This is a genomic window from Mesorhizobium subarcticum (assembly GCF_055456085.1).
In genome coordinates this window covers 172,390-230,060 of sequence record NZ_JBVBEG010000002.1, presented here as the reverse complement: position 1 = coordinate 230,060, position 57,671 = coordinate 172,390, and the positions used below count along the sequence as shown (strand labels likewise).

37 protein-coding genes and 10 pseudogenes (2 of these 47 only partly in view) are annotated in these 57,671 nt (G+C 60.1%); 15 read left to right on the top strand and 32 right to left on the bottom strand.

The window, feature by feature from the left end:
• The 7 genes and pseudogenes from ACZYHG_RS32925 to ACZYHG_RS32895 form a co-directional block, all read right to left on the bottom strand.
• Positions 1–1,806: the 5' portion of an ABC transporter ATP-binding protein gene (locus tag ACZYHG_RS32925; RefSeq protein ID WP_464615218.1), read on the bottom strand. Its footprint begins 63 nt before the window's first position; the window shows 1,806 of its 1,869 coding nt (coding positions 1–1,806); it begins with the start codon at positions 1,804–1,806; its stop codon lies beyond the left edge, outside the window.
• 68 nt (positions 1,807–1,874) lie between these two features.
• Positions 1,875–2,786, bottom strand: coding sequence for an SIR2 family NAD-dependent protein deacylase (locus tag ACZYHG_RS32920; RefSeq protein ID WP_464615217.1), 912 nt, complete (start codon positions 2,784–2,786; stop codon positions 1,875–1,877).
• Between the two features lie 35 nt (positions 2,787–2,821).
• Positions 2,822–3,034 carry a putative nitrogen fixation protein NifT gene (gene nifT, locus ACZYHG_RS32915; protein WP_183455292.1) on the bottom strand — a complete coding sequence of 71 codons (213 nt, stop codon included), beginning with the start codon at positions 3,032–3,034 and terminating at the stop codon, positions 2,822–2,824.
• Positions 3,031–3,351, bottom strand: a complete 321-nt coding sequence (locus ACZYHG_RS32910) for a nitrogen fixation protein NifZ (protein ID WP_464615216.1) — start codon at positions 3,349–3,351, stop codon at positions 3,031–3,033. The genes nifT and ACZYHG_RS32910 overlap by 4 nt, the downstream gene beginning before the upstream one ends.
• Before the next feature lie 68 nt (positions 3,352–3,419).
• Entirely contained in the window at positions 3,420–3,614 is a 195-nt protein-coding gene (locus tag ACZYHG_RS32905; RefSeq protein WP_183455291.1) for a 4Fe-4S binding protein, read from the bottom strand.
• 30 nt (positions 3,615–3,644) lie between these two features.
• Positions 3,645–5,125 (bottom strand): annotated as a pseudogene (gene nifB / locus ACZYHG_RS32900) (nitrogenase cofactor biosynthesis protein NifB).
• A gap of 239 nt (positions 5,126–5,364) precedes the next feature.
• Positions 5,365–6,048 (bottom strand): annotated as a pseudogene (locus ACZYHG_RS32895) (AAA-type ATPase lid domain-containing protein); the annotation flags it as partial.
• A 106-nt stretch (positions 6,049–6,154) separates the two neighbouring features.
• Between ACZYHG_RS32895 and ACZYHG_RS32890 the strand changes: the two are divergent.
• Positions 6,155–7,492 carry an IS1380 family transposase gene (locus tag ACZYHG_RS32890; RefSeq protein WP_464611998.1) on the top strand — a complete coding sequence of 446 codons (1,338 nt, stop codon included), beginning with the start codon at positions 6,155–6,157 and terminating at the stop codon, positions 7,490–7,492.
• A gap of 172 nt (positions 7,493–7,664) precedes the next feature.
• Here the strand turns inward: ACZYHG_RS32890 and ACZYHG_RS32885 are convergent.
• The 10 genes and pseudogenes from ACZYHG_RS32885 to ACZYHG_RS32840 all read right to left on the bottom strand — a co-directional run.
• Positions 7,665–8,722 (bottom strand): annotated as a pseudogene (locus ACZYHG_RS32885) (sigma 54-interacting transcriptional regulator); the annotation flags it as partial.
• A gap of 167 nt (positions 8,723–8,889) precedes the next feature.
• A complete protein-coding gene (locus ACZYHG_RS32880) occupies positions 8,890–9,189 on the bottom strand; it encodes a ferredoxin family protein (RefSeq protein ID WP_183455289.1) in 300 nt (99 codons plus the stop codon).
• Positions 9,190–9,200: 11 nt separating this feature from the next.
• Positions 9,201–10,508, bottom strand: coding sequence for an FAD-dependent oxidoreductase (locus ACZYHG_RS32875; RefSeq protein WP_258600534.1), 1,308 nt, complete (start codon positions 10,506–10,508; stop codon positions 9,201–9,203).
• Positions 10,509–10,518: 10 nt separating this feature from the next.
• Positions 10,519–11,628, bottom strand: coding sequence for an electron transfer flavoprotein subunit alpha/FixB family protein (locus ACZYHG_RS32870; RefSeq protein ID WP_258581056.1), 1,110 nt, complete (start codon positions 11,626–11,628; stop codon positions 10,519–10,521).
• 16 nt (positions 11,629–11,644) lie between these two features.
• The gene (locus tag ACZYHG_RS32865) at positions 11,645–12,496 is read right to left on the bottom strand and encodes an electron transfer flavoprotein subunit beta/FixA family protein (protein ID WP_464615215.1); all 852 of its coding nucleotides are present in this window, start codon (positions 12,494–12,496) and stop codon (positions 11,645–11,647) included.
• 184 nt (positions 12,497–12,680) lie between these two features.
• A complete protein-coding gene (gene nifW, locus ACZYHG_RS32860) occupies positions 12,681–13,061 on the bottom strand; it encodes a nitrogenase stabilizing/protective protein NifW (protein WP_258599910.1) in 381 nt (126 codons plus the stop codon).
• An 11-nt stretch (positions 13,062–13,072) separates the two neighbouring features.
• Positions 13,073–13,297 (bottom strand): hypothetical protein, encoded by a 225-nt coding sequence (locus ACZYHG_RS32855; RefSeq protein WP_464615214.1) that lies wholly within the window; start codon positions 13,295–13,297, stop codon positions 13,073–13,075.
• 61 nt (positions 13,298–13,358) lie between these two features.
• Positions 13,359–14,511 (bottom strand): annotated as a pseudogene (gene nifV, locus ACZYHG_RS32850) (homocitrate synthase).
• Complete coding sequence (gene nifS, locus ACZYHG_RS32845; RefSeq protein ID WP_464615213.1) at positions 14,508–15,725, bottom strand: cysteine desulfurase NifS; 1,218 nt, start codon at positions 15,723–15,725, stop codon at positions 14,508–14,510. The pseudogene nifV and the gene nifS overlap by 4 nt, the downstream one beginning before the upstream one ends.
• Positions 15,726–16,480: 755 nt before the next feature.
• The gene (locus ACZYHG_RS32840; RefSeq protein ID WP_183455281.1) at positions 16,481–16,801 is read right to left on the bottom strand and encodes an iron-sulfur cluster assembly accessory protein; all 321 of its coding nucleotides are present in this window, start codon (positions 16,799–16,801) and stop codon (positions 16,481–16,483) included.
• Positions 16,802–17,519: 718 nt separating this feature from the next.
• On the opposite strand from ACZYHG_RS32840, the gene ACZYHG_RS32835 reads away from it, so the two are divergent.
• On the top strand, positions 17,520–18,587 hold the full coding sequence (locus ACZYHG_RS32835) for a hemin-degrading factor (RefSeq protein WP_258581050.1): 1,068 nt from the start codon (positions 17,520–17,522) through the stop codon (positions 18,585–18,587).
• Positions 18,588–19,785: 1,198 nt separating this feature from the next.
• Here ACZYHG_RS32835 and ACZYHG_RS32830 read toward each other — a convergent pair.
• Positions 19,786–21,003, bottom strand: coding sequence for an MFS transporter (locus ACZYHG_RS32830; RefSeq protein WP_464615212.1), 1,218 nt, complete (start codon positions 21,001–21,003; stop codon positions 19,786–19,788).
• 612 nt (positions 21,004–21,615) lie between these two features.
• Between ACZYHG_RS32830 and ACZYHG_RS32825 the strand changes: the two genes are divergently transcribed.
• The 9 genes and pseudogenes from ACZYHG_RS32825 (at position 21,616) to ACZYHG_RS32785 (ending at position 30,285) form a co-directional block, all read left to right on the top strand.
• Positions 21,616–21,984, top strand: a complete 369-nt coding sequence (locus tag ACZYHG_RS32825) for a hypothetical protein (RefSeq protein WP_464615211.1) — start codon at positions 21,616–21,618, stop codon at positions 21,982–21,984.
• Positions 21,985–21,995: 11 nt separating this feature from the next.
• Positions 21,996–22,553, top strand: coding sequence for a type II toxin-antitoxin system VapC family toxin (locus ACZYHG_RS32820; protein ID WP_464615210.1), 558 nt, complete (start codon positions 21,996–21,998; stop codon positions 22,551–22,553).
• Positions 22,554–23,466: 913 nt separating this feature from the next.
• Complete coding sequence (locus ACZYHG_RS32815; RefSeq protein WP_464615209.1) at positions 23,467–24,684, top strand: cytochrome P450; 1,218 nt, start codon at positions 23,467–23,469, stop codon at positions 24,682–24,684.
• Between the two features lie 42 nt (positions 24,685–24,726).
• Entirely contained in the window at positions 24,727–24,972 is a 246-nt protein-coding gene (locus tag ACZYHG_RS32810) for a ferredoxin (protein ID WP_183465736.1), read from the top strand.
• Positions 24,973–25,135: 163 nt separating this feature from the next.
• Positions 25,136–25,741: a nuclear transport factor 2 family protein gene (locus ACZYHG_RS32805; protein WP_464615208.1), complete on the top strand. Its 606-nt coding sequence runs from the start codon at positions 25,136–25,138 to the stop codon at positions 25,739–25,741.
• A gap of 335 nt (positions 25,742–26,076) precedes the next feature.
• Positions 26,077–27,678, top strand: coding sequence for an SDR family oxidoreductase (locus tag ACZYHG_RS32800; protein ID WP_464615207.1), 1,602 nt, complete (start codon positions 26,077–26,079; stop codon positions 27,676–27,678).
• Positions 27,679–27,996: 318 nt separating this feature from the next.
• Positions 27,997–29,049, top strand: a pseudogene (locus tag ACZYHG_RS32795) (LLM class flavin-dependent oxidoreductase).
• Positions 29,050–29,346: 297 nt separating this feature from the next.
• Positions 29,347–29,643, top strand: a pseudogene (fdxB, locus tag ACZYHG_RS32790) (ferredoxin III, nif-specific); the annotation flags it as partial.
• A gap of 21 nt (positions 29,644–29,664) precedes the next feature.
• Positions 29,665–30,285 carry a nitrogen fixation protein NifQ gene (locus ACZYHG_RS32785; RefSeq protein WP_258581233.1) on the top strand — a complete coding sequence of 207 codons (621 nt, stop codon included), beginning with the start codon at positions 29,665–29,667 and terminating at the stop codon, positions 30,283–30,285.
• A 21-nt stretch (positions 30,286–30,306) separates the two neighbouring features.
• Here the strand turns inward: ACZYHG_RS32785 and rpoN are convergent, their stop codons facing one another.
• The 3 genes from rpoN to ACZYHG_RS32770 all read right to left on the bottom strand — a co-directional run bounded on the left by rpoN (position 30,307) and on the right by ACZYHG_RS32770 (position 34,048).
• Positions 30,307–31,782, bottom strand: a complete 1,476-nt coding sequence (rpoN, locus tag ACZYHG_RS32780; protein ID WP_464615206.1) for an RNA polymerase factor sigma-54 — start codon at positions 31,780–31,782, stop codon at positions 30,307–30,309.
• Positions 31,783–31,855: 73 nt separating this feature from the next.
• The gene (locus tag ACZYHG_RS32775) at positions 31,856–32,389 is read right to left on the bottom strand and encodes a peroxiredoxin (protein ID WP_258581042.1); all 534 of its coding nucleotides are present in this window, start codon (positions 32,387–32,389) and stop codon (positions 31,856–31,858) included.
• A 1,518-nt stretch (positions 32,390–33,907) separates the two neighbouring features.
• Positions 33,908–34,048: a hypothetical protein gene (locus tag ACZYHG_RS32770; RefSeq protein ID WP_464615205.1), complete on the bottom strand. Its 141-nt coding sequence runs from the start codon at positions 34,046–34,048 to the stop codon at positions 33,908–33,910.
• A 736-nt stretch (positions 34,049–34,784) separates the two neighbouring features.
• Between ACZYHG_RS32770 and ACZYHG_RS32765 the strand changes: the two genes are divergently transcribed.
• Positions 34,785–35,537, top strand: a complete 753-nt coding sequence (locus ACZYHG_RS32765; protein WP_258581040.1) for a carbonic anhydrase — start codon at positions 34,785–34,787, stop codon at positions 35,535–35,537.
• Between the two features lie 901 nt (positions 35,538–36,438).
• Complete coding sequence (locus ACZYHG_RS32760) at positions 36,439–37,800, top strand: lysine N(6)-hydroxylase/L-ornithine N(5)-oxygenase family protein (protein ID WP_464615204.1); 1,362 nt, start codon at positions 36,439–36,441, stop codon at positions 37,798–37,800.
• Positions 37,801–37,877: 77 nt separating this feature from the next.
• Here ACZYHG_RS32760 and ACZYHG_RS32755 read toward each other — a convergent pair.
• The 3 genes and pseudogenes from ACZYHG_RS32755 to ACZYHG_RS32745 form a co-directional block, all read right to left on the bottom strand.
• Positions 37,878–38,651, bottom strand: a pseudogene (locus tag ACZYHG_RS32755) (DPP IV N-terminal domain-containing protein).
• Positions 38,652–38,905: 254 nt separating this feature from the next.
• Complete coding sequence (locus ACZYHG_RS32750) at positions 38,906–39,601, bottom strand: OmpW/AlkL family protein (RefSeq protein ID WP_258600536.1); 696 nt, start codon at positions 39,599–39,601, stop codon at positions 38,906–38,908.
• Between the two features lie 189 nt (positions 39,602–39,790).
• Positions 39,791–41,881 (bottom strand): prolyl oligopeptidase family serine peptidase, encoded by a 2,091-nt coding sequence (locus tag ACZYHG_RS32745; protein ID WP_464615203.1) that lies wholly within the window; start codon positions 41,879–41,881, stop codon positions 39,791–39,793.
• Positions 41,882–42,510: 629 nt separating this feature from the next.
• Here ACZYHG_RS32745 and ACZYHG_RS32740 point away from each other — a divergent pair.
• Positions 42,511–42,786 (top strand): annotated as a pseudogene (locus ACZYHG_RS32740) (hypothetical protein); the annotation flags it as partial.
• Between the two features lie 563 nt (positions 42,787–43,349).
• On the opposite strand, the pseudogene ACZYHG_RS32735 reads toward ACZYHG_RS32740, so the two are convergent.
• The 8 genes and pseudogenes from ACZYHG_RS32735 to ACZYHG_RS32700 all read right to left on the bottom strand — a co-directional run.
• Positions 43,350–44,339 (bottom strand): annotated as a pseudogene (locus tag ACZYHG_RS32735) (adenosine kinase); the annotation flags it as partial.
• A 106-nt stretch (positions 44,340–44,445) separates the two neighbouring features.
• Complete coding sequence (gene metK / locus ACZYHG_RS32730) at positions 44,446–45,621, bottom strand: methionine adenosyltransferase (protein WP_464615202.1); 1,176 nt, start codon at positions 45,619–45,621, stop codon at positions 44,446–44,448.
• Between the two features lie 55 nt (positions 45,622–45,676).
• The gene (locus ACZYHG_RS32725; protein ID WP_464615345.1) at positions 45,677–47,014 is read right to left on the bottom strand and encodes a serine hydroxymethyltransferase; all 1,338 of its coding nucleotides are present in this window, start codon (positions 47,012–47,014) and stop codon (positions 45,677–45,679) included.
• A gap of 2,194 nt (positions 47,015–49,208) precedes the next feature.
• Positions 49,209–49,410 (bottom strand): annotated as a pseudogene (locus tag ACZYHG_RS32720) (IS6 family transposase); the annotation flags it as partial.
• A gap of 122 nt (positions 49,411–49,532) precedes the next feature.
• Complete coding sequence (locus ACZYHG_RS32715; RefSeq protein WP_464615201.1) at positions 49,533–50,060, bottom strand: tetratricopeptide repeat protein; 528 nt, start codon at positions 50,058–50,060, stop codon at positions 49,533–49,535.
• Between the two features lie 15 nt (positions 50,061–50,075).
• Positions 50,076–52,181 carry a type III secretion system export apparatus subunit SctV gene (gene sctV / locus ACZYHG_RS32710; protein WP_464615200.1) on the bottom strand — a complete coding sequence of 702 codons (2,106 nt, stop codon included), beginning with the start codon at positions 52,179–52,181 and terminating at the stop codon, positions 50,076–50,078.
• Between the two features lie 420 nt (positions 52,182–52,601).
• On the bottom strand, positions 52,602–53,492 hold the full coding sequence (locus ACZYHG_RS32705; protein ID WP_464615199.1) for a SctD/MshK family protein: 891 nt from the start codon (positions 53,490–53,492) through the stop codon (positions 52,602–52,604).
• 403 nt (positions 53,493–53,895) lie between these two features.
• Positions 53,896–54,177 (bottom strand): nodulation protein NopC, encoded by a 282-nt coding sequence (locus ACZYHG_RS32700; RefSeq protein WP_258581033.1) that lies wholly within the window; start codon positions 54,175–54,177, stop codon positions 53,896–53,898.
• Positions 54,178–56,631: 2,454 nt separating this feature from the next.
• Between ACZYHG_RS32700 and ACZYHG_RS32695 the strand changes: the two genes are divergently transcribed.
• Positions 56,632–57,671: the 5' portion of a hypothetical protein gene (locus ACZYHG_RS32695; protein ID WP_464615198.1), read on the top strand. It continues 958 nt past the right edge of the window; only the first 1,040 of its 1,998 coding nucleotides appear in the window; the start codon lies at positions 56,632–56,634; its stop codon lies beyond the right edge, outside the window.

Below are 57,671 nucleotides of genomic sequence, written 5' to 3'. Positions count from 1 at the left end.
GGCCTTATAGCGTCCTCGCTTAGCCAACAGCTCTTGATGGGTGCCGCGTTCCACGATCTCGCCATTGTCAATAAACAGGATCCGGTCGGCGTGCCTGAGCGAACTCAGCCGGTGGGCAATGATGATCGTCACCCTATCCTTGGCGAATCGCCGTATCGCCGCGCGGATGCGCTGCTCAGTGGCGGCGTCGATCGCGGCCGTTGAGTCGTCGAAAATGACGATTGATGGGCGCAGCATCATTGTGCGAGCTATCGTGAGACGCTGGCGCTGGCCCCCCGATAGGGTGGCGCCGCGTTCGCCAACGACCGTCTTGTAGCCTGCGGGGAGGCTGAGGATGTAATCGTGCAACTGGGCGGATTCGCTGGCGCGCTCGATTCGCTGTTCTTTCGCCCAGGGATCGCCATAAGCGATGTTGTTCTCGATCGTGGTAGTGAACAGGAATGCATCCTGCTGTACGACTGCGACTTCCTTGCGAAGTGTGGCAAGGGTGACCGCGCGGATGTCCTGCCCGTCAAGCGTGATGGTGCCCCCGGTGACGTCATAAAAGCGGGCGATCAGGTGAGCGATTGTCGATTTGCCCGAACCCGGCGGACCTACGATAGCGATCGTTTCGCCTCTACGGGCGCAAAAGCTGATATTCTTCAGAATGGGGCGGTTTCCGGTGCCGGGATATACAAACGAGACATTATTGAAGCTCAGAGTGCCTTCACTGATCTCGAGCGGTTTGGCGCCGGAAGCATCCCTGATCGTGATGTCCTGGTCGAGCAGACCGAAGAGGCGCGAGCCGCAAGTGTAAGCGCGGGCGAAGCCATTGACCATTAGGCCGATCTGCCGGACGGGCATTTGCAGAATGGTCATAAACGCAAGGAACGTGGCGAGCGTTCCGACGCTGATTTGGCCCGCGATGAGCTTGTTGCAACCGATCCAGAGGACCAACCCCATGGCCAAAAAGAATGACAGCGTCATCGCCGACGTGTTGGGCACGTAGACGTCAACCTGCTCGTGGGCGAGGGCGAGCGCGTTCTTCGAGGCGCGGTCGAACTTCACCATCTCAAAGGCCTGTGCCGAAAACGCGCGGACAACGCGGATGCCTGCGAGATTCTCCTCCATCACGCGGCCTAGAACCGAAAGCCGCTCCTGCAGGTCGAGCCAGGTGGCGCGTAGCTTTAGCTGTGTGACCGACGAGCGCCAGGCTACGAAAGGGACGAAACTCAGCGCGATCAACCCGAGCATCGCGTCGATTGATATCATCGTGTAGGCGCCGATGCCCATCAGCATGGTGAGCAGAAGCATACGAACCAGGGCGGTGGAAAAATACATCCGCACGCCGTCGAGATCGAGCATGCCGAGGGTGATTAGATCGCCTGAATGAACCCGGTCGTGAAAAGAAAAGCTGAGACGTTGGATCTTGTCGTAGCAAGCAAGTCGCAGTTCGTACGCGACGTGATGCCCGACGGCCTCCGCAAAATAGTTCTGCGCCATCGTGAACAGGCCGCGTAGCGTACTCGCGGCGAGCAGCAGGAGAGCCGAAGTCCAGAGCGCTTGTTCTGCGGGGATCGCCGCAATACCGCCCCCAATCGCTATCTGAGTCTGGTCGACAGCCTGGCCGAGAAGCTGGGGAATGAGCAGCTGGAGGATTGCCGCTACGATCGTCGATCCGAAAGCGAAGGCGACCTGCCACCGGTTCCGCAAATTCATGCGGGTAATGCGCAGCAGCGTGCTGAAGCCACGGCCCCACCCGGCCGCTTGCTCATGCTTGGACGAATTCAGAGGCTTCGTCGCGCCGCCAATTGCATCAGTACCCACGTGTATGTTCCAGACTGAATTCCGACGCTTCCTGAGGCAAGCGAGAGACCCACAACTAACGACGCCCGTTAACGAAAATCTTGGCCACCATCTACAGCAGTGCCCGATCCGACGAGGCGAGCAGCGGCTTCACCTAAGGGCATATCGATGACCGTAATTGCGCTTGCCGCAAGGAAACGGCGTTCGTTCTTGGTCAGTATTGCCGCATCCATCACCGCATAGTGTGGCCCTTTGGAGCGCTTCATGATCTGTCGGGCGAAGGTGCGCAGCATCTGATCGTTGAAACGGCAACCGACGAAGAAAAGGCCTCGATAGGTGCGCCGTTCCTTCACCACATCAGGAATCGGCGTCTGGAGATCGATCTCGGTGAGCACTTCGACATAATCGGAATCCGCGACCAGAAAGTTTGCGGCCGGCCTAATGCTGCCGTGAGGCGTATAGAGAACCGTCTTTGCGGCTGATCTGGGTTCGAGTTCGCTCCCAGACAAGTCGTAGGCTTTCGTCCAAATGTCACCGAATTCGTTCGCCCGCGTGACGCCTTGTATCTCAACGACGTCCGTTCGACCGGCCTCTGCGAGGGTCGTGCGCATGGCACTGTCGTACCAGCTATCGATGATTAGGGAGAGCGGCAGTCTCGCGAGCCAGGTGTGGAGAACAGTCGGCGCCGCCGGCGCTGCGAATATCTCCGCCATCCATGCCTGAAGCGTCCGGCGATGCCGGCGCTGTTCGATGAACTGCGCGACGGACCACATATTGGTGCGAATCTTTGAAGGGGCTGGCGCCCGGCTATTTAGCGCCGCGGCGACGGCTTCCGGCGTGCACGGTACCGACGGTTCAGCGGAACTGAGGCGGAGAAGGCCCGGACCGAGATATGGGATCATCTCATCGGCCCCGAGCGCGTTGCGCGCAAGGTCAAGCAGCTTTTCGGCAAAACTGCCCTGGATGACGACGAGGTGGCCCAAGTTCAGGATCGTGTTCATGCTCATTGCTCTCGCACCCTCTTCCACCCGCAACATCAGTCCTCGTCGGAGATCTTTCTTGCCTCGACGGTGATCGGCAAACGCGTATCGGGCGGAAGGTCGGGTAGGACGAACTGCCAGCCGTTCCTGAGTGTTATGGCCCCGCCCCACAAATGTTCGTTCTCCAGCTTGATGATGGCCTCTTCGCAATCCTTCTTTGGGAGATACGCCGACAAGCCAGCACCGGTCCTGCGGATCATGACTTTCATCGAGCCGTTCCTTCACGGGCACTGCTTTCGGCACTGTAAGGAGCCTCCGCTTTGTCGAGGCTCATCAGTTCACGCGCTCGCATGCCGACCACCGTGCCGCGATCGATCCATTCGACCGCGTAGATGAAGAACTGCTGGAGAAAGGTGCCAATGTCGCGCACATAACCTTCGTCGCCCTTCCGCACGAGGTTTTCGCCGATCTCCCTGCCAGGATAGGTGCCGTCATTCTTTATGTGTCGTGTGGCACGCACCCGCTCACCCGGCGTAAATCGCGGAGGCTTGCGGATTTCGATGTCCTGTTCGCGTCCGAGCCACATGCGATACATTCCTTTCGAGTTAGAGCCTCCTTCTGAGGCGACGCGGTCGCGGCGAAGCCGAAACGGAGTCAAGCAGGGACGCAGGTCTTCGGCACCGGACATACCGATACGCATTGCTGCGTGTCGGCGGCCTCCTTGCATTCGGTGCATTTGTTCGGATCGATCACATAGGCCTCGCCCTTGAATTTGATCGCTACAGAGGGACATTCGAACTCGCAGGCGCCGCATTGGGTGCATTGGGACGCGATGATCTTGAAAGCCATTTTAACTCCTGGTGGATTGGAATGAGACGGCTAGGCCGTTGCAGCCAGTGGTCCGATCGCAAACGCGGTGGCGTAAGCTGCGCTAATTGCGGTTTCGATGTAGTCATGACCATAAGCGTCCGTTGCTCGGATTCCCGCTTCCGCGAGCTGATCCTTCGGGCAATTTCCGATCTTGGCGCAGAGCACGATGTCTATGCCATCCAGCGCAGCGATGACGCCGTCGAGGGTGGCCTTTTCGCCCCAGCCGCCGACGCAATACTTCTCGACCTTGCGATGCCCAACAAAGCTGATCCCTTTCGGCGAGGCTTCAAAAAGTTGGAATTCCCTTGCATGACCGAAGTGTTCATTGACACGGCCGCCCCCTTAGTCGCCACCGCGACGAGAAGGGACTTGCCGGAGCCTGCTGCCTTGACCATTCCGATCGCCGCGCTCCTGGCCGCCACATGATCACGGCGCTCGTGCGCGACCACCTGTCGATAGGCATCGCGCTTGCTGGAGTCGTAGGTGTCCTTGCCGGCAATCCGGTCGAGCGTGAATTCCTGGCCACGATCCCCGCCGAGCAGGCCGACGGCATCGGCCCGGCACTGCCGGCAGTGGCGCATCAACTTGGCGCCGCCGTCGAGACGATCCTGAAGCGCCTTCAACTCTGTTGCATTTGGACCGCGCTGCCCAGTCAGGCCGTAGTGCGTACCGTGCGCCGGGTCGGAAATCAGCGGCATGACGTTATGCAGGAACGCGCCACGCTCCTTGACCAATTTGTTCACGTCGATCAGATGCTCGTCGTTGACGCCGGGAATCATCACCGAATTGATTTTCGTGAGGATGCCGCGCGCGGTGAGCATCTCCAGGCCCAACATCTGCCGCTCGTGCAGGATTCGGGCGGCCTCGATGCCGGCGTAGCGGCGATGATCGTAAAAGATCCAAGGATAGATCTTTGCGCCGACTTCCGGGTCGACCATGTTGATGGTGATAGTCACGTGATCGACGTTCATGTCGGCGAGCTCGGCGACATGGTCAGGCAGCGCGAGCCCATTGGTTGAGACGCAAAGCTTGATGTCGGGGATCTCTCTGGCGACGCTTTCGAAGGTTGCCCTTGTCTTTTTCCAGTCGTAACAGGCATCGCCCGGTCCGGCGATCCCGAGTACGGAAAGCTGCGGCACCTCGTTGGCGACCGCGATCACCTTGCGCAGCGCCTGGTCGGGTGTCAGTTTTTCCGAAACGACCCCAGGCCGACTTTCGTTGGCGCAGTCATATTTGCGATTGCAGTAGTTGCACTGGACATTGCAGGCCGGTGCGACCGCGACGTGCATGCGCGCGAAAAAGTGATGCGCTTCTTCCGAAAAGCACGGGTGATCCTTGATCTTGTCCCAGACAGCCGGATCCATGTCCTGCGGCTTTCCCGCCACGCCGCAGGTTGACGATGCGCAGCCACCGGACCTCGGGGTCGCCAGCAACTCGTCGAAGACTGTCGTGCTGGTCAGGCCCTGAAGCGAAATTGTCGGTGCGGACATCAAACGGCTCCGTTGCTGGTAACGTCGCAGTTCAAGGCGCAAGAGTTATGCCAGCTCAAAGAGCGGTTCTAGTTCCCGATTGGCTCTGCGTGTCGCATTCTGTCGGTTTGCTCCGGCACAATTTTGTCCGGCTTGTGACAGCGCACAAGCCAATCGGGTCGAGGAGGCACCGCGTCCTGGGCACGTACAGCGTGAGGACGACACTCCGAACTGACGTTTGAAGTCGCCAGCACGCCTGGCTAGAATTTCTTCACCTCGATACCATACCGGCGCAGAGCGTAGCCGACCTGCCGCGGCGTGAGGCCCAGGACACGAGCCGCCTTGGCCTGAACCCAACCGGCCTTCTGCATCGCGTCGGTCAGCCGCTCGCGTTCCGTCAGGTGCCGGCCCTTTGCGGGGCAAGCGGGATCATTGGGATCGCAGGCCTTCACGGGCGAGAACCCTTCCGGGGCCTCGATGCGCCGGATCGGCATCTTCGAGAGCTCGTCCGTGGCATTGCCGCCATGCGAAGGGCCGGCTCCTTTCCAGAGAAGCGAAGAAAGGCATTGGTTGTTCTGGCAAGCGAAATCCGATGGAGTGATCGTCGTCGAACGCGCAAGTGTCGCTGTCCTTTGAACGCAGTTTTCCAACTCGCGGACATTGCCAGGGAAATAGCATTGCGAGATCAGGTCAAGCGCCAGCGGCGCGAAGGCGAGCTCGCGATGGTTTTCCTTGTTGAACCGCTCGAGGAACGCGTTCGCAAGGCGTGGAATATCGCCGGCGCGCTCTCTGAGCGGGGGTAGGATGATTGGCACGACATTGATGCGGTAATAAAGGTCGGCCCTGAACTGCCCATTTAAGACAGCCGTCTCAAGATCCTTGTTGGTGGCGCATATGAGCCGGACATCGACCTGAAGCGTTCTCGTGCCGCCGACTCGCTCTAGCCCGAAAAATTCAGGGTGGTTGGCGGATGTGGCGCAAGCCGTTGAAATGACGTAGGATTTGGTTGCTAAAGCCGATCCGAATCATTTCCCGGAGACCACACCCGCCATGAATGATCTTACCCTGCCGCTGAGCGGTTTGTCATCAGTGGGCGGCAAGTCCGTCGTCGCCCGTTTCGACGGCGGCATGTTGTCCTCCAACTGTGGCGTTCTGGTGCTGGCCGAGGTGGAAAAACGACTGCGGGTGGCCGACCGTCTGGCGCGTTGCATCGATGATCCGCGCTGCCCGGACCAGGTCGTCCACAGCCTGGCGGACATGATCGGCTTTCGCATGAAGATGATCGCCGCCGGCTATGAGGATGGCAATGACGCCAACCGGCTGCGCTCCGATCCGGTCTTCAAGATGGCCCAGGATGCGCTGCCGTCGGGTCGGGATCTGGCCTCCCAGTCGACGCTGTGCCGGCTGGAGAACCTGCCCGGCGTGCGGGAGCTGGTCGCGATGGGGCGGGCGATGGTCGACCTCTATTGCGCTTCCTTCCGGCAGGTGCCGAAGCGGATCGTGCTCGACATCGACGATACTTTTGATGCCGTACATGGCGGCCAGCAATTGCGCCTGTTCAACGCGCATTACGACGAATACGGCTTCCAGCCGATCGTAGTGTTCGACGGTGCGGGCCGGTTCGTCAGCGCGATCCTGCGACCGGCCAGGCGGCCGAGCGGGGCAGAAATCCGCCCCCACCTGCGCCGCCTGGTGCGGGCGATCCGGAGCAATTGGCCGAACACACGGATCCTGATCCGGGCCGACAGCCACTACTGCGGTCCGCAGGTCATCGACTGGTGCCGCGCCAACGGTGTAGACTTCATCCTCGGCGTGGCGCCCACCACGACGCTGCGCGAGCATGTCGCGGACCTGGAAGCCCGCACGATGGCGCGCTTTGAAGCGTCGAAGACGAACAAGGTCCGCCGCTTCAAGGAGTTCTTTGACGGCGCCGCCAGTTGGAGCCGCGTGGAGCGCATCATCGCGCGCGTCGAGGTCGGCGCCAAAGGAGCTGACACCCGCTTCATCGTCACCAATCTGGCCAGTGGCAAGGCCAAGGCGCTCTACGAGGACCTCTACTGCCGGCGCGGCGCGGCCGAGAACCACATCAAGTCCTGGAAGACGCATCTTGCCGCCGACCGCACATCCTGCACAAGAGCGACGGCCAACCAGTTCCGGCTGTTCCTGCATGCCGGCGCCTACTGGCTGATGTGGGGCCTGCGCGCTGCGATGCCGAAACGCTCGAGCTTTGCCGTCGCCCAATTCGACACGCTGCGTTTGCGCCTCATCAAGATCGCTGCGCGGGTGGTCGAGATGAAAACGCAAATCCGCCTGCACCTGCCGACATCCTGCCCCGACCAGCGTATTCTGCGCATCGTCCTCGATCGCATCCCCCAACTCGCGACATAACGATGGGGCGCAGGCGCCCCGAAACGAACCCGCCGACCGCAACCTGCAAACCCCGCCTGCCTTCACGACGGATCATTGCCGGCGCCCGACGAGGCTTGTCAAAATGCACCCCGAGGGCGGCCAGATCGCCGATGCAGGCCGCCGAAAGCCGATCGCCGTGCATCAAGGCGGCTAGTTCGCCTTCCTGCAGGACGCGCAACAGCTTGGCTTGAAAAGCAGGCGAAATCTCGCCGATTTCATCAAGTAGCAGCGTTCCGCCATTTGCCAGTTCGAAGCGGCCGGCGCGCTGCGAGATAGCCCCGGTGAAGGAGCCCTTTTCGTGCCCAAACAACTCTGATTCCAGAACGCTTTCAGACAGTGCTGCGCAGTTTAATTTGACGAAAGCCTTCTTCCCCGGGCCGAAAGCTTGTGGATGGCTTGGGCAAAGAATTCCTTGCCAGTGCCGCTTTCGCCCCGCAGAAGCACTGTGGAATTGGTTCTCGCCACGACCGAGACGGTTTCGAGTACCCGCTTGAGCGCGAGACTTTCCCCGATGATCCCGTCGATTTTGATATGCCGATGCCGGGCTGCGTCGGCCCTGTTCTCGTCGAACGACTTCTCCGGTCGCCCTTGCTCCTCAATGTATCGCTGACCATCCATACTCAGCATACGATGGAGACGAATGGTGCGGCCGACAAGGTTGGCCACCATGGTCAGGAACCGTACGTCCTCGTCGCCGGAAGAGATGCTCTCGCCCTCACCGACGCGGTCGATCGACAATGTTCCAAGGATCTCGTGCTCGGCTACTAGCGGGATTCCGATGAAGGCAATTGGGATCGTGCCGCCACTCGAAGACGGCTGAACCTCAGCCTGAAATAGTTCGGACTTGCCAACGTCCTGTATTATGAGCGGCGCCTCCGTAGCGACGATCCGGTCTATCGCGGCTTGCGGTATGACGCGGCCAATTTCTGATTGAGATGGGTGGGAACTGCCGACGATTGCGGTAATCCCCGGCGCTGCTTCGGCGTCCAGGACGACGATGGCTCCATGGCGCAATTGCACAAATGAAGAAAGGGTATTCACGACATTGGCGATGGTAATCTCAAGCCGGGTGGGGGCAGTCAGGACCTGCGATATTTCGTAGAATCCCCTGAGGGAGATGTCCGGTTCGTGGATGGAGTTGATCCGTGGTTCAGGCAGGGTGTTCGAAGGTCCTTCTTCTTCGAGCCTATCGCTCGGCATGATAGCCATGGAAACACCTCAGGGGTCTTCCAGAGTGCTCCTTCCATGCGCCATTTTGGATTCTGAAATTCGAAAGCACAGAATTCATGAGCTCCTCTCAAACTGCGAGATCGGTCTAAAAAATGCTTTGGCGTTTGCTTGCATTTCAGGTGCAGCCGAAACGGTGCGATCGCCGATCACCCGAATTTGAAGAGGACACCGAAGCCGCCGCGCGGGTAGTTCCACTCGATCTCGCCATTGCTCTCGCACAATATCCGGCAAGTGCCGCACTCCATGCAGCCGTCGGCGGTGATCTCCACTTGACCCTTGTCGTTCAACTCATAGCATTTCGCGGGGCAGATGTGGGTAAGCGCGCGCAAGTTCGCGCTCGGGCTCTCGTGCGGTCGCACTTTGATATGCGGCCGGCCAGGATCGACCAGATAGCGGTTCTGGTAAAGCTTGTCCTCGACGCGTAAATTCGTCACTGCGATCGTCATCCTGTCTTCCCTCAGCGCCAGGCCAATGCCAGGCGGACCGCGTCGCTGACCAGCCCCCAGCGAGAACGCACGTTGATAAAGGCGCGCGTGGTGGCCTTTTCCTTTTCAATCTTCGGTGTGCCGTCGACACGCATCAAGTTCTGCGCGGCCAGGGATATCAAGCGCGGATAAGTCGTGAAGAAGTTGCTGGAATTCGTGTGGATCAAGGCCGGCATGTCTTTGTATTTCCGAAGGTCTTTGACCACGAAGGAGTTGTCCAGCATGGTCTTGTAGATGGTGAGGTTTCGTCTGGTCATCGGATTGTTGCGGCGCTTGACCCCGACGATTGCCTCAGCCGCGATCCGGCCGGAGGTCATGGCGAGGTTCGAACCTTCGCGGTGAATCGCGTTGTTAAATTGGGCGGCATCACCGACCACGACCCAGCCGTCGCCAAAGAGCTGCGGAATCGCCTTGTGGCCGCCTTCGGGAATGAGATGCGCGGCATATTCCTTCACCTCAGAGCCGGCGATCAGCGGCCGGATCGATGGGTGGTTTTTGAACGCATCGAGAAGGACGTAAGGGCTCTCCATCGTCGCGGCGAAATCGGAGACGAGGCAGCCTATGCCCAATGAGATTGACTCCTTGTTGGTGTAGAGGAAGCCGAGCCCAGCCATGCTGCGGGAGATCGTCCCCACCGCCTCGATGACGCAGCCTTCATCGCCCTTGACGCCGAACCGCTGCTCAATGACCTCTTCGGGCAGGAAATGCATTTCCTTTACGGCGAGCGCCACGGTTTCTGGTTTCGGCATCTTGCGCAGGCCGGCGCGCGTGCCAAGCAGTCCCGAGACACCTTCTGCGAGAACGACCACGTCCGCGAAGATCGGCCCGCCGGCCCGGTCCGTGCGGACGCCGACCACCTTGTCCTGGGCATCACGGACGAGTTCCGTTACGGTCGTCTCGCACAGAACCGTCGCCCCGGCCTCGCGCACCTTGCGCGAAAACCATTTGTCGAACTGGGCGCGTATGATCGTGTAGCGGTTGGGCTTTGCCTCGTTGAAGTCATCCGACCGATAGTGAATCCCGGTGTGGGAGGTCTCGTCCATCACCCAAAGCCGCTGTTCAACCAGATGCCGCTCAAGAGGCGCATCATCCCGGAAATCGGGGATGATCTTCTCCAGCATGTTCGCGTACATGATGGCGCCCTGAACGTTCTTGGAGCCCGGATATTCACCGCGCTCCAATTGCAGCACGTTCAGGCCGTTGCTTGCCATGATGTAAGCAGCTGCGTTCCCGGACATGCCGGCCCCGACGACGATGGCGTCGAATTTCTCCTCGATCATATCCGTTTCCTTAGCTTGCAAGCTTGTCGCGACTGTGCGGAGACAGCCGCCGGGTAAAGGCTTCCGTAAGCGCGGGCAGGAAGCGGATGGCATCGGTCACGATCCCGAGGTGGGCAAAATCGAAAATCGGCGCGGTCGGGTCGGTGTTGATGGCCACGATGAGATCGGCGCCCTCAACTCCAACCCGGTGCTGAATGGCGCCGGAAATCCCCGCCGCAATGTAAAGCTTCGGCCGGATGGTCTTGCCAGTCTGGCCGATCTGTCGATCAGCCGGCATCCAGCCTTTCTGGACCAGCGGGCGCGAACAGCCATGTTCGGCGCCAATTGCTCGAGCGAGATTCTTCACAAGCTGCAGGTTCTCGGCCGCGCCGAGGCCAAGGCCTCCCGCAACCACGACGTCGGCATAGGCGAGATTTGCCTTTGCCGACTGGCTATCAGGCAGGAAGCCGAGGACTTTGGTCACGATCTCGTCCTCGGCCAGAGATACCTTGTGCTGGATGATACGCCCGACGGGCTTATCCGTGCGCTGCGGCATGGGCATGACCCTCGCTCGCACTGTCGCCATCTGCGGCCGGTAGTTGAGCGTGTAGATCGTGCATAACAAGGAACCGCCGAAAGTCGGACGGGTAGCCGCGAGCGAACCGTCGGTATCCACGTCAAGTTCGGTGCAGTCGGCCGTGAGCCCGGTCTGCAAGGTGGTCGCCACGGACCCGGCAAGATCCCTGCCGAGCGTGGTCGCTCCGAGAAGAAGGATCTCGGGTTTGTGGGTATCGACCAGATCCGTCATCGCCTTGGTAAACGGCTCATTTCGATAATCGGCGAGCAGCGGTACCTCGGCGATGTAGACAAGGTCGGCGCCATAAGCGAACGCCTCGGCAACGGCATACCAGGTGGCTTCTCCTGGCGGTCCGAGCACGACGCCCGCAAGCTGGACGCCAAGCTTGTCGGCCAGCTTGCGGCCTTCGCCGAGCAGTTCGAAAGACACGGGATGGACTTGGCCACGTTCGAGTTCGATGAAGACCCAGACGTGCCGGTAGTCCTTGAAACGGTCAGGCAGTTCTTTCTTTATGCCGGCACGGCCGGCGGCAGGGCGAGCGGGTTCTCGATTCGCTGTCGACATTGTCTACTCCTGGCCGTCACGCGCCGTTGTTGAAGGCGAGTTCATGTTCCAGCGGCGGCTGACGGGTGAAGATTGCGGCGATGAGTTCGTCAGCGGCATCGCGCAAGGTCTTCTCCGCGGTCTCGATATGCTCCGCTTTTTCCGCCCGCGCAGTCGGGGCAAAAACGCGCTTGACGACCGTCGGCGAGCCGCGCAGCCCACATCTGGTAAGGTCCTCAATGCCAGCGGCGACCGCAGTCCACTTGACGATCTGACTGCTCGCGGCGCACAGCGCGTCCTCGAACGAGCCCCGCCGGATCTCGTTTGTGCCTTCCAGCATGGTGATGAGGCAAGGCAGCCTGCTCTTCAGCATCTGCGTGCCGCCTTCGCAGCGGCGCTCGACCTCGATCTCGCGGGCAGCAAGATCAATGGAGCCGATTTTCGCGACATAGGTGAGTTGTTGGAGGTCGAGGCGCTTGGCTATGCCAGGCCCGACCTGGGCGGTGTCGCCATCGATCGTCTGCTTGCCGGTGAACACGATGTCGGGCGGGCCAAACGTTTCGCCAACCTTCGCTATTGCTTGGGAAAGAGCGAAGGAGGTCGCCAGCGTGTCCGAGCCGGCAAAATAACGGTCGGTCAAGAGCACCGCCCGATCGGCTCCGTAACCGAGCGCCTTGCGTAGCGAGTCTTCTGCCATGGGCGGACCCATGCTGAGCACGGTGACCTCGCCACCATAAGCGTCGCGAAGTCTGAGTGCTTCTTCCAGGGCAAACAAGTCATAAGGGTTGATGATGGTCGGAACACCCTGGCGCATGATCGTGTTCGTCACCGGATGGACCCGTATTTGTGCCGAGTCCGGCACCTGCTTGATGCAGATTACGATGTGCATTGGCGGTTTCTCTAGGCTCCTATCGGGATACGGGCTTGGCAGTTCATCTTCTCCTCTGCATCATTCGTGCCAATTGTTTTGCATGCCCATATTCCTGGAAGTTCGGTTGGTTGCGCTGAGGGCGGCGTCGTGATGACCGGATTTGTCGGCTTCTCGACAATGTCGCGTCGCAATCGTGTCGCGCTCATTCCTTTTCGAACCGCTTCAATGCGGCGTCGAACGGGACGAAGGTGCGGCCCGGCATGGCAGGTTTGTTCGGATCGTGGTCCTTAAGCACCTTAAAGACACGGTGCGTGAGCGGCGAGGAAGCAGCGAAATCCTCGTAGGCGCGTTCCAGCTTGGTGCGCACCCGCGCGGCGATCACCCGGTCAGGCAGACCGGAGAAATCTTCTTCGGCAAGGTATTCTCCCACGCGCTTCATAATATGGAGCCGTGAGACGTTGAGCACCTTCGGGTCATAGGAAGCGCCAAGGACCGCGAAGAACTCCTCCGCAGCCGAAAGGCCCTTCAGTCGCGCGAGAATGTCCGTCACGTCGACGGTATGGCCATCAGCAGAACAAGTCATTGCACTCTCCCTTACTTGGGTCGGAAACCGTGGTATCTGGTGCGTTCGTCGCACCGGCTAATCTGCAGTCGCGAATGGGATGCCGTCATCGGGCAGGTGACGTCGAGATCGAAGCGGCCATTCAGGAACGCGGTAACGCCGACCAGCGTCACGCGAGGCGGGACGTTCTCCATCAGCGCATGGGCGCCGACCCGGCGGTCGCGCGCCTTCACATCGGCGATGACCTTATGGACCATCAGGGCTAGCCGAGCGGCTACCAATCCGGAGGAAATGGTCGAGGATAAATGACATCGCCACCTACTCCTTTCCAAGGTCTCGGCCGGCTGCCTCGCTGCGCAGTGTGTCGTAGAGCTCGACCAGTTGAGTTGCGGTGACGGTCGATTTGGTCTCGGTCGCCTAGCGGCGGACGCGGGCAACCATCGCGGCTGCCAGATCCGGGTCGAGATCGCGGCCACTATCGCCCAGCACATAGGCGATCGCGGTCGCACCGGAATGCTTGCCAATGACGATTCGCCGGCAGCGGCCCACGAGAGCCGGATCGAGCCCCTGATAGGTACGCGGGTCCTTCAGCAGCCCCGCGACGTGAATGCCGGACTCGTGGCTGAAAACATCGGCGCCGACGATCGGCTTCATGGCCGCGGTCTGCCGGCAGGCGGCCCAAGCCACCCGGGCGGCGAGGTCCGGCAATGCGGTCAGCTCGATGCCTGTATCCGCGCCGTCGAGAACGGCCATCGCGGTGGCCACCTCTTCCAGCGCGGCATTGCCCGCCCGCTCTCCGAGCCCCAGGACGGTGACGGAGGCATGGCGGGCGCCGGCGCGTATTGCTGCCAGCGTGTTGGCGACCGCAAGGCCGAGATCGTTGTGTGCATGGAATTCGAGGTCGATGGGAGACAGCGCCGCGAGCTGAGCGACAATCTCGAAGGTCGAAAAAGGGTCGAGAACGCCGACCGTATCGGCCAGCCTGACGCGGCTTGCGCCGGCGCGCGCGGCCGTCTCAATGACGCGGGCCAGATGATCCCGATCGGCTCGCGAGGCATCCTCGCAGCCGACGGCAACGAAAAAGCCGTGGGCGGCTGCGCGCCCGACCATCTGCGCGATGATCTGGAGCGCTGCCCCCTGATCGAGGCCGAGTTTGGCGGCCAATTGGATGTCCGATGCAGGCAGCGACAGATTGACGGCGGTGACGCCGCTCTCGATCGCCGCCTCGAGATCCCGCGACGTCATCCGGCACCAGGCCGTGAGCCGCACCGGGAGAACTCCTGGCGACCGCGGCGCGAATTGTTTCGATCTCGTCGCCGCCCATGCTCGGCGTGCCGATCTCGATCTCTGGGATGCCGGCTGCCGCGAGAGACTCGGCGAGCTCCAGCTTTTCCGCAATGGTGAAGGAAACGCCGGGTGCCTGCTCGCCATCGCGCAAGGTGGTATCGTTGAGGAAGACATCACGGTTCATGAAAGGAAGTCTATTCTGCTGCCGCTCTGGCCTAGACCCGATTGATGATCTTCATTACCTCGCCTCGTCGGCCCAGGACTGGGTGAGCCACGCACCTTCTCCACGATCGGCGGCAAGACCTCGAGCACTCGGTCGATGTCCGCTTCGCCGTTGTCGCGCGAGAGGGAGAAGCGGACTGCGCCGTGCGGCGTTTTCATGGCCCTCAGAACGTGGCTCGATTCCAATGAGCCGGAGATGCACGCGGAGCCGGAGGAACACGCAATTCCGGCGCGGCTGAGGAGAAGTGGGATTCCATCGCCTTCGACATGTGCAAAGCCAATGTTGGCGGTGTTTGGCAACCGCTCCAGCGGATCGCCATTGACGAAGGTGTTCGGGACGCGCTCGAGTATCCCCTCTTCAAGGCGGTCGCGCAGCGACTTTACCCGTGTGGTCGCGTCTTCCACGAATTTCAAGGCGAGTTGGGCCGCCATGCCCAGCCCGGCTATGCCAGGCGTATTCTCGGTGCCCCCACGCCGATCGTGCTCTTGGTGCCCGCCTTTGATCATCGAGCGGAAGGGCACGCCACGTTTTACAAAAAGCGCTCCAATCCCTTTCGGGCCATGCAGCTTGTGGCCGGACAGCGACAGCATGTCGATTGCGGTCGATTTCAGGTCCATGGGAACTTTGCCGACCGCCTGCACAGCATCAGTATGGAAGAGGGCGCCGGCTTCCTTGGCCAACTCAGCAAGCTCGCCAACAGGGAAGATCGTGCCGGTCTCGTTGTTTGCCCACATGATCGAGACGATTGCCACGCGTGGGCTCAGGGCGGCCCTGTAGGCGTCGAGGTCGAGCCGGCCCTGGCGATCCACCGGGATCCTGTGCACCGTGACGGCCCGCGTCTTCTCAAGATGCGTGCAGAGTGTCAGCACCGCAGGATGCTCGACCGCGGAAATCAGGATCTCTGTCCGGCTGGGCGACACCTCCAGCGCCGAAAGAATCGCTGCATTGTCGCTTTCCGTCCCGCCCGATGTGAAGATGATCTCATGGTCGAGCTCGGCGCCGATCAGCGCTTGCAGCTGCAGGCGCGCCTTATTCACCGCCGCAAAGGCCGAGGCGCCGAAATCATGCGTCGACGAAGGGTTGCCGAATCGATCCCTAAAGAACGGCAACATCGTTTGAACGACCTCAGGATCGACCCGTGTCGTGGCGTTGTTGTCGAGATAGACAGGTCTCATGCTGTGATCCCTCAGTTGACCAGAACGAAGCGACGCGGGAGATCGGTCGCATGGAGCTCTGGCGCAGGCCCTTGGTGGGTGGTGGAGACTGGCGGCCGGTGCAGGCGTCCGAAAGTCTGACGTCGACATGGTCGCCGTCGATATCGTCAAGTTCGCCTCCCCGGCGAGGGCCTCCGGTTAACTCCCGACAGCGTCTACTATCAGTCGAGTTTGCTGCAGCGCCGTCACTGGGCGGCCGGCAACTTCGGGCCCTCCAGGAGCTGAACTGTTTCGGGCGGGGACGTTCCGCGCATCCCACCTGAAGCGATCGCCGGTCCCGAGACGGGCTTCGACCTTGCCTCCTTATTGAGGGCGCGGGCGTCTGTTTTGGCGGGCGTCTAGACCTGCTCTGCCGCAATAGACCCCGCCGCGGGCATTTCTCCCTGGACCAGTACAAGCACTTCCACGATGGCTGCGAGGCATCCCGGGGCAGCCTTTGTGTAGCAACTGATCTGCTCCATGGCGGTTTGCCGATGGTGAGTTCGATAGCCGCCGACAATGAGGCGACCGCGGCGCGGCCGCTGAAGGTCTGGCGCTCGGCGGCAGTGATCCTTGACGTCCCCCGGTCGATGCCGTTGACAGATTCAAACATGTCGCCGTAGCGGATGGTCCCGAGCTTACCTCCTGAATTGGCTGTTTCCAGAACGTCGGCATGCGTCCGGTTGAAGTGTTCCTTGGCCTTCCCGCTAAAGTTCCACATGCGGCTACTCGGGCGATCAGCCGAAGGACTTGCCGCAAGCGCACTTCTCCCGCGCGTTGGGATTATCGAAGACGAAGCCGGAGGACTCCAACCCCGTGACAAAGTCGACGGTCATGCCTGCTACATGGGGTTGAGACCCTACGTCCACGAATACCTTGACCCCATCTGCCTCAATGATCGCATCGCCCTCGCGCAAGACGCTCTCGGGGCCCATCGAGTATTTGAAGCCGGCGCAGCCGCCGGTCTGGACCATGATACGAAAGCCTTCCGCCGGCTCGCTGGCGCGGGAAAGGACGGTCTTGACGGCAGCAACTGCGGTGTGGGTGAGCGTAATCATGGCTCGAATTTCTCCTCAATCCGTCACGCATTTGCGGACGACAGTGCACGTGCCATGCCAAAGTAAAACGTTTTTAAAACAAAAGCTTGGCCCTTCAGCCCTGTGTCGGATGTGCGACATTGTCGGAAGTGCGCACGTCGCTCGTCACGTGAATTGCGCCGTAGCAATCCCGTCCTCATTCCTGGAAGACGGCTGGGCGACACAACTGATGGTTTGTCTAACCCGCGACACAGTGGTCTCGGCGTGGGTCGTGCCACTCCTGCCTAAACCCTTGACCCGTATGCGAACGTCTTTCCGAGGTCGCTTCTGCGCAATTGGCACGACTTTTGAAGCTCCGCTTTGGAAGGCGGCACAACTGCCGACCGACACTGATCCGCGGGTGGCCTCGCGATCAGTGGAACAATGTAAGGGAAGCAAGATGTCAGGTTTTGACCAGATCCGCTTTCTGAAGGAAAGCAGCCCCGCCCGTCCACCCCCAAACGCGGGATCGGTCGGTTGGCGTCGACCTCTACAATCGCTCGCTACCGGCCAGTCGCCGGCGACCGCTTGATGGGAGACCGACATCTGACTGTCAGTCTCGTTGCGCCGTCGTACAGCAGCCAGCGCCTTTCGAGCCGGTGATCCTGGCCGAGCAAAAGATCGGCATCGAGCACACGGGCGGGCTCGATTGGAACAGGACAGCTGATCCTCAACTATTATGTGGAAGCAGGGGTAAGACATGGAGCAGCGCGAGAAACCCTCTCCGGACCAAATCCGGCGGGCACAGGAAGACAGTCCGAAAATCCGCGAGCATGATCTCGCCGCCAAATTGAGCATTTCGGAAGCGGAGCTGGTCGCGGCGCATTGCGGTTCCGGCGCGGCGCGCATCGAGCCGCGCGTCAATGATCTGCTGATAGGCCTCGAAGCCGTGGGCGAGGTAAGGGCGGTGACCCGAAATCAAAGTGCCGTGCACGAGAAGATTGGCTTGTACAACAAGGTCGTAACCGGCAACCACCATGCCATGGTTCTCGGCGACGACATCAACCTGCGCATCTTCCCGAAGGGTTGGGCGCATGGCTTTGCCGTTGAAAAGCGCGACGACGGCAACATCCGCCGCAGCCTGCAATTCTTCGACGCTGCCGGCGCAGCAGTGCATCAGGTGGATGTCAGGCCGGCCTCCAACCTCTACGCCTATCAAAAGCTGGTGGCGGAGCTCGCATCCTCGAACCAGGAACCGATCTTGTGGGTTAAGGCAAACGGAGCCGACTCTGACGCAGAGGTTCCGGACCAAGCCGCCATGGTCACGGAGCTGCGCGAGCACTGGAGCCGGCTGACCGACGTGCATCAGTTCTTCGACATGCTGAAGACGCTGAAGCTCAGTCGCTGCCGGGCGCTGCGCATGGTTGGCCAGGATTACGCCTGGCAACTCGACAATGCCGCCGTTGGCGCCATGTTCCAATGCGCGAGCGAAGACGAGATGCCGATCATGTGCTTCGTCGGCAATCGTGGCTGCATCCAGATCCATTCCGGCCCGATCAAGTCGGTCAAGCCCATCGGGCCGCGGATCAATGTGCTGGACGAAACCTTCCGCCTGCATCTCTCAACCCACCACATCCGCGAGGTTTGGGCCGTGCGCAAGCCGACCAGGGACGGTCACCTCACCTCACTCGAAGCCTATGGCGCCGACGGCAGAATGATCATCCAGTTCTTCGGCGAACGCCGCGAAGGCGAATGCGAGCGCGGCGACTGGCGGCTCCTAGCCGAGACCCTGCCGCGTATTCCAACCCCGACGGACCGCGTGAGGTAAGACCGATGCATGGTGATTTCCGTTTTCGCTCGGTGCCCGCGCCGGTAATGTGGGTTCTGCTGGCTACCGCTCTGCCTGCCGCTGCCACCGAGGGCGCAGCTGTCTTTTCGGATCCGCCGCGGATCGCCTCGATTGGAGGTTCCATCGCCGAGATTGCCTATGCCTTGGAGAGTATGGTCATCATAGCTCCCGTTTCGACGACCCGAACGCCGCGCTGAAGCTATGGCTCAGCTGCCCCGCGCAGGGGGGTCTGTCGCTCCAGGGTCCAACATTCTGGCCTTGCTCGACGGAGGGCAAGTGATGGACGAGAAATCGATTGGTCCCATTATCACTATGCCAGAGCACGGCCTCCACAAAGGCATACTCGAAAGATCCGCGTCGCCGGCAAGGCGCGGTCGACGCCAGGGCCAGGAAGTCCTTTGCTGACAGGGCATAGGCCGAAAAGCAGACGGCCTCGATCAAAGGACGCGGAAAGACCGCGAACGCTTGGTCTATGCAGCCGCACGCAAGGTATTCATTGCGCCATTCCTTGCTTGTGACCTGTACAACCTCTGGAGGCGCAACATCTAGCTACGCAAAATCCAGTGTTTTCGGCATTGATGGTAGTGCTGGATGTACAGCAGGTCGGCATGCCTTGGGCGGCCGGGCCGGGGTTGGCGGGACCAGATGAGCTGGAGGCGGTCCTCTCCTTCGACCTGGATGGCAGCCGGGAAGCTCGAGTCGTTGATGTCGCGACGCCGCGCCAAAAAAGGCCCGGCATTAAGCATCGGCACCAATCCTGCTCATAAACTGCAATTTGTCGCCGGGAGGAGCCATGGGTAGACAAGCTGTTCATCTGTGAGATCAAGCCGTCCGAAACTGGCAACCAGAATAACGCGATCCGGGGAGACGTCGCTCCTCAAGCGTGTCGCCGCCATTGCGAGAGACAGGAAACGAGTCGACGCTTCTAGAACCGCGCCTAGTCACCATCAGCTGCCAAGCGCGACCGGCGCTCGCCCGGGCTGCGTAACCCTGACCAACTCCGCCCGGGCGAACGCTGACCGCTCCCCGTAGGCGCGGAGGTGGGCCGGTGAGGGCGCTGGCGCTTGTCCATGCCCGATCTGAAGCGGACGTTGAAGTGACAGTAGCCGCGATCCAGGCGGCTGATGCGTTTGCATCTCTCAGCGCGCTGAGCTGAAGGCATTGCCTGTCGGGCCGTCTAGGTTGCGCGCTTCGGGCCAAGCAGGAAAACTGTGAGGGCGGCGAGGAACGTGGCAACCGCGCTGTAGGCAAAGACACTGTGAACGCCGGCATATTTCACCAGTAGTCCGCCGAAAATCGCGCCCGCCGCGATGGCCACTTGGAACGTTGCGGCCGTCAGCACACCGGCGCTTTCGGCCTGCCCGGGAACGGCGCGCAGCACCATCCACGTCTGTAATCCCACCGGCACCGCACCGAAGGCAAAGCTCCATACGACAATCGCAATCGCCGAGGCCCAGACCGATGCTCCCAGCATCAGCAACGAGATAGCGGCTATCGCCATGAGCAGGGATGGCAGGGCCGCGACTGCCTTGAGGCTGTGTTGGGCCAGGAATGCGCCAGCTAAATTGCCGAAGATGCCGCCTATGCCAGAAGCGAGCAATACCAGCGGGATTGTCTTGCTATCGAGCGCGGGAATCCTCTCAAGGACGGCGCGGATGTAGGTGAAGCTGGCAAAGTGCCCAGAAGCGACCAGGACTATGACTAAAAGGGCGACCTTGATGGTCGGCTTTTTGGCCACATCCAGCAGACTTCGGAATCCAGCCATTTCAACCGGAGGCAGCGTCGGCATCGTTACGAGTTGCACCAGCAGTGTAACGGCATTAACGACCGCGGTGATCATGAAGGGCTCTCGCCATCCCCAGATGTCGCTGACATAGGCGCCGATTGGAGGCGCGCATACGACAGCGACCGAAACGCCGGTGAGGATGATTGACATGGCGCGCGGCAGAAGGTGATTTGGAACGAGCCGCATCGCCACCGATGCCGAAATCGACCAGAAGCCTCCGAGCGCAATGCCGAACACGACGCGCGCCGCCAGGAAAACCGGCACCGACCACGCGACTTCCGCCAGAAGGTTGGACAGGATCTGCAGCAGCATCATCGCCCACAGTACGATCCTGCGGTCCAGGCGCTTTGTGATGATGGCCATCGTCGGCGCCGAGATCGCCGCAGCAATCGCGGTCGCTGTCATCGTCTGTCCAGCCGCACCCTCGGTGATACCGAGATCGCGCGCGAGCGGCGTCAGCACGCTGGCCGGCAGAAACTCTGCCGTCACCAGCCCGAAGGTGCCCAAGGCAAGCGAAATGACCGCACCCCATGCGGGACGCGACCGTTCATCTGGCTTTTTTGGGTCGTGCGGAACAGCCTCCAGGAAGCCTGTCGCGGATTCGGTCATCGATAAGCTCGCCAGTTTGGATGCTGCAAAATGGATTGGCTGCGTTGACGCATTAAAGCCAGAAGCGCCGCTGTTCCCGGCGTTTCACGCAAGATGTTCATCGCTGCCGGACATGTTGTGATAGTGCCGCGTGCAATTGCCGGCTTCTCTGAGCTGGGGACGAGGGTGTCATTGTCGGAAGGCACCCCATCGGGCGATTCTATGGCGACCATCACCTTCGGTCTCGGGCCGGCCATGCGCAAAGCAGCTAGCGAGGACGGAAGTCTGAAGGAAACGATGTCCCGCGGCGGGAACGGGGGCACGCTCTCCTCAGCGCTCCTACAGAGCTTCGCGTCTCGGCCATGGTTCTGCTTGTAGCTTTCTTCGTGCCATGATGGGCTTTAACGATGAGAGCAAGCGCCATACCGCTTTACTTGGAGGCACCCGATCGATTTTTTGCAGCGACCCTTTTTGGCTTTAGCAGGAAGCCCTTCGCCGAGACCGAGCCGCCGCACATTTGCCGGAACGAATGACTGCTCAGCAATCTGAGCGAGCTTCCGAGTGACAAAGCAGCTCCCACCTGTTATGTTCGACAAAACACACGCCTTGGCTAACAGCATCGGAGATGGCGATATGACGAAGACGCTGGGAATGCGGTCGTTATCGACTGCTCCGCAACAGCGCCTCGTTGCGAAAAAGAAGCGCAAGCGGAGTCTGATCCGTAAGGACGCCAACAAGGACATGCCGGGCGAGCAGAAGTTTGTCGTTCGGCAGACGCTTCGTGCTGCCATTCGCAAAGGCCTGATCGGCTCTAAAGACGAGCGGATCACAGCACGTTTGAGCCATGCCCTCATTGAGCAGGCTAAGCGCCAGACGGGCATTAAGGGTGACACCGAGCTGCTTGAATTCGCTCTCGCGAATGTTGCGCTCGATGACAATTTCCCCGCGACCATGGACAAGCTCGCGGGAACCATCGATCCAGACATCAAGCTCGGCTTCTGATTGAGGTTTGAGTGTCAGAATTTGATGTTGAAGCAGCCCTTCGCTCGCTTCGTGGCTTTCCAACCAAAACACTTGCTCGCCGACCTGATCAGCTGCCCTTCGTGAACGAGGGCGAGCTCGGCGGGCAAGCGCTATTGCTCGACACCTGTGTGTACATCGACAGGCTCCAAGGCAAAGCGCCTGCGTTGGTGAAGCAGATTATGGATGGTCGGCACAACAACCATTCAGGCATCTGCATCCAGGAGTTGGCCCACACGCTTGGTGTCCTGAAGCCCGACGATCCCCGCACCGGGGGCGTGCATAAGGCTGTGTCCGAGGTAATCCGATCCATGCCCGGACACCGTATCCTAACGCCCGATGCCGACGTCCTCGGCCGCGCTGCTGTTCTGAATGGCGTGCTCTGTCGCCTGCAGGGCTACCAGGATGACCAGAAGCTGCGCTGCCTGCATGACTGCACTCTGTATCTGCAGGCATCGAAATCGGGGCTTGTCCTGTTGACTCGGAACATCGCCGACTACGACTTCTGCCGACAACTCATTCCTGGGGGCAAAGTGCTTTTCTACAGGTAGCGCCACTCTCAATGGATTGAGGAGGAAGGTTTATTCTTTGACACCGACATGCCTATCAAAACAATCTGCACGTCGGGAAGCACGTCTTAGACAGCACCAAAATCGGTCGGTGGCGACGGTTCAGAAATGCCGCAGCCGTTCCGCACGGCTGCGTCAAGCCTCCGTCCGCCACCCTCGGAGACGTTGAAAATAGCCACTCGCTATCAACGGGTTGAATAATGATCGGTGGCTTTTGCTACCTCATGCCGCACATTCGCTCGGTCACCCGGACCGAGCAATGGTGCTGTATGGTTAGGGTAAATCTGCACTTCCGCACCGGCTCGGGAAAGAGGTAAGCCGTTCCGGACGGGCCGGCCGATGCATTGTCGCACACTGGCTGGCACTGTGTGTCGACCGCGTAAGGAGCGCTGTCTCTAGATCCAGCGCGTTCTTGCGTGCGCAGTCACGGCGGTCTGCGAATACACGCTGTGGCAGCATCCACGACGCGCACTGTTGCTATTCCCGCTCTGTCGAGGGGGCTTTGACATCCCCCAGCTCTCAGCAAGCGCGCCACTCGGGAGTGGTGAGGACCAAATTCGGCTCGGGTCGCGGCGTTCGCATGCTTGAGGGTCCTTTCATTTGCTCCTTCGTGTGTCCGAAGCTGAACAAGAATGGCGCAATCCGACCAAAAGGCCGCCAAGACCGGGCCACCGGTTCGGACCAACTGGTGCAACGCAAACGGTGCGCTAATCGGCACGCAACTTGCCCCGACAAGTTTAGTCAGGGGACGTCAGCACTGCTTGATGGAGTTCAGCGGTGACGGCCAATCTTTACGGCGCCTGAGCCAGGACGTGCCGAACGCTGGTAATCGACGTGTGACCAGCCGTGGGATCCCGATCGAGCGCCAGAACGCCTGACATTGAGGAGAAGCCAAATGGCGATTAACTGGGTTCCAGATCACATCCCGCCCGAAATGGTGAGGGACTTCAGCCTGTTTACGTCGCCAGGCATGCTGCCGACGCCCAACGGGGACCCGCACGCAGCGGTCGCTTGCGTCCATGCCGGGCCGCCGATCTTCTATTCTCCCTACAACACGCGCGATGGCCGCGGCACCTGGGTCATCACTCGCGCCAGCGACCAGCGCCGGGTGCTGCAGGACGCTGAAACCTTTTCGAGCCATCGCAGCATCTTCGCATCCGCGCTGGGCGAAAACTGGCCGATGATCCCGCTCGAACTTGACCCACCGGCCCATGGCGTTTTTCGCTCACTGCTCAATCCGCTGCTTTCGCCAAAGCGGGCCATGGTATTGGAGCCGGCTATCCGCGAGCGAGCGGTCGCGCTGATCGATAGGATTGCCGCAGCGGGCACAAGCTGCGACGTCATGAAGGAGTTCGCCTTTCCTTTCACGGTCCACATCTTCCTTCGCTTTCTAGGGTTGCCGGATCACCGGCTCGATACATTTGTCGGCTGGGCGAAAGATCTCATCCACGGCGACCATCTGAAACGACCGGCCGCTGCCCAGACAATTGTTGCCTTTATCGACGAGCTTGCGACCAAGCGCCGCAAGGACCCGGTCGACGATTTTATGACCTTCATCGTGCAGGCACAGGTCGAGGGCCGCCAGCTAAGCGACGTGGAAGTCCGTGGCATCGGCGTGCTTGTGTTCGTCGCGGGGCTCGATACGGTGGCAGCTGCTATAGGCTTTGACTTGGCGTATCTCGCCCGCAACCTCAAAGATCAGGAACTGCTGCGGAGCGAACCGGACCGGATCGCGCTCGCAGCTGAAGAATTGCTGCGCGCCTATCCGACCGTTCAGATGATCCGAGTGGCAACCAAGGACATCGACTTCGAAGGCGCGCCGATCCGTAAGGGGGATTACGTTTCCTGCGCCACGATGATTGCCAATCGTGACCCGGCAGAATTCGAATGCCCCAACACGATCGATCTGGCGCGAGAGAACAACCGCCACGCCGCCTTTGGCTATGGTCCCCACCGCTGTCTTGGCTCACACCTTGCCCGGCGAGAGATTGTCATTGGCCTGGAGGAGTGGCTGGCGCGCATTCCGGCCTTCCGGATCAAGAAAGGTACGGCACCCATCACCTCTGGCGGCCATGTATTCGGGATCAAAAATCTGATCCTGCACTGGTCCTGATGAAGCCAGCCCCGAGCGGGCACGGAAATTGAAGGTAGCGGTATGCGCATCATCGTCCATAAACCCAAATGCCAGGGTCACGCGCGATGCTCGGCGCAAGCGCCCGATATCTTCAAGCTCGATGAGGAGGGCTACATCCTGCCTGGTGACATTGAGGTTGCGGAGGGGAAGCACCTACTTGCGTCACGAGGCACGCGATCTTGCCCCGAACGTGCACTGGAACTCGACGCTACACCCGCTGCGCGGGCTGAATCGGATGTCATTCAACCGAGAGGCCGGCGGGTTTGATTTTCGACCATGTGGCCGCACACTGGAAAGAACGGCATGCGGCGCGCCGCCGTCCTGGGCCAACGGTGCAGGGGCATCTCCGGAAACGAGGTGCTCCCATGGTGTGAAAAAACTTGGGCGGCTTAGCGAACCTCTTCCGATCACAGGATTTGCGACCAAGACGATGGACCAGGGAAAAATTACCGAACTACTCGACCGTGAAGCGATCCGCGACTGCCTCTATCGGTACTGCCGCGGGATAGACCGCGCGGACGAGGCGGCGTTGCGCAGCGCGTACTGGCTCGATGCGCATGACAATCACGGCGCCTATTGCGGCTCGGCAGAGGGCTTCATCCGGTTTGCGCTCGGGATCTTCCAGACTGGGCCTCGCAACATCCATCAGATCACGAACATCCTGATCGAATTCATCACCCCGACAGAAGCCGCGGTCGAGAGCTATTTCACCGCGCTGCAACGCGGACCGGACAAATACGGAGAAGTACGCCAGACGCTCCTCTGCGGCCGCTACTGCGATCTGTTTCAGAAAAGGGAAGGGGAGTGGCGGATTGCCGAACGGACGGTGGTCTACGATTGGCTCGAGGAGCAGATCCCAGCAGCGATCCCTGAGGCAGAACGGTTCGGGTCGCGGCAGCCTATCGGCGCACCTCATCCGGATGACCCAGTCTACGCGCTTGAGAAGCATCGCATCCTCCTCGCCATCAGGCCTGCAGAGGTTCCGAACGGAGACAAAAGCTATGATGATTTTGCAATGGCACAGCGATCCCGGTGAGAGCCTGCCCGGTAAAGACGTAGCCGAGAGGATTGTCTTTCTGCCCCGTAGCGGCGTGACCGCAACAGCGGTCTGCTCTGTCGCTGATAAATTTGCTGACGCAAGAACGGGACTCTGTTGCGCGGCAGTCTCCGACCCCCAAGCTCAGACCGGAGGACCGGTTCGCAGAGGCAAGTGGCTTACCTGGATCCAGATCGCCTCTCATCAAAGGGTCCGTCGCCAGCTTCGCCGGCCAACTGGCCATCACCACGACGTGCTGCTTTGCCGCAACGGATCATTTGGCGGCCGAATATTGATGGGGTGACATCGCTGAGGCTCGGCGCGGAGAAGTTCTTATGAAGCGGGCAGGACGCATCGTCATCATTACAGGCGCCGCGGGCGGGATCGGCCGGGCCCTGGTCGATATCCTTGCCGGGGGTGGAGACACTGTTGTTGCGGTGGACCTTCCGGGCAGCGGCGTGGTTGAACTGGCCCGTGGCCTCGGCGACCCGCATCTTGGCCTCGAATGCGACGTCTCGCGAGACGTGGAAGTCCTCGCCCTTTATGGCCGGGTCGAAGCGCAGTTCGCTCAAATCGACGTTCTCATCAACAACGCGGCCATCGGACCGACCATGACTGCGACTGTCGACACGGCAGCCGATGCCTTCCGGCGCGGCTTGGCAGTAAACCTGATTGGGCCGTTTGTCATGGCCCGCGAAGCGGCGAGGCGGATGAAGCGGGACGGCGTCATCGTCAACGTCGCTTCGCTGGGGGGGCTGGTCGGCAGTCCCAGGCGCAATGCCCACGCAGCCTCGAAAGCGGGCCTGATCTCGTTGACGAAGTCGTTTGCATGCGAATGGGCTTCGCGCGGCATACGCGTGACGGCGGTTGCGCCAGGCTATGTGCGCACGCCGATGGTCGCAGAACTGGAACGCGCGGGTAAAATGGACCTTGCGGCGGTACGCCGCCGCGTGCCGATGGGGCGCATGGCGCGGCCCGACGAGATCGCCCGGGCCGTGCGTTTTCTGACCAGCGTTGAGGCGCGCTACATCACCGGATCGGTGCTGGTGGTCGACGGCGGCTGGACGTCATTCAACCAGCCGGGGGACGCGCACCCGGCGGTGGAAGGGACGCCCAGAGCCGAGCTCTCTTCTGAGAGCGAACGAACCGATGCGCGAATCGTGCTCGTCACGGGTGGCGCGAACGGCATAGGCGCCGCCATAGTTCGCTGTTTTGCAGCGACCGGCGATACCGTCGTGATTGCTGATAAAGATCGCGCTGCCGCCACTGTACTCGCTGGATCGCTCGGCGGAAAGAACCTGGCGAAACTCGTGGATGTGGCCATCGAGAGCGAGGTGGTGGCGCTGTTCGAGGAGATGAGGGGACGCTTCGGGCGCATCGACATCCTCGTCAACGGTGCTGCTATTGCCGACACCTTTGTGGCGGGCATCGAACAAATGCCGGCAGAAATCGACCAGGTCCTGGGTGTCAACCTCACCGGCGCCTTCACTTGCGCGCGTGAGGCGGCCAAAGCGATGCGCCCCGGCGGCGTGATCCTCAATCTCGGATCGATCAACAGCTTTCTGCCCTTTGCGCCGCGCCATGCCTACGGCGCCTCGAAAGCGGGGGTGGACATGCTGACCCGATGCATGGCGGCCGAACTCGGGCCGGTCGGCATTCGGACAGCCACCGTCGCTCCCGGTTACATCCGCACGTCTGCACTTGCTCAGTTGGTGAAGGCCGGCTGCATCGACTCAACAGCGATCGCACGACGAATTCCGATGGGCATGATGGGACGGCCGAAAGACGTCGCAGACGCGGCGTTTTTCCTCGCTTCGTCTGACGCCTCATACATCAACGGCTCGATCCTCTATGTGGACGGCGGCTGGACCTCGTTCGGCGATGCGGGAAACGCCAGCGAATTTTATGACGAATATTTTGCGGAGGACGCGGGTTGATTATCGCCATTCGCCATTCGCCAGGCGACGGCTGCGGCTCGTCGAAGCCGATACGACATCCAAGGCTTCAAGCTCCGCCCGCGCCGCGCCCGCAGCGCTGTCTACGATCGAAGATGTTCGGCGGCGACGAACACGTCCGCATCGCGGTCGAAGCAGTTCCAACCGCTCGCGGGCGCGCGTGCAACCGCAGAATGCGAGCGGTTTGCCGCAAGACTATGCCGCCGCCAACCATCGGATCCACACCGTGGCCAAAGCCATCTGTGCGCATGCCGATCGCATCCCCTGTTCTACCAATTCCCTCTGGAGACATGAAAGACCATGGAATTCGTAACCTTCATCCTGGCCGCCCAGCGCGGCTATCATCAATCTTCCGACAGCGTCATCCGCAACTCAATCGAACAAGCCGTTCTTTCGGAGCAGGCTGGCTTCAACACCGCCTAGTTCGCCGAGCACCACTTCAACAATTACAGCCTTGTTCCGTCGCCCTTGATGATGGTGGCGCACTGCGCCGGCCTGACAAGCACCATTCGCCTCGGCACTGCCGTGTGCGTGTTGCCGCTCTATCACCCGCAGCGACTGCTTTCCGAGATCGGCTTCGCCGACGTCGTGGCGAACGGCCGTCTCGAGCTCGGAGTCGGCGTGGGATACCAGCAATTCGAGTTCGAACGCTTTGGCGTCAACATCGATGAGGCGCCGGCCATCTTTTCGGAATATCTGGACATCCTTCTGAAGGGCCTCAACCAAAATATCTTCGAGCACGATGGCCGGTATGAGAAGATACCCCCGACGGCGATTTCGGTGCCCACCGTCCAGAAGCCGACCCCGCCGATCTGGATCGCCGGCGGTCCCCCGCGCATGAGCCGGGCCTATCGCGAGGGACACAATTTCTTTGTCACAGCATTCCACAACGGCTTAGAGACTTTGAGCACGCTGCGCGAATCGATCGAGGAGGCGGCGGCTTCCGAAGGTAAGAATGTCACGGACGCCAAGATATCGCTGCTGCGTTGCTGCTATGCCAGCGACGACCAGGCAGAGATAAACAGCTATCTCGACAATGCCCGCTTCCACCGCCGGCTGTCTGAAGCACTGCATCAGCGCCGCCAGCAGAGCCTGGACGGCTATTTGCTGCAGGAAACGCCGACGCAGCAGGATCTGTCATTGGAGACTATGCGCGAGAACCTGCCGATCGGCAGCGTGAATCGCGTGATTGATCGCCTACTGGAAGAGATGGATATCCTGAAACCGGACCAGATCGCAATTCAGACCCAATTGGGGGATTTCGACCAAAAGACAATGCTGCGCCAGATCGAGCTCTGGGGAGACAAGATCATCCCGGCGGTCAACAAGTCCCTCCCTCAGGCGAGGGTTTGAAATCCGCAACGGCTTGAGCTTCCACCTCATCTGCTTGTCGTCTCGAAAGGGCAGAAGCGCGCGCACAAGGTAGGACGGAATCTCCAGGTCGCTTGTCGTGATGGGGTTTGGGGCAACCTATGTCGAAGATCAGTCAAACCAGTGCCTTGCCAGGCTATCCATCGCTGTGGCTCCGGTCTGCGGCCCGGAAGCGGTGTCACTACGCCGCTCGCATAGTGAGGATGCAGCTTCCGCATGCCCGCGGTACCCCGGGCGCTCAGCAGCTGCAAGAAAGCTCCATGCATTGGGGAACTCCCGATGAGCGCTTTCGTCACCCGCGACGCCTCCAGATGGGTGCCGCGATATCTGACCACTCTCGACGGCACGACCTGCATCGGCTTCGGCCGCTGCTTCAAGGTCTGCTCGCGCGGGCGGTGCACCTCCATAGCGTCGATCAGCGAGTGAACCCTCCGTGCTGGCGAGGGCGAACACCTCGACGCCGAGCTCAACCGCATGATCATGCTCGTCGACCAGGCCGGCCGCTGCATTGGCTGCGGAGCCCGCGTTTACCCAAAGAACTGCCAGACGCATGTTGCGGCCGACAAGGTCGCGGCAGACGACCAGGAGAACGGCACCATGTTCGCTCATCACTATAGTTGGCTCTGCGCCCGCCAATGGCCGCGGATCGAGTTGAAGAGTGGGTTCGATCAGCATGTGCTTGCCTGTGTGCTTTCGTGTGCGCTCGAGGAGGTCGAGGCCGGCGAGGCGACGGCGACGGAGTCGACTGGCCTTTCGCGCGCAGAGCTGCGCGACGTGCTGACCCACAGTTTCCCCGCTACCGCGATGAACGCCTTCGCCTTGGACGAGCTATGCGACCCCAAGCCGGAAATGGAAGAAGAACTTCTGCACAGCCTGCTGCTGGCGCATGCCCGGCCGGGCGACCCGGCGAGCGCCTGCTTCGCTAAGATCGTCGCCCGGCGTGCCATGCGCAACAACCATCTCTGGCAGGATCTTGGCCTTCTCAATCGGGCCGAGCTCAGCCGCCTGCTTTCCACGCATTTTCCGACCTTGGCAGCCGGCAACACCCAAAACATGAAATGGAAGAAGTTCTTCTACCGCAAACTCTGCGAGGCCGAAGGTTTTTCGCTATGCACCGCGCCCACTTGCCGGGAATGCAATGATTTCGAAAGCTGCTTCGGCCCCGAGCAAGGCGAAAGCCGCCTCGCACACATCAAGAACGGGATCGCTTTGGATTAAGCGCCGCTTTCGTCAGCGCTGCTAGGCCGCGGAGCCTTGATCGCCCTCTAGCCATAAGCGCTTTTCCCGTCGCCGTTGCACAGAGGAGGGGATGTTCATCGCTTCGCGATATTTTGTGACGGTGCGGCGTGCAACATCAATGCCGGTTTCCTTGAGCCGGGCAGCGATATCATCGTCGGAAAGCACGTCAGCAAGCGATTCTCCGGCGACTATCGCTTTGATCCGATGACGCACAGCTTCGGCGGAGTGCGCGTCGCCGCCTTCGCGGGAGGCGATCGCGACAGTGAAAAAGTACTTCAGCTCGAAAACACCGCGTGGGGTAAGCATGTACTTGTTGGATGTCACCCGGCTTACCGTCGACTCGTGCACGTTGATCGCTTCAGCGACAGTCCTGAGATTGAGAGGCTTCAGGTGGGAGACGCCATGTTCCAAAAAGGCCTCCTGCTGGCGCACGATTTCAGTCGCAACCTTAAGAATCGTGTTGGCGCGCTGATCGAGGCTGCGGATTAACCAGTTCGCGTTTTGCAAGCATTCGTGGAGAAATGCTTGATCTTTCGAATTTTGGACGGCCGCGCGCGAGACTTCGGCGAAGTAGGTATGGTTGATCAGCAGCTTGGGTAGCGTGTTCGGATCAAGTTCGATGTGCCACCCACCGCCAGGCGAGGGCATGACCAAGACTTCGGGCATGACGCATTCCGGCCCTCCGGTGTGGAACTGATTTCCAGGCTTGGGGTCGAGAGCACGGATTTCATGCAACATGTCGAGAAGGTCTTCTTCATCGACGCCGCAATGCTGCTTCAATGCCTGAAAATCGCGTCTCGCAAGCATCTCAAGGTTGGCAACCAACGCTGCCATCGCCGGGTCGAACCGGTCTCGCTGGCGCAACTGGATCTCAAGGCATTCGCTGAGCGTTCGCGCAAAAAGTCCCGGTGGATCAAAGTGCTGCAAGATTCCGAGCACCCGTTCCACATCGTCCGCCCGGACGTTTAGGCTGCCGGCCAGTTCCACAAGGCTTACCTGAAGATAGCCAGTATCTTCCAAATGAGTGGCAAGCTGGCCAGCAATCAGCCTCTCCTGCGATGTGAACGCAGTGAGGGCGATCTGACGCGCGACGTGGTCGTGCAATGTTTCGGCGGAGACGGAAAAATTGTCGACTGCATTGCCCGCGCCCGGCGGGGCGTTGGCTGTGTTGCCGGTCGAGTTGCCGGTCGATTTCGATTGCATGAACCTTTCCGGGGCCTCGGCACTGATCGGCTTGTCAAAGTCCTTTTCACGTACGCCGATGTCGGGAACCTCTTCCGGAATCGCCCAATCATCTCCAGACGGCCCTTCCTCGCTTGGCGCCAACTCCAAAAGCGGGTTCTTTGCGATTTCCTGCCCCACGTACTGATGCAGCTCGGTATGCGCCAGTTGCAGCAATCGGATCGACTCAATCAGTTGAGGCGACGCAATCATAGATTGCTTCTGACGTTGAAGCAGGCTTGCTGAGGATTGCATGGTGGGCGCGACTCCTGTCGAGCGTTGCTCTGGCGGTGGCCAATGGGATCTGCGAGGCTTTGACGCTGCTAGGTCATGCGGCAGCCTTGAGGGTTTCAAGAACGTTCTGCGGGGATGATACGCCATAGGGGTCGGCCTCGCAGTTGTCGGAGAAACCATCCTCCTCAAACCACTGCTCCACCACGCCATTGTTGATAAGGGCGGCGTAGCGCCAAGAGCGCATACCGAAGCCGAGATTGTCCTTGGCAACCAGCATGCCCATTTTGCGCGTAAACTCGCCCGATCCATCCGGGATGAGCCGTACCTTCTGCAGGCCCAAGGATTTCCCCCACGCATTCATGACGAAGGCATCGTTGACGGAAAGGCAGTAGATGGCTTCAATTCCCTCCTTCTCAAACTCGTCATAGAGGTCTTCGAATTTGGGCAGTTGGTAGGTCGAGCAGGTCGGCGTGAAGGCGCCAGGTAGCGAGAACAGGATGACGCGCTTGCCGGCAAAGTAGTCGTCGGATGTCTTTTCTTCCCAGCGATATGGATTGGGCCCCTGAACTGACTCATCGCGCACACGCGTGAGAAAGGTGACGAAGGGAACCCTCTTGTGCACGGTCATCAGCTTGCTCCTTTAAATGAAAACTTGTGCACGCCTTCTGGGCGTGCCGACATTTGTCGGCCTCGGCGCCCCAGGCACCAGATAAGCCGACCCGCTTTGATTCTCGTGGGATGGGAGCATGTTGGCTTCTGGTCTTCATTACCCGAACGACGTCGACATAGGTGATCTTGGTGGCTTCGGGCGGCGCCGACAGCCTTTTGCGGCGATCGCCTGAAGGGGACATCGACGACCCGCTGCTCGTCATCGAGGAAACAGGCGTGGTGATTAGAAGGGTCAGTTTCGAAATAGGGCTGTGACGCGCCAACTGTTGGGTTGCGAGAGAAAGCCCCGATTTCGGAGTACCGAAGGTGGTTGGCAGTGATGCCCCGACGTCAGCTTGGGCATCCCTTTTTGGGAGTTCTTTGACACTCACACGTTGATCAGGACCGGCCAGCAATTGGGGGAGCGCCATGAATTGGCGCGTCGGTCCCAGAACAGCCATGCGCAAGACAGCTACCGAGCACGGAGGTCTGGAAGGGATGATACTTCGATGTATAGCCGGAATGGGCATAGTTTCCTCAGGCGCTTGCATGCAGCTTCGCGTATAGGCCATGGTTCGTTCGTGGCTTTCATATGTGCTGGATGCGTTCTAGGGACTACATCGCAAGCGCCATGCCATTTGACTTGAAGCAGGGGTTCACTGCTTCGCAGGCAACCGTTCGGCGCGAGCAGGAGTGGGGCGCGCCTTTAGTCGCTTACTCGCCCCTCAGCAAAGGTACTGAGCTCGACCAGGTCACCGTATCAGCGTTCCCTGGATCGAAGTGGTATCGATCGGCTATGTCGTAAAGCTCGGAAATCCGCGGGCTCGCAAGACAGGCAGTTTGCGGTGGGCGTCCAATCACACCCCGAAGGTCGCACAACGGGCGCGTACTGTCAGGCGGTCACAACTTCCGCTCTGGCTCAGGTGGCTGCCGCGTTCGTTCAGGGCAGGTCGGTCCGTTTGCGCGACTGAGGTGGGATGAGGTGAGGTATCTACCAGCAAACCATGTTGTGTCTGAGACTGGACGAGAATGTCGAAAGCCCGACGAAATCGTGACCTGGCCGGGCCGCGCGCACGGAGAAGTGGTGCAGCATCATCGGCGCAAGTCCGGCACACAACTTGCTTCGATAATTCTGCCTGTCGGCCGCGCGTCGCGGAGGGCCCAAGCTGCTTGAATTCGCGACCGATCTCATCCGCGCTTGTGGCGGGTGGACTGCCTCCGCAACAGCCGCCTCCGGCGGGACTGTACAACCAACCTACTGGTGACCGACTGTGTGATCTCAATCCGGTGCATGAACACTGACCTCCGAGATAAACCAGATGGCGACCAGACCGGTTTCAGACCATGTTGGGTTCGAAGTAGCGATGGACCCCGACCTGTTTATGTCGCCAGGCATGCCACCGACGCGCAGGAACGCAGCTGGTCGGCGGCGTCCGTGCCCGCCGCCGCCCGTCGCCTTTTTTTGTTCGCCGTATAACACGCGCCATCGTCGGGGTGACTAGATCATCACATGCTCCAAAGAGACCAGCGCGGGGTGCTGCAGAACACCGAAACCCATCTTCGCCTCCGCATCCGCCGGATCCTCGCTGCTCATCAGCCGCTGCCGCGGCATTGGTAAGCAGAAAGGCGAACGCGACATCAAGATATCCATCCCGTAAATGTGCCCCATCCAACCAATCGATTTTCCAAAGCTCCGCTGAGAAATATATGAAGGCGCTTGGTTTTGGTGGGCCGTATCACAAGTAGTATTTGGGATAACAATGGGTATTCGGTTAGCTCAAGTTCCGAAACCGTCGGCAGCGAGGGTCACGACGTGCTCTTGGGTTTCAAGGGCAATGTCTGGAACGACGTTAGTCGAGGCGATGACGCCACCTTGGCTTGCGAGGGCAAGGATCAATCGGTCGCGAACAAGGCTGGGACGCACTCTCCCGTGACAACGGCCGCGACAAACCGCGTAGTTTCTGTGAGGAGAATGAGAAGTTCTACGATCCCGGCGAAAAAGTCCCCTACGCTGGTGACGGCTGCCGTGGGCGCTGTGTTCCAGTTCCACGATCGAATGTCGAAGCACTTTTCCCTCTGCCGCCGCGAATAGCGAGAAAAATTCGCAAGATTGTACGCAACCCTAGATGGGGTACCGCCGCGAGTTATTGGTGTGCCGCCACGTTCAGGTCTGCTCAATGTCAATCTGTAATCGGTTAGCCTAAATCAGCGCGGTTGCGGGGTCGAAGCCGCCAGTCTGCTTCATGGACGGAAGCCAAGGCTTGCGCCAGGCGTCGCCCCGCACTTGACCACATGCGTCGCCCTATTGGCGATCAGGGGCCTGCTAGGACAGCCGCAATCGGAAACATCAGTTCGCATTAAGGAGCAAAAACAATATGCATCGTCGTAATCTGATTAAAGGGTTCGTCGCCCTCGGAGCATGCCCGGTTTGCGTTCAAGCCGCGCATGCGGCCAGCACTCATTGGGGATATACAGGCCCGGACGGACCGGAGCACTGGGCCGATTTGGACAAGAAAAATTTCGCCTGCTCGGCAGGCACGCAGCAATCACCGATCAATATCAAGAGCGCAGTCAAGGCCGAGATTCCACATATCGCCATCGGTTGGGGAAAAGGCGGCGGCAAGATGGTGAACAACGGCCACACCATCCAAATCAATATGCCGGAAGGCAGCACGCTGACTCGCGGGGATCGTGTCTACGAACTGGTACAGTTCCATTTTCATGCGCCGAGCGAACACCAGATGGCGGGCAAGACCTTCCCGATGGAAGCGCATTTCGTTCATAAGGACACACAGAGCGGTGGTCTGGGTGTGCTGGGCGTCTTTTTGAGGCCGGGCGCGACAAATGTCAGCTTTGCCGGCCTTGCCGCGGCCTTTCCCGGAAAGTCAGGCGAGGAGATCGCGGTCGACGAGGTCGATCCCAACGGGCTCCTGCCGGCGTCGCTTGGCTACTGGACCTACGAGGGGTCATTGACGACACCGCCATGCACCGAAAACGTCGAGTGGATGGTGGCAATGGAGCCGGTCGACGTCGACCCCGCAGACATCGAGCGATTTACCTCACTCTACCCGTTGAACGCGCGGCCTATCCATTCACCTAATCGGCGCTTCATTCTAGGCCTCGGTTGAGTCGGCTCTGTTGCGGTTCCATCCAGCAAAGCTAAGCAAATGGCACGAGCTTTGCAACTTAAGTGCGAGTCGGCGAGAGCTGCCGACCCGCATCACTTCCAACCAGGAGAACGGCCTTGCCCTTTGGAACTTTTTATCGCGTCTGACGCGTCACTGGTCCTATGCAGTAACGCTCTAATTGTCTCGTCCAGCATTCCATCCGCAACAGTCTGCACAACGCTGCGGTTTCGGGCGGCGCATATTCAGCTGGTCGTTTACCCACCCTTTCGCCGTTCACGATTATGACCGCACCCTCAAACTGGCAGGCTTCAATAGTCGCTTTCTCGATTGACCGAATATCGTGAACGTGAGGCAAAATCACTTTTGCTGTGAGATCGGCCCGGCGGGCAACACTAATGATCTGGTTATCGGGGAATCGTTCTCTAAACATTTTGGCCGTTGCAACTTGGTCTGAGTCTGCCGTGAGCAGATACCCGACCCGATCACGAACCTGCTGCCCGTTGGTTTGACATAATTTCCTTCTGGCACGTTCGATGCAGGGGACATTCAGAACGCCCCAGCGGATGTCCTCCTATGATCAGCCTCATCGAGAAATACTGTCGCTGCATTCAACACCGCAGCCTTGACGGTCACCAAGCCGGTCGAAGGTCGGCGCATCATGGCCAAGGCGGGCGACTGCGCCGATTAGATACGGGAGGCTTGGAAGCATGTCGCTGACGGCGACGTGGCGGACATACGACAATCCGCCCAAGTGCGACATGTCGCCGGCATGAGTTGTTGATCTTATCACTGGGCTGGATCCACGGGCTTCACACCCGACAACACGAACGCGAGGACAAGCTGCTGCAAATCCAGCGGCACCAAGGTCGAGAATCCCTGCTGGAGGGTAAGCCCAACAGCTATGGCCGATACTTGCCGCGAACATCCCTTATTGGGAAACGCTATAGGAGCAAGACAAGTGGAGCACTCTTGCATTGGGGTCGGTGCTGGCCCGTCTAATTTGAGCCTTGCGTGTCAGTTACACGAGGAAATCGGGCAAGGGGCACTGTTCCTGGATCGGCAAGTCGACTTCCGCTGGCATCCAGGCAGCGCATTCGATTCCTCGGAGCTCCAGGTCAGCCACTTCAAGGATCTGGTCACGCTGGTGAATCCGCGATCGGCCTACACTTTCGTAAACTACCTGCACGAGAACGGGCGTCTGTACCACTTCCTGAACGCACAGTTCGAGGCCGTGCTCAGAGCTGAGTTCGAGCAGTACCTGAACTGGGCTTTCCAAAAAAATCCGCTTGTCCGCGGCGGAGAGACGGTGCGCGAAATCCGCTTTGACGGCGAGTTTCGGGTGCGGACGGACGACGCGGTTCTTGGCGCCAGAAACGTGGTGGTCGGCATTGGCAAGCAGGCGCAAATTCCGCCTCAGTTTCAGGGCTGGACTGGGGCCAACCTGTTCCACTCATCTGATGTACTGCACATCCATCCAGAAGTGCGGAAAAAGGATGTCTGCGTGGTTGGCGGGGGACAGTCGGGAGCCGAGGTGCTGTTGCATCTTGTCAGCCGGCCGAACGAACAGCGGCCTGCCTCGATCACTTGGGTCTCACAGCGCGAAAACTACCTGCCCATCGACAACAGCCCGTTCACAAACGAGTTGTTCATGCCCTGCTTTTCGGATCGTTTCGCGGCGATGAGCGAGTCGCAGCGGAAGCTCTTCCCTCGGCGTTTTGTGCTTGCCTCGGACGGCATTTCGGAAAGCACGTTGCGCGCTGTGTATCAGGCGCTGTACCGCCACGAATTTCTCGAGCCAAACCAATGCGACATCGCACTGCGGCCGGGTTGCAACGTCTCGCGCTGCATCAACGCTGGCGCGGGTCACAGGCTGACCCTGCAGCGCGGCATTGACGATATCGAAGAAGTCACGGCCGACATCGTCATCCTGGCCACCGGTTACGAGAGCGCGGTGCCAGGCTTCTTGGAACCGATCGCGGACCGGCTGGAACAGATCGACAAAGAGATGGTTATTGGCGAGGACTTTTCGGTGTCCTGGGACGGACCGCGTGACAGACGCATCTTCGTACAGAACGTGAACCTCGGGCAGCGCGGGCTGGCCGATCCGAATCTTAGGCTGCTGGCCTGGCGCGCACGTCGCATCCTCAACAGCCTTCTTGGGCGCTCGCCATACGCGAACCCCGAGCATCCTGGATTCATCAGTCGTACCTCCGTCGACAGCTGGTCCGACACCGCAGGCGAAGAAATGGGCAGCGGGATATGACTCGCCGACTACTGATCATCGGCGGCGGCATCAAAGGAATGATGTCCGCGTCGGTTGCGGCCAAGGCCGGCGCCTGCTCAAAAATGACCGTGACGGAACGAGGCCTTGGACCCATCGGCGCATCGCACTGTTCCGGGAGGGTGTATTTCTCGCGGGTTCAACTCGCTCGCCTCGAACCGGATCTGGCGCCTGACCGAATCGACATGGTTTACCCCCCGGACCACGTACTCACCTCGGGTGATCTGGCTCTTGAGCGCGCCCGTCCGTCCGTCGAACAGGTACAGGTGCTCGTGCCCGTCGCGCTCGGACACCCAGATGATATCCTTCCCGTCATCGACATCGTGACGAAAGGTTTTTCCGGTACCTTCCTGACCCCGCCGCCAGCGGCCGGTAATCGACGGAGGTCTCACTGGTTTCATCGATCAGGCAGCGCGCGCGGCAGTGGCGGCGTCTACCTCGACGAGCCTATAGGGCTGATGCCCGCGCTGGTTATATTCGAAAGTGAAGCCGCGGCCGTCCTCCCACCATTGGAGAGAGGAAACTTCGAAAGGGTTCGAGAACAGGGCGTTGTCAATCGCGACCTGGCGCTGGCTGGCAATGTCGAACAGGTCCGGCTGGGGCAGCGGAAGGACATAGCCCGGCTTGGGATAGACCATCGTTGAATATTCGCGCTGCAACTGGTCCGTCGACGAATTGAGGTAGGGGATCTCCCGCTTGTAGCCGGGGCGAACGCGGTAAGCCGCGAGGTGGCGCGAGTCCGGCGACCAGCTCAGTGTCGAAAAGACGTAGTAATTGCCCTCGGATCCGTCCCGGCTCAGCGCAACATCCTGCAATCGATAGAGGCGATCCATTTGCCATCCGGCGAGACGCTCCTCTGGTCGGGGTTATTCTCAGCCGGTGGCGTGTAGTCATGGCTGAGCTGCGTGTCCGGGGCCTCCACATCCCATGTTGTGCTGGTGTAGGCATAGGTCGCATATCCGACAGCTCGGACAACCTGGGGGGACGGCTGGTTGACAAAAGTGGACCGGCGGGCCGACGGCAAAAGGGCGCACGAGGCGCCCTTAATGTCAGATCGGCTGTCGGAGAGCCACCTTCGCCTTCCGTATCAGAAGCGGTAAGTGACACCTGCGCCTATCAACCATGGATCGAGCTCGGCCTTGCCCGTCAGTTTAGCCCCGGCCACGGTGACGTCGAAGTCTGGCTTCAGGAAAAGCTTCTTCACGTCGAAGTTGACGCCCCAGTGCTGATCCACCATGTAGTCGAACCCGACCTGCAGCGCGGTGCCGAACGTGTTCTTAACCTTGAGAGCATCGGCGCTGCCGGCATGCTGGTTATAGAAGATTGTGTAGTTCACGCCGGCACCGACATAGGGCTTGAAGGCGCCGAAATCGGTAAAATGATACTGCACTGTGAGCGTGGGCGGCAGCAGCCAAACCTTGCCGATGTTGCCCAGCCCGCCGAGCGTTCCTTGGCCGTCGATGTTGGCATAGGTGGTGCCGAGTATGAGTTCGGCGGCGATGTTGTCCGTGAAGAAATACGAGATATCGAGTTCCGGGATCACGGTATCCGAATAGGAAAGCCCGGAGCCGGGCACTCCGTTGACGTAGCCCGAATCCTCAGTGATGACCCCCAACCCACGCAGGCGGATCTGCCAAGGGCTTGGCGCTTCCGTGACCGAGACCCCTGCCTGCGGGACGCTTGCGGCTACCGGAGGCTCCGCCGCGACGGCCTGCTGTCCCACCATCATCAGAACGACGGCCGCTGTTACTCCCCGCGCCACGCCCATTCGCTTTCTCGCCATGATATTCTCTCCTTTACCTTCAGAAATGATGCAATGCACTACTAAGAATCTCCTCGGATTAATTTATATTGACGGAGTGTCATGCTCGTTTTGTATGGGACTTGTGCCGAGATTATTTGCGCGTTCCCGCAATCACCGATCTGTGCTCACTTTGTTTGACACGTTGCCTTGTTCGGGTTGCGCGCCCACCTATCGAACGCCATCGGCGTGCCAGCCGATGGCACTGCGAAGGAAATTGTTGCCCAGGGCAATGAATGCGGCCCGCTCCCGGTTGTCCTTGCCGTAGCCGTGCCCGCCCGCGCTGGGCTCGTAAAAGTAGGCGGGATAGCCAAGAGCCTGCAGCTTTGCGGCCATCTTACGCGCGTGGCCCGGGTGGACGCGGTCGTCCCGCTTCGTGGTGGCGAGCAGGATCGGCGGATAGGGCTGCCCTACCGTCGCGGCGTGATAGGCGGAGATTTCCTTGAGGAAAGTCCAATCGTCCGGCTTGTCGGGATCGCCATATTCGTCAATCCAGCTCGCGCCCGCCAAAAGCTTGGTGTAGCGGCGCATGTCGATAAGCGGAACTGTGCAGAACAGCGCGCCGAAATGCTCAGGATAGCGGGTAAGCATATTGGCGATCAGGAGGCCGCCATTTGAGGCGCCCTCGGCGGCAATCCGCCACGGCCGCGTAATGCCCCTTCGCACGAGGTCGGCGGCAACGGCGGCGAAATCGTCGTGGGTGAGGCGCTTGCCCTCCCTGCGCCCCGCCTCGTGCCAGCTGGTACCGAACTCGCCGCCGCCCCGTATGTTCGCCACCACGCACGTGCCGCCGCGTTCGAGCCATAGCTTGCCGATCGAGGAGTTGTAGTGGGGCAGGAGCGATATGCCGAACCCGCCGTAGGCGGTGAGGTGAACCGGCGCATCCCCGTTTCCGTTCGCCGGGCCGACCTGCGTATAGGGGATCATCTCACCATCGCTCGAGACTGCCTCGTGACGCGTGACCACCAGCCCGGATGCGTCGAAAGTCTCGGGGTTGCGCTTCAGGATTACTGGGGCGCCGAGAGGGCGCGCGTCATTGAGGTCGAATAGGAGCAGCTGCGCCGGTGTGATCGGGTCCTGAGCCGAAACGAGGACCTCTCCATTGGTCTCGTGAAGTTGCGCATCGAGTGACCAAAGGTTAACAGTCCCGTGGCCGGGCACGGTGTCCAGGGCTCGGCGCGTCCATTCCTGCCGGCCCGGAGTGAACGTCTCGAAACGCGGAACGAGGTTCACCAGGTAGGAGATGATGAGCTCCCCGTTATTCCAGAAAAATGACTGCAGGGAGCGCCTCTCGCCTGGCTCAAACAGGGTGACAAAGCCGCGCTCGCCGGCCTTGAAGGAGGAAAGCGAGATGCCGATCAGCGCGTCGGCGGCGTAGGTAGTCCCGCCAACCGTCCAGGGTTCGCGCGGCTTTACCGCCAGCCAGTCGCCGAAGCCATTCCACCAGGCGTCCCGAGGAAGGTCGATCTCAATCTTCGGCCCGCTCCTGTCGCCGATTTGGACTATCTCCTCGAAGAAGGCCGGCTTTTCGATAAACCAAAGGCGCTCGCTCTCGGCGGTGCGGTCCAGATGGCCAGACACACCCAGGGTTTCGGAACCGGTCTCGAAGATTACCGGCGCGGTGAGGGGATCAGCGCCACGCTTCCACAGTCGCACGGTGCGCGCGTAACCGGAGCGGGTGGCCATGCCATCACCAAGCGCACTGGAAAGCAGAAGCGTGTCAGGATCGAGCCAATCAATGCCGCCTTTGGCCTCCGGGAGATTGAAACCGTCGGCGACTAAGCTCAGAGTCCCTAGATCGAATTCGCGATGCACGACCGCGTCGCTGCCGCCGCGCGACAGGCGCAGGACGGCTCTTTCGCGCGTCTCCGGCTCGATCGACGCGCCGCCCCAGATCCAGTCTTCTCCGTCGCTAGCCGCGAGGGCATCCAGATCGAGCAGTAGCTCCCACTGGGGATCCGCCTTCATGTAGGCGGCAAGGGTGGTCCGGCGCCACAATCCGCGCGGATTTCCGGCATCTCGCCAGAAATTGTAGAGGTACTGACCGCGGCGCGTAATCGCGGGAATCCTGTCGAAACGGTCGAAAATCATCGTCAGAGCCGCGCGGTCGCGCTCGAACCGCGTTCCCCCGCAGTGCTTCAGCGTCCTTGCCGACTGGCTGGCGGTCCAGTCAAGGGCCCGTTCGCCTTCCACATCTTCGAGCCAAAGGTAGGGATCGTCGGCGGGAGCATTCAGAGTTGGACGGACATCGAATGCGGTCATGTCCGGACAACCCCAGGAATGAAAGCGCAGAGGCTTCCGTCGGCTCGGGAACGCTCAGTGTTCGCGGCGGCGACCGCATGTTCGAAAAGCGTGATCATCAGGTGGGTTCTTCTCAGTCGGTGCGGCGCGGCAGTGCGTTTGCAGATAGGACTGCATGTGTCGTGCCAACTGAGAAAATCGTTTCAGAACAAGCGATCACGCTGATGGCGTTGTGTCTCATGTCCGACATCGTCGGAAATCCGACAACGAGTGGGTAACGCCTGATCGGTCTCCTGCGCGAGCTCGTTGGGCATTGCGGAAGACTCAAGCAGTGAGGCTCATCGTGAACTTGGTTGGACGCGACGTCTTGGTTTAAGACGAGCAACTGATCGTCAACTGCATTGCCCACGCCGTCATCCCCGCCGGCATGGCTGGTGGACCGCTGACACCGCCAGCGTACCATCCAGAACTCCAGCACGATCGCCTGGCGCGGCTCGTCGGCTGCCGCTCCTGTCTCAAACCTTGATTATGAGCTACCTATGCTCTACGCTGCCCTATTCAGCCGCACGGCGATCCAGGTTTGGCGCCGGAGATCGTCGCGAGTTCACTGAGCCCGATCCGCTTGCCATTACCTTTGATCCGGCAATCGGGTCATGCTGGTTCCCCCCGGACAACCACACCTTGATCAAGCCATCGCTTTGTCCGGGCAGTATATCGGCACGGCCGTCATGCGCGTCCCTGCCACGCGGTATTCGGATGGGGTAGGTGCTTCCTTGGAGCTGAAGCCCGACCTGGCGGACGCCTGCGCCAACATCCGTATGGCATGGAGCTTTCGGCAAGGCTACGGCATCAACACAGATGGTACGGCAATACGATCGATGAGGCCTCGACGGGAAAAGACGGCGGAGGGAGCAACGAGGCGATGATAGGCAGCCGTTGCGGTCGACATGCGCGACGAATTCTTGAAGGGGGCGCCGAGATCTGTCTCGTACGATCCGCTTATGAGGGAGTCATGCGCAGCACTTGCCCATTTGAGACCCGCGGCCGAGAAGGCGCAAAGGGCTAAGGCGGGCTAGCTGAAGGGCGTAGCGCCGAGACGCAGCTATCTCGCGAACTGCCCTGTGTCGGTCCTAACTATTCAAAAAGGAAGAACAGGTCGACCGCGAGGGATCGGTGCGCGATTTCTGTGGGTGTTTTAAACCGCCCGGCCAGAATCTGGCACGGTGGTGCCAAAGGAGAACTGAAGCACGGCTCCGGCGCCAAGGTTTCGCTTTGCCCAGCAGCAACTCTCTGCCTAAATCCGATTGAGACGAGGCTTGGCTCTGCCGCCGCCAAGACAAGATGGAACCCAGATATTATCCCTCTGCTGATCTGGACGCAGACGGAAAGCCGCCGCCTATCGGGGATCGTGGGGTTTCAATTTACCCGCGGTCCCCTGGACAGCCTTTTCAACGGGAAGGCGAGAGCCAGCGATTGGAACGTGCGGATGGACGAGTCCCGCCTGCTCGGCCTCGCGGCGCAGGTTCTGGCGCGGGCGCGGGCCGATCTGCTGGATCACCAATCCGGCCGCCAGTGAGCCAAGATCGCCGCAGGTCTTGAGGTCGCGGCCTTGCGTGTAGCCATGCAGGAAACCGGCGGCATAGAGGTCGCCGGCGCCTGTCGTGTCGACCAGTTCCTTGATCGCCGTCGCCTGGATGACCACGGTCTCGTCGCCGCGCACGATGACCGAGCCCTTTTCCGAGCGGGTGACGGCGGCTATTCTGCAGTCCTTGCGGATCTTGGCCAGCGCCTCGTCAAACGACGATGTCTGGTAGAGCGACTTGATCTCGTGGCTGTTGGCAAAGACGATGTCGACCGTGCCCGAACGCATCAGGTCGAGGAACTCGTCGCGGTAGCGGTCGACGCAGAACGAATCCGAGAGTGTCATCGAGACCTCGCGGCCCGCTGCGTGCGCCAGCTTCGCCGTCTGCCGGATCGCTTCCTTGGCACGCGGAGGATCCCACAGATAGCCCTCGAAATAGGTGACCTTGGCGCCCGAAGCCTTGTCGGCCTCGATATCTTCCGGCCCGAGCTCGACGCAGGCGCCGAGATAGGTGTTCATCGAGCGTTCGCCGTCGGGGGTGACGAAGATCATCGAGCGCGCCGTCGGCGGCAGGCCCTTGAGCGGCCTGGTGTCGAAGGCGACGCCCTGCGCATGGATGTCGTGGGCGTAGATTTCGCCGAGCGCATCGTTGGAGACCTTGCCGAAGAAGGCGGCGCGGCCGCCGAAGCTGGCGACGCCGGCCGCCGTGTTGCCGGCGCTGCCGCCGGACGCTTCGATCGCCGGGCCCATGCGGCTGTAGAGCAGTTCGGCGCGCCTTGTGTCGATGAGGTTCATCGCGCCCTTGATGATGCCGTTGGTCTCGAGGAATTCCTCGTCGCACTGGGCGATGATGTCGACAATGGCATTGCCGATGCAAAGCACGTCATAATCCGGCATCAAAGTCTCCGCTCAACAGTCCGCCGGCCTTCTGCCATGCCGGCCGGGCGCGGGTCTCGGGAGTTGGAATGGGCTTTCCGCATGGCGCTCGATCCGGCGTCGGCCCTCACGCGGCTCCGGGTCCTGCCTCACGCAGCAAGTCCTCGGCTCTGTCCGTCCTTTCCCAGGTGAACTCAGGCTCTTCACGGCCGAAGTGTCCGTATGTCGCGGTCTTGCGGTAAATCGGGCGCAAGAGATCAAGCATCTTGATGATGCCTTTCGGTCGGAGATCGAAAAGATCGAGAATAAGGCGCTCGATCTTTTTTTCCTCGATCTTTGCGGTCCCGAAAGTGTTGACGAGGATAGACACCGGGGCAGCCACGCCGATTGCGTAGGCAAGCTGAACCTCGCAGACCTCCGCAAGGCCGCTGGCAACGACATTCTTTGCGACGTACCGCGCCGCATAGGCGGCCGAGCGGTCAACCTTGGATGGGTCCTTGCCCGAGAAGGCGCCGCCGCCGTGACGTCCCATCCCACCGTAGGAATCGACGATGATCTTGCGTCCGGTGAGCCCGCAGTCGCCGCGCGGCCCACCGACGACGAACCGGCCGGTTGGATTGACCAGGAACCTGATCCCCGTCGTGTCCAAGTTGGGAGGCAGGACCGGCTTTATGATCTCCTCGATGACGCCTTCGCGGACCGTTTCTTGTGAGACTTCCTCCGCATGCTGCGTCGACAGGACTATGGTATCCAGCGCCACCGGGCGCAAACCTTCATAGCGGACGGACACTTGAGATTTTACGTCCGGGCGCAGCCAGCCAAGCTGTCCCGCCTTCCGCACCTCCGCCTGCCTTTTCGTCAGACTGTGGGCGAGTTGGATCGGCAAAGGCATGAGTGTATCGGTCTCGCTGCATGCGAACCCGAACATGAGGCCCTGGTCCCCCGCTCCCTGGTCGAGATCCTGCCCTCGTCCCTCGTCAACGCCCTGGCTAATGTCGGGCGACTGCTCGGTGAGAGCCAGAACGACGGCGCAACGGCGACCATCAAATCCGATGGCATCGTCATCGTATCCAATATCGAGTATCGTCTCGCGGGCAACTTGGCTGTAATCGACCTGCGCATCGCTGGTGATCTCGCCAGCCAGAACGACCATCCCTGTTTTCACCAACGCTTCGCACGCGACGCGCGCCTTCGGATCGGTGCGGAGGATCGCATCCAGGATGGCATCCGAGATGTTGTCGGCCATCTTATCCGGGTGTCCTGCGCCGACGGATTCGGAAGAGAATACGAACTGCCTGGTCATTGAATGTCCTCGCTTCAGATGTTGGAGTTAGGTGGCGACCTTCGATTTGCCCGCCTTACTTGTCGGTGATGCCGGGGACCTCAAACGCAGCGCAGAAGTCGGCGACCTCTCTTCGCACCCTGGCATGGACATCTGGGTCGTCGGGCTGGCGGCAGACCAGGTCGATGAAGGCGGCGATCTGCACCATTTCCGCCTCGCGCATGCCCATGGACGTCATTGCTGGCGACCCCAGGCGAATTCCGCTTGTGACCGCCGGATGGCGCGGGTCGCCCGGCACCATGTTAAAATTCGTAATGATGCCTGCCTTTGCCAATCGCTCCGCATAGGCTTTGCCTGACAGAGGTCGATCGCGCATATCAAGGATCAGCATGTGATTGTCAGTCCCCCCGGTGACCAGGTCATACCCTCGCTCCAGAAGCGCCTGGGCCAGCGCCTTGGCATTCTTGACGATCTGCTGACCGTAGACACGGAAGGACGGGTTCGCGGCTTCCTGCAAAGTGACAGCTAGAGCGGCGATGATATTCATATGCGGTCCGCCCTGCAGGAGAGGGAACACCGCACGGTCTATACGTTTGGCGAGATTGTGTTTGCTTTTCGGATGATAGAGCGCCTGGTAGCGATCTTCATTCCTTGACAAAATGAAGCCCCCGCGGGGACCGCGGATTGACTTGTGAGAGGTGCTGCTGACGACGTCGCAATGGCCGACGGGGTTCGGGTGCGCTCCTGCGACAATCAGGCCACTGATGTGTGCGATGTCGGCCACCAGATAGGAGTTCACCTCCGAAGCGATTTCGGCCATTGCCGCATAGTCAAAAACACGCGGATAAGCCGTTCCGCCGACCCAAATGAGTTTCGGCCGTTCCCGCTTGGCCGTCTCGCGCAAGCGGTGATAGTCAATCTGCTGCGTCTTTTCGTGGAGGCCATAGGAGACGCGTTTGTAATCAGCGCCGGAGAAGTTGACGGCCCATCCATGTGTCAGATGACCCCCACCGGGGAGAGACAAGCCCATCACCTTGTCTCCCGGGCTCAAAAGCGCGCGATAGACAGCCTGATTGGCCGGCGAGCCGGAATAAGGCTGGACGTTGGCGTGTTCGCTGCCAAATAATGTTTTCAAGCGCTCAATGGCGAGGTTCTCAAGCTCATCGACGATCTCGTTTCCCGCGTAGTAGCGCGCACCGGGGTATCCCTCGGCGTACTTGTTCGTGAAAATCGAGCCGGTCGCTTCCAGCACGGCCGAAGAGGCGAAGTTCTCAGAAGCGATCAGTTTGAGCGTCGTGCGCTCCTGCCGCTCCTGTCTTAGAAGCAGTTCGTGAACGCGGCAATCGACCGCGGCCAAGGGAGACCGTCCGTAGGTGTCGGGCTGCGCGATGGCGCCGTCGGCGGAGTTGTCCATGATAGTTTCGCGCTCCGCTTTTTTGGGTTGGTCTGTCTCGACGATTAAGCAGGAGGTCCCCTTCGCCCGAGCGTCTTGCATCGTCGCTTCGAGGCGTTGTAGGTCTCGTTTATGACGGCCATGGTTGGGGGGCAGGAGATCGACCAAGAATTGAACCAGCCCGCCGTCCTTGCCTCCTGCTTTCAGATAGTAGGACCGACGTTGATCGTCGCACCAAAGAAAATCGGCTCTGGCGAGCAGCCTAAGGTGTCGCAGGACGTGCTCGCGACGCAGACCCAGAATCTCGGCCAGCTGGCAGACAGTTAGGTCTGCATGCGCGCAAAGGCCCAGGATTCGAAGGCGATCAAGATGCGCTGCCGTCCGCAGACGTCTGACCAGTGTCATCATCGGTCAGCACCAATCCGGGTAGCATAAGCAAACATTGCCACTTCCATCTCCTTCAACCAGGATGAGATCTCATCTTGGCATTCGCTCAATCGAAGACTAAATGCTGCGCGGCGGCCGGACATATGAAACAAGTCAGGGTTTTTCCGCCAGGGACTTGGATGTTGTGGCGAGCGTATCATTGCCGACAATTTTTTGCGCTAAGTCTCTGTGAATTTCGTTGAAGGATATATTTCAACCACAGAAAATGGACATTGCGATATGCTGGTCAGGCAGTGAGGCCGGCGAACTGCTTGGCCAGGCAGGTATGCGGAATCAAACGTCTACCTCGTCTGTCGTTTTTGCACGACTGGATCAGTGTTTTTGGAAGCGCCGGCCGGTAAACCTTTCGATGCCGTCCTTAGCCCGGCCAGTAGGGGGCGCCGCGCTGTTTGCGAAACGTCCTGTCACGTTGAGGGAGTGTCTGTTGGGATTCGCGACAATTTGACACGGTTTCGCCACAATTTAGCCGCGCCGATGCCCCAATGTTTGACGAGATACGCGGCGTTGCCTGAGACGGTTCGGTCCGGCACCGGCTCGTAGCCCCCCGCCCACGGGTCAGCGTCGGATCGAACCTCGGCTTTCCTGGAAAATGAAACTACTCCCCAGAATAGCCCTCCCGAAATTGCAGAGGCTTCTTCTGGAGATAATTCGGTCAAACCGTAAGCTGACATATCCGCCCTCATTGTTGTCTCCTTTCTAGAGCTCAAATAGGACGATGAATCCGTGATGCCGGTCCGCGGCAGGTGCCGCCGCACAATGAGAACCTCAAGAGTCATGCCAACCCGCGCAGGAAGCGCCTCAGAACAACCGTTCCGAATGTCTATTCAATGGCTCAACTGAGAGTGCGGCGGCACGCCGACTGAAACATCACCCTGTTTGGGACGCGACAAACCCGACAACACGGAGCGCGAGGTGCGAGAACGGCAACGAGTAAATTGTGCAATCGGGCGAGCCGCTGACGCTTGTGCTGAACCGCGCGGCCCGCGAAGTCAGTCTGTCGTCCGGATGCTCGACCGCAGTTGCCCCCGCCCAGAGGGCCAAATCACCGCGGCCCTCATTGGCCTTCGACGACCTTCGACTCGTCGGCTTCTCGAAAGCGCCAGTTGTCAAAGCAATGAGGAAATTCATGGCAGGGTGGCAATTTGCGAGCCTTGATCAACCAGAGGGGCCATAACAGTGTCGGCTGTGAGTCCTGCCGGAACGCACACGCCAGACAGTGACCCACGCAGGGCTGCCGGATCCGCTCCCCCGGAGTGCGCCACCGAACCGGTGGATCTCGGTTCCGGCGGCAACAGGCGTGCCGATCTCGACGGCCGCCACCTCGTTGGCCTCAAGCCCCCCATCTGACCTGCTACCACCACGCGACAAGCGCCCCCGCCATGGAAGAGATCGTCTCGACATCAGGTGCAGTTCCGGCATCCCGCTCGAACACATGCGGTGCTCGCCTCAGCGCCATCGCTTCTCGCGTGCACGCCTCGTGAGGCTAGCAAAGGGGATGGAATGTGCCCGACGGCTCGGCCGCAGCATGCAGGATCAGGAACGACCATGGCTGCCGCGCCCGCGATCGTGCCAGTGCACTCCGCTCGACTTCCCGGAGTGCAACGTCTCTGTTTCGAGAGCTTGCCGAGATAGCGCTTGTGCCGCGCCATGTCGCATCATAGATGCGCCCCGCATAACCACCAGGGCGGGGACGCCGCAGCAGATTGCCGCTTCGATGCAAGAGCCGCCGCCCCGCGCTGCAATACCGTCTCAAATACTTTGTCGATCATCGCCTGCTCAGTCGTCGAATGTACTCGATCCGGAACTTCCTGACCCAACGACGGATTGTCTCGTAGGGGACCACAATGCCGCGCTCCAGCAGCATTTCGTCAACCAGACCCAAGCTCAGCGGAAATCGGAATAAAGCCGGACCGCGTGAGCAATGACCTCGGGCGGCGGTGGCGATTGTAGCTAACGGGCGATCCGTTCATACCGTCGCCCTATGCTCCAAGAGCTGACCGCCAGTTAACGTAATACCGCCTGCATACCTGCTGTGTCCGCTTGTGTAGGCCCAATGCCGTCACAGCTCGCGTACAGCGCTCCCGCTATGCCTCTATCGCGATGGTGCCAACGCACTCCGTTTGGACTTCCCGTCAAACGCTAGCGACAGGTCGAGATTATGGTGCAACATCTGATTCTCTGGCTCTGCTTCGAGAGCTTGGCGGTATAGCGCTTGTGCCGCGTCATGCCGCCCCTCGTTATCCAAGACAACTCCCTTCGCATTCAATGCACGCAAATTTCCTGGGACGGCAACTAAGACGCTGTCGAGTACCTGAAGCGCCTCATGCGCGCGTTCCTGCGCCAGCAAGGCCTTCGTAAGACGGATTGCCGCATCGACATTGTCCGGATGCTGCTTCAGATCATCCCGCAAAGCCTGCACTTGAGAATCCTGACTGACTGCGCGCCAAATGCGTTCGCGCATAGCCGGATCGATGTTATTGGCGCCCAGCAACTCTGGTGGCGATGTCTCCTTCACTGAAAGACCCGGCTTATTCCAGCTAGTGCAACCCGCGAGAGGCAGAATGGCGAGCACTGCGAAGAGAACTGAGTACGGCGCAGCTGCATTCTCATGTGAATTCATGCTTGGTTTTCCCTATCATCGAGCGCTTTGGCTGTCAGTTGGCGGCAACGCCGATATTGCGCGGTTTCCGTGACGTTCCAATATTGGTTCCAGTCGGAGCTTGATCGATCCGGCGGGCTGAATCGTGAAGTCGGAGGCGAGGTCCTGATAAGACAGAACAGCAAGATCGATCCCGTTTCGGCTTAGAAAACCGCGGACGAAACGCCGGACATCCATTGAAGTCAATACGACAGGGAGGGTCTGACCCGGTGCTGCGCTGGAAAGGATCTGACGCACCTGTGACAGCAGCGCTTCGCTTTGCCGATCCTCTAACACGAGATATGGGCCTGCAGCCGAATCCCGAACGGCGCTGCGCATGAAATCCTCAGTCTCACGTTCGATAACGAAGGCGGGCACGATTCCGTGTGTGGCATAGCGGTGACAGATCTGCCGCTTCATGCCAGAACGGACGTATTCCGTGAGCAGTGCGACGTTTTGCTCACGTTCGCTCCATTCGGCCAATGCCTCCAAGACGAGTCGGGTATTGCGGATGGGGATACCTTCATCCAGCAGGCGGCGCAGCACTTCGGCAATCCGAGGGATTGGCGTGGTGCGCAGCACCTCCTTCACCAGATCAGCGTATTCCCGCTCCATGCGACCCAGCAAATGGCGGGTTTCTTGGATGCCCACCAAGCGCGGTGCATAGCGGGTCAAGGTCGCATGGATACGCAACGCGAGGCGTTCGCTGGGACGGTGATGCCCGATGCCGGCGGCATTGAGAGCCGGCGCATGGCTTTGTTCAACCCAGATTTTGTCCATTTCTGGATCATGCCGAAATGGGATGCCGCTCGATTCAATGCTCGCCAGATCGTCTGTGAGGGTGAGCTGTGTCGGATTAATCAAATCCTGTTCGACTGGCACGCCCTCGACATCTATCCTGAATTGCGACTCGGGCAGCTGCTGGTCGACCGCGACTGGGATGCGCGGAACGACAATGCCGAGATCGGCTGAGACTAGTTGCGAAACGCGTGCAATGTGCTGTTGCAATTCAACTTGGTCGATCGCATGCGTAAGGCTCGGCGCAAGGAAGAAGGCGATCGGACATGCCTCTGCAGGGACGGTTTCCTTCTCTACTGGCGCTGCAGTTGCAGCATCGACCTTGCCGGCGCCCGGCACATCACCCTTGACAATGCTTGCCGCGGCGAAGACTGCGGCCAAGATCAGAAAGACGGGCAGGGGGAAACCAGGAACGAACCCCATCACAACCAAGACGCAGGCCGCCAGCCGCAATGCTCGCTTACTGGCGGTGAGTTGCTTGACTATGTCCGTACCAAGGTTGGAACTTGCAGCCCCAGTTACGCGAGTGACGATGGTCGCCGCCGTAATTGAGAGCAGCAGGGCCGGAATCTGCGAGATCAACGCATCACCTATCGTCAGCAGAGTATAGTGATGCAGCACCTCGCCGAACGACATGCCCTTCGAGAGCAGGCCGATCGAAATCCCACCCAGCATGTTGATGAAGATAACCACCAGCCCGGCAATGGCGTCGCCCTTCACAAATTTCATCGCGCCATCCATCGCGCCATAAAGTTGGCTTTCCCTCTCCAATGTGGCGCGCCGCCTGCGCGATTCGTTGGCATCGATATGGCCGTTGCGTAACTCTGCGTCGACCGCCATTTGCTTGCCCGGCAGAGCGTCGAGCGTGAAGCGCGCCGCCACTTCTGCGACACGTTCGGCGCCCTTCGCGAGGACCATGAATTGCACCATGGTCACGACCAGAAATATGACAAAACCTACGACGATATTGCCTGAGATTACGAAATCGCCGAAGGTGTGGATGATGCTACCTGCCTCCCCCTCGGCCAGGATCAGTCGCGTCGTTGCGATGGTGAGCGCCAGACGGAATACCGTGGATATCAAAATGACGCCGGGCAACGACGAAAAATCGAGTGGCGTGCTGACATACAGGGCGACCAATAGCAGCAGTATGGCCAATCCCATATTGAATCCGATCAGCGTGTCGATCACCATGATCGGGATTGGCATGACCATCATAGCTACGGCTAGAAGCAGCATCAACGCGACCATTAAGTCCGGGTTGGCCGGCGCACGCTCGATGAAGTTACGCAAAACGTTGGCCATCCGAGGCCCCTCTATGATGGTTTGAGAATTGCTCTGCTGCTACGCAGCTTTCGAAGACCCATCAGAGGGCATCGCTTGCGCTTGAGAACGAGAGGCAGGCACGAGGACGGCTTGCCAGGAGGTGTACCCAGTCTGTCCAGAACCGTAAGGGCCTCACCGCCGATGACCTTCGAGATGAACGCATACGCGAAAAGCCGCAGCAGCTGAATATCCCGAGAACTACCGTGGGCAGCGAGCCGCAACCGGAGCAGCTAGCCTTTGATTAAGCTGCTCCGGTTCTGCCGGAGCAGCACAATTCGCCGTAACTCGTCCCTCGGGACGACGATGCCTTCACGCAGCGCACGATAGCGAGGCGACAGGATAGGTGGGGCAGCTTGACCATGGCGTTCTCCTTAATATGGCCTGCGAACTTGGAAATCATTAATACGGGAGAGCAGCAAGGCGGCCATTTCGGCTCAGCAGCACACGACGGTCCTCGATCCGATCGACCATCCACCCATCATCCAAAATGGCGCCGACAAAATACTTCTCACCAGCGATTACGACATACGGCAGGGGCCCGCGCCAAACAGCTTCAACGGCGATTGCGGATGGCGCCTTCTCCTCTTTGATGACCACTCCATTGACCAGTGTTAGAGCGCCCTTCGTGCGATGATCGAACCACTGCTGAACCTTCTGCCAACCGATGACCGATGCAGACGTGACGGTCCCTTCAGCGGTCACAACACCCTTTGCGGAGCCGATCTTAATATTGAGCAGGCCCGCTTTGTAGACTTCCTGTTGCAGGTCTTTGGCCGCTGCCACGTTAGTCTGATCGTCAGCGCGGTTACTGCTCAGCTTGGACTCAAGGTCGGCACCAGGTGAATTGGTGCTCAATGCACCAGCGTTGCCGTAGTAGGAGAAAATGGCCGAGAGCGCGCCGATCCCGAGAGAGCCGAGTAACACCAAGGCAAGCACGGAGATGGAAAGACGTGGTATGCCGATCGCACTGGCTGGCGCAGCATCCTGCACTGACCAGAGAATGGACATCGCGCCTGCATGAATGACGACCGGAAGGGGCACCACAACGCACTCCCCTGCCGCAATATTCCTGTTGTCTTCCATCCTGAGGCCGGCTGCAAGCGCCTCGACCTCGATCGAATTGCCAAGAAGAGTCATACGAAAATGATGCGGCGCGAGTCCTTGCTCGACGAAGATTATATCCGCATCGAGGCCACTGCCGATCAAGCCCGTTTCTAGAGCCGCCTTACCGGTCAGTCCGCAATAGAGCCCCGACAGAACTTCGAAATGAAGGGAAACGGCGTCATTCAAGGATGATCTCCCGAACAAGAAGGAAGCCGCACGGCAATTGCCATGCGGCTTATCTTGGTTCCACATCGCGCCACTTGGGGACACGTTCGGGGCTACTCTAGAGCCCCGCTTCCGACACTACTGAACGCGCTCGTCGGCCGCCTTCTTGATTGTGTTGAGGTTGGTCGTAAGAGTGCGCAGCTGTATACTCCTAGCCGTAGCCTCCAAGCTAACCGCCGTTAGCTCCGCGAGTTGCGCCTGGAACGCGGCAGCCCCAGCAGCTTTGGTAGCTACGTCTACAGCACCTGAGGCGGCAGTACCAGCCGCACTAGTAGCAGTACCTACTTTACTCATGTTGTTTTCCTTTCTGTTCAAACTGTGCCGTCAGCAACAGCACGCACGTCCTGACGCGGACCATCCAACGTCAGGCATCCTCTTCAGTTTCTGCCATAGCATCCTCCGCTTCATCCATGGCATCGCTCGCAATTTGCAGCGCAACCGCACGAAGAGTGCTTTCGAACTCGCTTTGAACTGCAGCTTGGTCAGAAATGGTTGGACGATCCGCCGGTTCGCTCCCGCCAACCGGCCTGCTCTGACCAGAAGACCCGGAGGATCCTTGATGCGGCTGTCCATTCGAATGTCCATGGCCCTTTTGGGCCAAGGAAACACCGATGTTGCCACCTCCACTACCAATTGCTGCGACCATCAGTTACTCCGGCATCTGTTTCCATTGGCGGCGACGCGTAACAAGCTCAATCTCCTCAAGCTATGAGCGTGAGCTTTCGAGAAGCTGACGAGTCTCAACAAAATGCGGCGCTACCTCAAAATAGATGGTCGTGCACGATCTGGCCTTCGTGCGCGGCAAGGTCATGATGTGGACAGTCGGTTCTAGCGCGGCAGTTGTAGTGACGCGAATGATGTTGTCGCCTTAAGAACGCGCAAAGAAAGCCAGGACATGTCATGCCGTGACTGAGCGCCCACCGTCGGTGCGGTCCTCTTCACAGGTGACGCGGTTGCCGCCTGCCATCAGCTGTGCTGTGGCCGTACTCCTGCTCTCCGCTCCCTCTTAGTCACCGATCGCACGCACGCGACGCCTGTTTGTGCCAATATTAAACGTCTTCGATCCGTGCGTCGGCCGCCCAACCTACGGTGCTACTGCGTGCGCATCACCTGGATATCCATTCGGTCGTCCTACGCTTCCGGCGCGTCCAGGCTGCGCCACTGCGCTATCAATAGCCGCTGCCGGTCAGTGACCCGCCGGCCTGAGCGCGTTTGTGCTCCCCGCCTTCGATGCGAAGTTTTTTCAGCGGGCCACCAACGTAGCTTCGGGGAACTAAACGCGGTGTCCACTGGATCATTGCCATCCTTTTTGCGCGAGAGCGTTGACATCAAGCAGGGCGCCACGCCGGAATCGACGTGGCACGAAGAGAAGCGGCGGTTGCGTTTTTTGGGCCAGGCAGCGCTCGACGACCAAGCGTCTGAGGATCACCGACAACGCTGAACGTATCTCCCCTGCATCGGAGCTAGACCATGACCGGTATTGGCCGAACCGGGAACTCGGCCATTTGGGAACCTGCAGTCGACCGCATCAGGGGAGGGCACGGCTCTCGCGCTGATCTTGTGAGGAGGCGCTGGGGTAGACGCACGTTCATGGGTTGTGGCGGGCTGTCGAGCAGGACTGATATGTTCTCGACGGGAACGTCCAGGATCGCCACAGTACCAAGGGCGCTAGGCGCCTGCTCATCGTCTGCTGAAGAACAGGCCTGGCACCAACGCGCATCATTACCGACAACTGCGTTCCTACAGAGCGACGAAACGGCAGGTCATCCCGGATGTCGAGCACCGCGCGCACAGGGGCCCTAACATTGGACCAAGAATTCCCACGAGCCGCTGCGAAAGCGCACGAGCAAGGCTTCCGTTCGCTGGAAAACCTGCAGCACTTCTTCGATCTTCTCGACCTTCCGTAATTTGTTCGCGCAGCCGGCTCAAAGCGCTCCATCGCGTCAACGCTATCGCGGAATGGAAGTTATGGCCCGAGCCCTCGCCTGACATTTCCGTCGCGCTCCCTTCACGTCCAACTAAGATACCCCAATCGCTAACGCATGAGCCAGGTCGGTTTTTGCGTCCCGAGGAGCCCTTCGTCAGCTAATCGTCAGCTAGGCGGTCTAGACCTGCCACGCCAAGCCAGCCTGAACTCAATGCGAAACATAGGAGTGCGAATCGTCATGTATGGTCAATTGGTGGCTCGTCCGACGTGCACTACCCCCACTTTGGCTAAGCTGACCTTGGTAACCGCCCGGCGATCGGACGCAGAAGCCAAAGGTTTGCAGACATGGCTGCCCGGATGCGCTTAGCCGGAGCAGGTTCCAGCGGCAGCTCATTTTTCGGCGTAAGTGGGCGAACAACCGTGCCGGTGAAGGCAGCAAGCAAGCCCACACTAGTCTCTGCTGAGGACAAAGAGCAGTGGTACAGGGCGCACCAAGCTCCCGCAGGTCAGGGGCCAGATCCACTACGGCTGAGCGACATCAGACCCAACACAATGGGCGCATTCTTGCCAATATCGGAGACATAATATGACGGGCATTGGTCGATCTGGCAGATCGCGCATAGGGAATGCTGGAGCCGACAGCACGTTGGGGGCGAGCAGTTCGCGCTCGCAATCCAGTGTTGCTCCTGGGGAAGGCAGTCAATTGTTCGGATCCGTTGTCGAGCGGATCCGCTCTGGGGCTCAAGATAGAGGGACATCCTCCGCGCGCGGTGCCGATGATGCCCTGGGCGACGGGTCTTCCGGCCACTCCGTTGGCGAACATCGAACCCTGACTGCTGCGCCACGTGAAGCCGCTGCGCCACCTGCAGCGATTGCGCGGCAACGCGATTTTCCCTCAGTCTCGGAGGGTGGAGCCACGGCGTCCGAGGGCGGAGCTACGGCGCCGGTCGCCAGCCAGCCTGCAAGTTCGAGTGTGGCAGTTCCCATTTCTTTGACAGGCGAAGAAATCAACGCGGCAAAGCTACGAATGCTCGGCCTGCTTAACGAGCTTGACGGTTGCCGTGATGCGGCCCTGCGCGGACACAACTCGTGGGAGGAGGCGCAAGATCAGATGGATCGGCTCATCAATGCAGGCTCGACAGTTCTGAACTACTACGCAAGCCTGCCCCGGCAGTGGCGCGTAGCATTCTGTCCGACGATCGGGCGCGTGAATTCCGCGACGAAACGCTCAATCGGGCGAAGCAATGCAACACGTTGGCCACCAATATACTCCACGACTTGCGCGAAAAAAGGGAGGCTGCGGACGCGGTACTCCACAAGTTGCGCGCATCCAACACTCCCCGCGACCAGCTGAGCCGAGCAGTTTCCAGTGTGGCGAAGCACTATGTGGCCCTCATGGAGTGGTGGGAAAAGAAGCTGCGGCGCTGCGAACGGATGCGGTCCGTCTGCGCCGCCACTGCCAACTTACCGAGCGCAACGGCCGAGATGCGAGAGGGCGAACAGGCCGCACTGCGCCTGCACACCGGCTGGGCAGCGAATTTGAAGGTCATGGTGCTGCAATCGCGGGTCGCTCTCGCGCAGCTCAAGATTGAGCCGCTGGCGAGCACATTCGAAGCAGCCGTGAGGGAAATCCTCATAGGTGAGGACCGGAAGGTGCGTCTGCTGGGGACCTTCATCAGCGACGTTTTTCCGGCATTCCACTCGACCCGCGACGCTGTGATGTCCAGCGAAGGGCGCCCACTCGACGCAGAGCACCGCGCCGTGCTGGAAGGAGTCATGGAACGGCTTTCGGAATTTGGATTGGCGTTGCACGACATGCTTGCCAAGTTAGGCGATGACCGAACAGGTGCCGGCCTCCCATTGGAACTGTTGGGCCAGATCGTGGACGACGCATGGATCACTGCGCACGAGGTCATGCACTTCCTGGAACTGCAGCCGAAGTCGCCAGCCATCATTGCATCGCCGGCAGCCGCTGGTGCTGCAAAACCGGCCGGCACTGCCGGCACGGCTCCAATCGCCGAAACCTTGGCACAACAACTGCAGACCAAAGCCATCATTGCACCGCCGGCCGACGCTCGCGCTGCGATACCGGCCGACACTGCCAGCGAGGCTGCAGGGGCCCAAGGCACTGCAGTGGGCAAGAAACGGAAAGCGAAAGGGAAAGGGAAAGACAGGCAGGCCGCTGGCGCCGGCACTTCGGCCGCCGGTGCTAG

Coding starts and splice junctions, on each gene's coding strand:
- ACZYHG_RS32760 (WP_464615204.1), top strand. CDS start 36,439: ATGGCCGATACTTGCCGCGAACATCCCTTATTGGGAAACGCTATAGGA.
- ACZYHG_RS32785 (WP_258581233.1), top strand. CDS start 29,665: ATGTTCGCTCATCACTATAGTTGGCTCTGCGCCCGCCAATGGCCGCGG.
- ACZYHG_RS32840 (WP_183455281.1), bottom strand. CDS start 16,801: ATGATTACGCTCACCCACACCGCAGTTGCTGCCGTCAAGACCGTCCTT.
- ACZYHG_RS32775 (WP_258581042.1), bottom strand. CDS start 32,389: ATGACCGTGCACAAGAGGGTTCCCTTCGTCACCTTTCTCACGCGTGTG.
- ACZYHG_RS32870 (WP_258581056.1), bottom strand. CDS start 11,628: ATGTCGACAGCGAATCGAGAACCCGCTCGCCCTGCCGCCGGCCGTGCC.
- rpoN (WP_464615206.1), bottom strand. CDS start 31,782: ATGCAATCCTCAGCAAGCCTGCTTCAACGTCAGAAGCAATCTATGATT.
- nifS (WP_464615213.1), bottom strand. CDS start 15,725: ATGAGACCTGTCTATCTCGACAACAACGCCACGACACGGGTCGATCCT.
- nifW (WP_258599910.1), bottom strand. CDS start 13,061: ATGACTTGTTCTGCTGATGGCCATACCGTCGACGTGACGGACATTCTC.
- ACZYHG_RS32725 (WP_464615345.1), bottom strand. CDS start 47,014: ATGGACAACTCCGCCGACGGCGCCATCGCGCAGCCCGACACCTACGGA.
- ACZYHG_RS32890 (WP_464611998.1), top strand. CDS start 6,155: ATGAATGATCTTACCCTGCCGCTGAGCGGTTTGTCATCAGTGGGCGGC.
- ACZYHG_RS32770 (WP_464615205.1), bottom strand. CDS start 34,048: ATGTCGCGTTCGCCTTTCTGCTTACCAATGCCGCGGCAGCGGCTGATG.
- ACZYHG_RS32855 (WP_464615214.1), bottom strand. CDS start 13,297: ATGGTCCATAAGGTCATCGCCGATGTGAAGGCGCGCGACCGCCGGGTC.
- ACZYHG_RS32920 (WP_464615217.1), bottom strand. CDS start 2,786: ATGAACACGATCCTGAACTTGGGCCACCTCGTCGTCATCCAGGGCAGT.
- ACZYHG_RS32715 (WP_464615201.1), bottom strand. CDS start 50,060: ATGAATTCACATGAGAATGCAGCTGCGCCGTACTCAGTTCTCTTCGCA.
- ACZYHG_RS32830 (WP_464615212.1), bottom strand. CDS start 21,003: ATGACCGAATCCGCGACAGGCTTCCTGGAGGCTGTTCCGCACGACCCA.
- ACZYHG_RS32905 (WP_183455291.1), bottom strand. CDS start 3,614: ATGGCTTTCAAGATCATCGCGTCCCAATGCACCCAATGCGGCGCCTGC.
- sctV (WP_464615200.1), bottom strand. CDS start 52,181: ATGGCCAACGTTTTGCGTAACTTCATCGAGCGTGCGCCGGCCAACCCG.
- ACZYHG_RS32765 (WP_258581040.1), top strand. CDS start 34,785: ATGCATCGTCGTAATCTGATTAAAGGGTTCGTCGCCCTCGGAGCATGC.
- ACZYHG_RS32880 (WP_183455289.1), bottom strand. CDS start 9,189: ATGACGATCGCAGTGACGAATTTACGCGTCGAGGACAAGCTTTACCAG.
- ACZYHG_RS32800 (WP_464615207.1), top strand. CDS start 26,077: ATGAAGCGGGCAGGACGCATCGTCATCATTACAGGCGCCGCGGGCGGG.
- ACZYHG_RS32750 (WP_258600536.1), bottom strand. CDS start 39,601: ATGGCGAGAAAGCGAATGGGCGTGGCGCGGGGAGTAACAGCGGCCGTC.
- ACZYHG_RS32745 (WP_464615203.1), bottom strand. CDS start 41,881: ATGACCGCATTCGATGTCCGTCCAACTCTGAATGCTCCCGCCGACGAT.
- ACZYHG_RS32810 (WP_183465736.1), top strand. CDS start 24,727: ATGCGCATCATCGTCCATAAACCCAAATGCCAGGGTCACGCGCGATGC.
- nifT (WP_183455292.1), bottom strand. CDS start 3,034: ATGAAAGTCATGATCCGCAGGACCGGTGCTGGCTTGTCGGCGTATCTC.
- ACZYHG_RS32865 (WP_464615215.1), bottom strand. CDS start 12,496: ATGCACATCGTAATCTGCATCAAGCAGGTGCCGGACTCGGCACAAATA.
- ACZYHG_RS32825 (WP_464615211.1), top strand. CDS start 21,616: ATGACGAAGACGCTGGGAATGCGGTCGTTATCGACTGCTCCGCAACAG.
- ACZYHG_RS32805 (WP_464615208.1), top strand. CDS start 25,136: ATGGACCAGGGAAAAATTACCGAACTACTCGACCGTGAAGCGATCCGC.
- ACZYHG_RS32875 (WP_258600534.1), bottom strand. CDS start 10,508: ATGATCGAGGAGAAATTCGACGCCATCGTCGTCGGGGCCGGCATGTCC.
- ACZYHG_RS32700 (WP_258581033.1), bottom strand. CDS start 54,177: ATGGTCGCAGCAATTGGTAGTGGAGGTGGCAACATCGGTGTTTCCTTG.
- ACZYHG_RS32910 (WP_464615216.1), bottom strand. CDS start 3,351: ATGTGGCTCGGACGCGAACAGGACATCGAAATCCGCAAGCCTCCGCGA.
- ACZYHG_RS32835 (WP_258581050.1), top strand. CDS start 17,520: ATGGAGCAGCGCGAGAAACCCTCTCCGGACCAAATCCGGCGGGCACAG.
- metK (WP_464615202.1), bottom strand. CDS start 45,621: ATGACCAGGCAGTTCGTATTCTCTTCCGAATCCGTCGGCGCAGGACAC.
- ACZYHG_RS32815 (WP_464615209.1), top strand. CDS start 23,467: ATGGCGATTAACTGGGTTCCAGATCACATCCCGCCCGAAATGGTGAGG.